Source organism: Pseudomonas syringae (assembly GCF_000737245.1).
Lineage (GTDB): Bacteria > Pseudomonadota > Gammaproteobacteria > Pseudomonadales > Pseudomonadaceae > Aquipseudomonas > Aquipseudomonas syringae_J.
The window spans coordinates 1-56,966 of record NZ_JPQU01000026.1 but is presented as its reverse complement, the minus strand read 5'-3'; the positions used below and the strand labels follow the sequence as shown (position 1 = coordinate 56,966).

The window sequence follows — 56,966 nt, the reverse complement described above, 5'->3', positions numbered from 1 at the left end:
ACTCTGCAGATAAAAATAACGCAGCATCAAGGCCGACATGATCAGCGCGATAACTCCGTAGCGTATGTAGCGCTCCACCATCCCACCCAGACTCAAACGCCCGGTGAGTTGGCAAATGTCCGTGACGGCGGTACACAACAGGGTCAGCGCGACCACCAGCAGACAGCCGATCAACCCGGCGAGCCCGGCAGGCAGGCGCGCCAGCCATGGGCGCAGACTGCATAACAGCGCCGCCGACAGCAACACGATCCATTGCACAAACAGCGACATCAGGGCCAGCCGCACCCAATCGAATGTCGGCCGCATCGGCTCCACCAATACCAGCACCAGCACCAACAATTCAGCGAGCAGTACCAATACCAGCAGCGCCTGGGGCAGGCACAGTTCGGGGAGGAAAAATTCTTTACCCGGCTCGGAGGGCGGGCGCTGGTTCGGGAGGCTCTTTCGCATGACGCCAGTCTCGACGCTGTACGTGCAGGCGGCAAGCCGCTGAAGAATAAAAAAATCGCAACCTGTTATTATCGCGGGCGCCCTGCGATTAACGCGGGCACGCCATTTTCAGCAGATCACGAGCGAATCCATGAGCACCGACAAGACCAACCAGTCCTGGGGCGGCCGCTTCAGTGAACCCGTCGACGCTTTCGTCGCGCGCTTCACGGCCTCCGTCACCTTTGACCAACGCCTCTATCGCCACGACATCATGGGTTCCATCGCCCACGCGACGATGCTGGCCCACGTTGGCGTTTTGACCGACGCCGAGCGCGACACCATCATCGATGGCCTGAATACTATCCAGGCCGAGATCGAAGCCGGCAGTTTCGACTGGCGCGTCGATCTGGAAGATGTGCACATGAACATCGAAGCGCGTCTGACTGACCGCATCGGCATCACCGGCAAAAAATTGCACACCGGTCGCAGCCGTAACGATCAGGTCGCGACCGATATCCGCCTGTGGCTGCGTGACGAGATCGATCTGATTCTGTCCGAGATCACTCGCCTGCAACAGGGCCTGCTGGGTCAGGCCGAGCGAGAAGCCGAAACCATCATGCCGGGCTTCACGCACTTGCAGACCGCACAGCCAGTGACGTTCGGTCACCACATGCTGGCGTGGTTCGAGATGCTGAGCCGCGATTACGAGCGTCTCGTGGATTGCCGCAAACGCCTTAACCGCATGCCACTGGGCAGCGCAGCACTGGCAGGCACCACTTACCCCATCGACCGTGAACTGACCTGCAAACTGCTGGGTTTCGACGTGGTTGGCGGTAACTCGCTGGACAGCGTGTCGGATCGCGACTTCGCCATTGAATTCTGCTCCGCCGCCAGCATCGCGATGATGCACTTGTCGCGCTTCTCGGAAGAGCTGGTGCTGTGGACCAGCGCCCAGTTCCAGTTCATCGATCTGCCGGATCGCTTCTGCACCGGCAGCTCGATCATGCCCCAGAAGAAAAACCCGGACGTCCCGGAGTTGGTGCGTGGCAAGAGCGGCCGCGTTTTCGGCGCCTTGATGGGCTTGCTGACCTTGATGAAGGGCCAGCCTCTGGCTTACAACAAGGACAACCAGGAAGACAAAGAGCCGTTGTTCGACGCCGCCGATACGCTGCGCGATTCGCTGCGTGCCTTTGCCGACATGATCCCGGCGATCAAGCCCAAGCACGCCATCATGCGTGAAGCCGCTCTGCGTGGTTTCTCTACTGCGACTGACCTGGCCGACTATCTGGTGCGTCGTGGCCTGCCGTTCCGTGACTGCCACGAAATCGTTGGTCATGCTGTTAAGTACGGCGTCGAAAGCGGCAAGGACCTGGCTGAAATGAGCCTGGAAGAACTGCGCAAGTTCAGTGATCAGATCGAGCAAGACGTATTTGCCGTTCTGACCCTGGAAGGCTCGGTCAACGCCCGTGACCACATCGGCGGCACCGCGCCAGCGCAGGTCAAGGCGGCGGCGGCTCGCGGCCAGGCACTGTTGGCTTCGCGCTAAACAGATTCGGTGGAGCACTCCTGTGGGAGCGGTGCTTGCCCGCGATGAACGATGACTCGGTGCAGGGCTGTAAACCGAGTTGGCCTTATCGCGGGCAAGCACCGCTCCCACAGGGAAGTGCTCGACATATATTCTTTTGAGGAACACCCCCATGACCGACAAAATCGACAACGACGAAGAAGAGTTCGCTGAATCGACCCTGATCCAGGCCATCGAAAATCAGATCGAAAGCGACAACCCGCCTGCCGCCAAAGCCACTTTCAACAAGCTGACGCTGGTGGGTTATGAGCGCGAAGAGATTCTGCAGCTGATGGCCCACGTGCTGGCTATCGAAATCGACGGACTGCTTGAAGAAGATCGCGCATTCAATACCGAATGGTACGAAGCGGCGCTGCGCGCCTTACCGGAATTGCCGCCCGAGGCATGAGCAACGCGGCTCTCACGCCAATCTGACGATTGGCCCAGCACAGTCTGCAAAAACTCCAGACCCGTACTACACTGCAAAAGCCTCGCTGCCACTATCCAAACGAGGCTGTCACGCCGAGCCGGCTTTAACGGTCATCCAGAACCGACGAGCGCAGCACCGACACGTTGATTCCCGGACACCCGCCAGTCAGTGAGGCGTATTACTAGAAAAAAGTCTGGAGCACCTATGTCGTATACCCCTGAGCTGGTTGCCGAACTGGAAATCCTCGCACTCTTCAATCTGGGCAATACCCTCGAAGGACTCAAAGTCCATCATGTTGCGGCTCCGACCGCTGTTGCTGCTGCGCAAAGACTTTTCGATAAAGGCCTGACGACTCAGGTCGATGGTGGTTATCTCACCAGTCTTGGACTGGAAGCCGCTGAACACGCGCAATCTCTGCTCACTATCCTTAACGTTGCCAAACAAGCTGCCTGAACGCTGCAAGGGTCCGTCGCCAAAATAGGTTCAGCGGACCCTTCATTTATGGAAAACTGCGCCGATAGAAAATTGGCGCCAGAACAATAAACGCGCGCAACGCGTACCTGCCCGCCGTCTAGCTCACCCCTTCAACGCTGCCCCTTTGTCTAAACCGGCAGCCGGTTTGAGTTGTAATGACGCGAAATTCCGAAATTCGTCCCGACCTGGATCAAGGCATCGACCGAGTCGTGCTTACCCAGCTTCGCACCCGCTTCATGACCCTGAGCAACGGGCGGCTTTCCCGTGCCCTCGAAGGAATGTCGACCCGCCAACAGACCGTGCTGAACCTGCTCCCGCTGTTTTTCCATGTCAACCACCCGCTGTTACCGGGCTATGTTTCCGGCAGCACGCCCGCCGGCGTATCCAATTATCAGCCCAGCACACTGGCCTTGGCCGAAGCCCAACGCCTGACCCGCTCGTTTTCCTACAAGTCGCCCCTGGGCACCGTGCGCCAGCCGATTCATGGCCTGTTTTTGATGGGCAGCCTTGGCACCCTGGCGCAAGCCGAAGAAAGCGACATGGACGTCTGGGTCTGCCACGACCCGGAGTTGACCGACAGCGAAATCGCCGAGTTGCGCAGAAAGTGCCAGGCGCTGGAAGCCTGGGCTGATAGCCAGGGTGCCGAAGCGCATTTTTTCCTGATCGACCCGCAACGTTTCGTGACTGGCGAGCGCGACGCGCAACTCAGCTCAGACGACTGCGGCACTACCCAGCATTATCTGTTGCTGGATGAGTTCTACCGCACGGCCATCTGCCTCGCTGGCCGCACGCCGATGTGGTGGCTGGTACCCACTTACGAAGAGCGGCGTTACACCGATTTCACCCACACTTTGCTCTCCAAACGCTTCATCCGCGCCGACGAGGTGCTGGACTTGGGTCATCTGGCGCAAATCCCGCCGGGGGAGTTCCTTGGCGCGGGGTTGTGGCAGCTGTTCAAAGGCATTGAGTCGCCTTACAAATCGGTGCTCAAACTGTTGCTGATTGAGGTCTATGCCAGTGAACACCCTCAGGTGCAGTGCCTGAGCCTGCGCTTCAAGGAGGCGGTGTTCGCCAACCAGCTGGATCTGGATGAGCTGGACCCGTACATGGTGGTCTATCGCCGCATAGAGGAATACCTCGTCCAGCGTGGCGAGTCTGAGCGCCTGGAGTTGGTGCGCCGCGCCCTGTATTTGAAAGTGAATAAAAAGCTCACCGGCAGCACGCGGCTGCGCAGCACGGGTTGGCAGCGACAACTGCTGGAGCGCCTGACGCAGGAATGGGGCTGGAATGAACGGCAACTGTTGTTGCTAGACAGCCGCAGTCAGTGGAAAGTCCGTCAGGTGACCCTTGAACGCCGGACACTGGTCAACGAACTCAATTACAGCTATCGCTTTCTGACGCAATTTGCCCGAACTCAAAATGTAGGCAGCTCGGCCAATACCCGGGACCTCAATGTGCTTGGCCGCAGGCTGTATGCCGCTTTCGAGCGCAAGGCCGGCAAAATCGAGTACATCAACCCCGGCATTGCTCCCGATCTGGCTGAAGACACCCTGACACTGGTGCAATCAGACAACCGCCGCGAGCCAGGAAAGACTCAGTGGGCGCTGTATAACGGCAGCCTCGGCCCTCAGGACTGGCTCAATTTTTCACCCATCAAGCGCAGCCGAGAACTTCTGGAGCTGCTGACCTGGTGTCATCGCAACAACATCATCGACACCTCCACCCGGCTCGCGCTGCATCCGGGTAGCAGCGACTTGAGCGAGATCGAGCTGTTCAACCTGCTCGGCGCGCTGCAACAACAGATTCCGATGCCGCTAGAGGTGGTGAGCGAAGAACGTTTGCTCAGTGCCAGCGTACCCAGGGAAATCCTGTTGCTGGTCAACGTGGGGGTCGACCCTCTCAGGCACCACCGCGACCTCAACATCCTGATGACCACCGAGCGCACCGACTCGCTGAGTTACGCAGGGGTTCGGGAGAACCTCGTACTGACGCTGGATCAGATCACGCTCAACAGCTGGAACGAAATTCTGGTCACCCGTCATGATGGCGAACACGCCTTGCTCGACTGCCTGAGCGACCTGTTGAGCAACCTGCCCGTAGGAGCTGCGCAGCCTGTGGTGCGCGTGCGCTGCTTCTGCCACAACCGGGCACCAGCCATTGCCCAGCGAGTGGAGGAGCTGGTCGCCACCGCGCAGCTGCTGCATGCACAACGCCTTAATCACCGCTATCTGATTCAGGTTCAGCAGCAGTATCACGTTCTGGAAATGGTCCCGGCCCAGCCAGTGACGCAGGTGGTGATCAACAGCCTTGCAGGCCTGTTTGAATACCTGGGCGAGGAGATACCTCGCTACAGCCCGCTGCATCTGGACCCACACGCATTGGCCGAGCACGATCTGGCGTTGATCCTGCCGTCCGGCCAGCCGGAGTGCATCCAGGTCTTTTATCGGATCAATCAGGCGACCGCTGAGCTTTACGTACTCGATGAGCGCAACGCTTTATGGCATCAAAGTCTGCCCTACCATGACGAAACCAGTTTGCTGATGCCCTTGCAGCGGTTCTTCCGCTCGCTGGTATATCGACGCGGGGCCATGCTGCCGCTGGACAACCCTCTTGAACCGACGCGACTGGATATTCTCTATTACCAGCTACTGCCCTCAGGGCTGGCGCGCGCACGACGTATCGAACCGCGCAATGCGCCGGTGGCGATGGATAAGCCGTTTTACGATGTGCAGGCGATTATCGAGGAAGCATCACCCGGTCAGGTGAGCGTCACTCTGTACTGCGACAACCAGGAGTTTTCCGAGCTGGAACATGGCGATCAACTCTTCAGCGTCGTAGCCCGGCAGATCCTGGAGCAGCGCATTGAACCTGAGCGCTATCGCTGTTACATCACCGACCTGGATCTTTCAGGGCTGCTGGGAGATTCACGAGGGCAGAGCATTCTCTATCTGCGCTACAAAGCACATCTGGAAAAATCCCTGAATGACGCCATGGCTCAGGCTTGAACGCACAGCCCTATTGGAGCCGGGCTTGCTCGCGAAGAACGGTGACGTGATGTGTCTGACAGACCGAGGCACCTGGTTCGCGGGCAAGCCTCGCTCCAACGGACCGCGTATCCCTGTGGGAGCCGAGCTTGCTCGCGAAGAACGATGACGCGGGGAATCTGATAAGCCGAGGTGCCTGATTCGCGGGCAAGCCTCGCTCCCACAGAGATCGTGTTCCATCCGTAGGAGCGCGCTTGCCCGCGATGAACGATGACGTGGTGTTTCTGACAGACCGAGACGCCTGGTTCGCGGGCAAGTCGGATGCCGCCCAGCCGCTCCAACGGATTAAACAAAATTCTGTAGGAGTGAGCTTGCTCGCGATGGCGTCAGGTCAGTCGAAAGTTATTTCGCTGAAAAACCATTCACGAGCAAACCCACCGCCACAGAATAGCCGAGGTTTTGAAATTAAGCCTTACTTGACTCAACCCCAGACAACGGCTCTTTACTGCGCCAATGGGGCAGGGAGTTCCAGTAGCGCTCGCCTTTGGCGTCGTCGTACATGCCTTCCCAGCGCGAAATCACCAACACCGCCAAGGCGTTGCCGATCACATTGAGTGCGGTGCGAGCCATGTCCATGATGCGGTCAACACCAGCGATGAATGCCAGGCCTTCCAGTGGAATACCAACGCTACCAAGCGTCGCCAGCAGCACTACAAAGGAAACACCCGGCACACCCGCGATCCCCTTGGACGTGACCATCAGGGTGAATACCAGCATCAGTTGCTGGCCCAGCGACAAATCAATGCCATAAAGCTGGGCAATAAACATGGCGGCAATGCTCTGGTACAAGGTCGAGCCATCAAGGTTGAACGAATAGCCTGTCGGCACCACGAAGCTGCAAATGGCTTTCGGTGCGCCATAGGCTTCCATCTTGCTGATCACCCGCGGCAGGGCGGTTTCGGAGCTGGCGGTGGAGTAGGCCAGGATCAACTCGTCCTTGAAGATGCGCATCAACTTGATCACCGAGAAGCCGAACAGGCGGGCAATCAGACCAAGCACCACGAACGCGAAGAAGGCGATGGCGAAGTAGACGAGGATCACCAGCTTGGCCAACGGCAGCAGCGACGCGAAACCAAAGTTGGCTACGGTCACGGCGATCAATGCAAATACACCGATCGGCGCGTATTTCATGATCATGTGAGTGACCTTGAACATGGTTTCCGAAACGCCCTGGAAAACCTTCAGCACCGGGTCGCGGACTTCGGCGTCGAGACTGGCCAAACCCAGACCGAACATCACCGAGAAGAAGATGATCGGCAACATATCGCCACGGGCAACGGCGGCGAAGATATTGGACGGGATCAGGTTAAGAATCGTCGCGATGAAGGCATGGTCATGCTGCACTTCGGCCGTGGTTGCCGTGTACTTGGAGATATCGACCGTGCCCAGGGTGCTCATGTCGATGCCGGCACCCGGGTGAAAAACGTTGGCCAGCACCAGCCCAACCAGAATCGCAACGGTGGTCACAACTTCGAAGTAGAGAATGGTCTTGAGGCCGATACGCCCGAGCTTTTTGGCGTCGCCGACACCTGCGATGCCCACTACCAGCGACGCAACCACAATCGGGACGACGATCATCTTGATCAGGCGAATGAAGATATCGCCGGCAGGTTGAAGGATATTACTGATCCACCACGCCTTCTCGGCACTGAAATGGTTGAGCAGCGCACCCAGCGCAATCCCGAGTACCAGACCGATGAGGATCTGCCAGGCCAGGCTCAGCTTTGCCTTCTTCATGTCGTTACCTTTTTTCAAGTGGCCGGACATCTCTGAAAACACGCCTGCACAATATTGCCAATCCACAGCAATCCGAAGCAGTGACTGTCAGAGCCGTCCAGAGTAGGTGCCGCAAGCGAGCATCCTGGCTCTGTAGCTGGCGAAAAAAGGCGCAACTATTCCCACGAGAAGAGGCAGCGTCTAATGCCGTAAATGACTACCCCATGCCGAATCGGCATAACGTTTGCGACATAAAACCTATCTGAAAACGACATCCGAGTGCCGCATTTCGGCGCACAGGTGGCTAAAACGGCGTCTGTGGAGTTTTTAGGCATTCAAAAGAGGGGGTTACAGCGGGGGGGGGGGATTCTTCGATGAAGCGCGGAAATTTCCTACAGAAAAACCCGGATGTGCGGCCATGTGCCGCTGGTAGAAATGAGTAAACGCGACGCAAGCAGAACTTGCATCGCGGTTCTTCCTGACCCGGCCCTCAACGGAGGTACTCCCTGTACCCCTAGGTCACTTCGATCCAAACGATCAAAGCATCCCGGCCCCATGGTCATGCGCCACCGTCGTGGAGCGGCGCAGCTCAAAAAGCACTCCGAACAAGAGTGCTCTCTGTTCACGAGTTCTTGGTATTACTTAATACCAGTTCGGATCCTTGCGAAGCTCTTCATCCAACAGCTTCTTCATTCCATCATCCGGATCGCCGAGGAAACGGTAGGTCGCATGGCGCGTTGGAGACTTGTCCGTAGGCAAGCCCGCAGGCACTTCGACCAACATGGCATAGGCATCATCCTTATCGAGGCTGAAAGCCACGATCAGGCGTTTGCTTTTGCAGCTTTCAGCGGTTTCACACAATGGCCCGACGATGAAGGGCTTGCCCTCTTCCGTAACAGCCTGCATCTGCTGCTCCGAAGCGCCAGAAAGATTGATTACCCAATCAGGTAGCCGTTCTTCTTTCTTAACAACGCCTTCCCAGGTCTGGCGATACTCGGGTGCAGAGCTAAGGAGCTCGTTCACTCGGGTCTGTCCATCATTGGCAGCCATCGCCATTGTGCTGCCGCCCATTAACAGGGCGGCGGCGAGTGAATGGAACGAAGTGCGCATATTCAGCCTCGGCCGCGACGGCCAAAGAAGAAGGAGACAACGAACATGACCAGGAATACGACGAACAGAATCTTCGCGATACCGGTCGCGGTGCCTGCGATACCACCGAAGCCAAGTACTGCAGCGACAATGGCGATGATCAGAAACGTGATTGCCCAACTCAACATGGTGATTCTCCTTGGTTACTACTTTTAAAGTGGTTACTGCTTTTAATGAATGCTGTTTCTACGGCAACGCGGGTTAGAAAACCCAGGATTGCTGATTTTGCTGCTGCGGCATTTCACTGACAGGCGCTGTGCCTTCCACAGGTGTAAAGCTCAGCGCAGTGTCTCTGGCCAACGGCGCACTGGCCGTGGTGTAGGACTGGCTGTAAGTGAACTGCTGTTTAATCTGTGTCGCTTCATGCATTGCCGCGCGGTTGTTATCCCAGCGCTGAAACTGTTGGATCGCAATCAGAGTGACCAGCACGGCCAATGTGGCAAACAACATCTGCTGGATATGCAGTGGCGAAATGCGCATTTGGGCGAAACGCTTGCTGTTCATCTGGTTGCTCCTGAGATCCCGCAGGGATGCTCGATCCTGATCTTGTTGCCGGTTACTTCACGGCTTGTATGAGAGGGTTATTGCAGGGTGCATGCCAGTTTTATAATCACAGTTATTTCCTTATAAATCAGCGGCTTACATTCACCTATAAAATCTTTCTGCGAGCAACCTGCACGATAAGCCTGTATTTATCGTGCAGGTTGCACGACGACCGCCGCGTAGGATTAGCCCGCAGTCTTGGCCAGGACTTTCAACGCATCTGCATTCACCCCTTTAACCCCGCGTATATTCCGGGCGATTTCCACCGCCAATTCTTTCTCGGCGTAGTTGGCGACGATCCCGTTGAGGGAAACCAGACCGCTCTTGGTCTCGACTTTGATGTTCATGCCATCGAGGTTGCGGCTATAGATGAGGCTGGATTTAACCTTGCTGGTAATCCAGACATCGCTCATCTCCTCGACAGGGGTGTTGACCTGCGGGTCGGTGCGGGAATTGATAGAGTCCGCGGCGCTGATGCTGATCAGGTTATTAACACTGACCACGCCATCGGTATTGGTCGCAAGGTTGCCAGCCACTTCTTTGGCTTCCGGGCTCTGCGCGCGACCTTTGAGCGTTACCACGCCATCCTTGGTATCGACGTCGATTTTCAGCGCCTCGGTCACGCTGCTCCACAGCAACTTGGACTTCACCGTCGCGGTCAGGGTGGCGTCTTCAAAGCGCTGCGCCATGGAGGCTTTGGCGCCGGGCTCAGCGGCGACTTCGGGATCTATTTCCAGCTGGTTGTCCACCTTGTCGATGCCTTTGACGTCCAGCGCAATTCGTTCTGCGAGCTCGCGATCGACCTCATTCTCGACCTTGCCCTTCAGGACTGCAGTGCCTTGTTCAACGCTCACGTCGATCTTGAAAGGGCTCAAATGTTTATTGAGGGCGAAAGCTGTCCAGATCGAGCCTTCCTGTCTTGCTTCGTTCAACTGGCTGGGCAGATCCCCTTGGGCCGCGCTGGCCAGTAGCGGGTTGAGACTCAGTGCCGTGACTGTGGCGGTCGCCAGGGCGAGCTTTTTCAGCGGGTGCATGGCATTTCTCCATCGATGGCTATGCATTGGATTTGAGCAAATCGCTCAATCGAAAAGCAGAAGAAACCCGCAAGTCATGTGCCAGCGGTTTTTTTGGGTAGAAAACTATATAAATCAATCGCTTAACTATATTCCTATCAGATAGCTACCATGCAGCACGCATAATCAATCAGAATCGACCATGCAACTTGCCCGATTATTCCGACACTAAGGCAAGACAATTCACTGAGGAGCGTAGGAAAAATGGAAGCAGCCACTGAGAATCAGGGCCGTATTCTGCTTGTGGATGACGAGTCCGCGATCCTTCGCACGTTCCGCTATTGCCTGGAAGATGAGGGCTATAGCGTCGCCACCGCCAACAGCGCAGCGCAAGCGGAAACGTTGCTGCAACGCCAGGTATTCGACCTGTGCTTTCTGGATTTGCGGCTGGGCGAAGACAATGGCCTTGATGTGCTGGCGCAGATGCGCGTCCAGGCCCCCTGGATGCGGGTAGTGATCGTCACGGCACATTCGGCCGTCGACACTGCCGTGGATGCTATTCAGGCAGGTGCCGCCGACTACCTGGTCAAGCCTTGCAGCCCGGACCAACTGCGTCTGGCCACCGCCAAACAACTGGAAGTGCGCCAACTCTCGGCACGCCTTGAAGCCCTCGAAGGTGAGATCCGCAAACCTAAGGACGGCCTGGATTCCCATAGCCCTTCAATGATGGCGATTCTGGAAACTGCCCGTCAGGTAGCTGTCACCGATGCCAACATCCTGATCCTCGGCGAATCCGGTACCGGTAAAGGCGAGCTGGCCCGGGCAATTCACGGCTGGAGCAAACGCGCGAAGAAATCCTGCGTCACCATCAACTGTCCGTCTCTGACGGCCGAACTGATGGAAAGCGAACTGTTCGGTCACAGCCGAGGCGCGTTTACCGGTGCCAGCGAAAGCACCTTGGGACGCGTCAACCAAGCCGACGGCGGCACGCTGTTTCTTGACGAAATCGGCGATTTTCCCCTCACGTTACAACCAAAGTTGCTGCGCTTCATTCAGGACAAGGAATACGAGCGCGTGGGTGACCCTGTTACCCGACGCGCCGATGTCCGCATCCTCGCAGCCACCAACCTCAACCTGGAAGACATGGTTCGCAACGGCCGTTTTCGCGAAGACCTACTCTATCGCCTGAATGTGATCACCCTGCATCTGCCGGCATTGCGTGAACGCACCGAAGACATCCTGACCCTGGCTGATCGCTTCCTGGCGCGTTTCGTCAAGGATTACGCGCGCCCTGCACGGGGATTCAGCGAAGAGGCGAAGTCTGCGCTGCTCAATTACCGCTGGCCGGGCAACATTCGCGAGCTGCGCAACGTGATAGAACGGGCCAGCATCATTTGTCCGCAAGAACGTGTCGAAGTCGCGCATCTGGGCATGGGTGAGCAGCCGACCAGCAACGCACCTCGCGTAGGCGCTGCCCTGAGCCTGGACCAATTGGAAAAAGCCCACATCGGCGCAGTCTTGGCCACCAGCGAAACGCTGGATCAGGCGGCGAAAACCTTAGGTATCGACGCCTCGACGTTGTACCGCAAACGCAAGCAGTACAACCTGTGAAAACTCGCGCATGAAATGGGCAATGAAGTTACGCACAAGGCTGTTCTTCAGCATCTCGGCCCTGATAACGGTAGCGTTGTTAGGGCTGGCGCTGGGGCTCGTCAGCGTAATGCAGATGGCCAAATCCCAGGAAAACCTGATCCGAGAGAACTTCGTGTCGCTGGATACGGGGCTCAAACTCCGGCAAAACCTGGGTGATCAGCTGGTCATGATGCTCAATGAGTCACCCGCACAGGAACCGCTGCAAAAGCTGCAGGAGCAGTTTCGCCAAGTGTTGGCTCAGGGCATCGCTCATGATGAACAGAGTAATGTCGACAATGGCTTTTTGGGTGTCCGCACTGACTATGAAAGATTTCTCGAGGCTTACGCGAAATCCAGAAGCACACCTCGCGCCATGCGCGACAACGCCGAGCTAAGCGAGCGCTTCAATATCTTGCGCAACAAGCTGGTTGCGGCGCATCGACAGTCCCTGAGCAATATCGGCGAGGTTGAATCCCGGGCCAGGTCACGGGCCATATGGGTGGCAGGCTTGCTGGGCCTGGTTGGGCTTGCGGTACTGTGCATCGGTTTCATCACCGCTCACGGCATTGCCCGGCGTTTTGGTGCGCCCATCGAGGCGCTGGCCAAAGCGGCCGATAATATCGGCCAAGGCAATTTCGAGGTCACATTGCCGATCTCTTCGGCTGCTGAGATGAACCTGCTGACCCGGCGTTTCGGCATCATGGCCGAAGCTTTGCGCCAACATCAGGTGACCAACGTCGACGAATTGCTTGCCGGGCAACAACGGCTTCAGGCCGTTCTCGACAGTATCGATGATGGCTTGTTGATGATCGACCGCCAGGGTCGGCTGGAACACCTCAACCCGGTTGCCCAACGCCAGTTGGGCTGGGACGAAGACCGTCTGGGCCAAGGCCTTGGCGAGGCGTTGCAGCGTCCCGAGCTCGATGAGCAACTGTATCTCACCCTGCGCGGGGGAACACTGGAACGCGCGCCGGAAGATCTGGAAATCGAGGTCGATGGCGAAACAAGGCTTCTCACCTACAGCCTTACCCCCGTCAGTCACACCAAAGGCCATATCCTCGGCGCAGTGATGGTGCTGCATGACGTAACCGAACAGCGGGCATTCGAGCGCGTGCGTAGCGAGTTTGTTCTGCGCGCTTCCCATGAACTGCGCACGCCGGTCACGGGGATGCATATGGCATTCGGCCTGTTCCGCGAGCGGGCAAAATTCCCAGCCGACTCCCGAGAAGCGGACCTGCTCGACACGGTCAATGAAGAAATGCAGCGCCTGATGCAGCTGATCAATGACTTGTTGAATTTTTCCCGCTATCAGAACGGCCTGCAAAAACTCACTCTCGCGCCTTGCTCCATCGACGAATTGCTCGAACACACTCGGCTGCGCTTTCAGGATCAAGCTCAGGAGCAGAACATCGTCCTGTCGATCGAAGCCGAAGAACCCCTGCCGCGCCTGCATGCCGACCGTGCTCAACTTGAACGGGTACTGGATAACCTGCTGGACAACGCGCTGCGCCACACCCCTGAAAATGGCCTGATCCGCTTACAGGCCAGGCGCCATGGCGAGCGGGTCATCATCAGTGTCGAGGACAACGGTGAAGGCATTGCTTATGGGCAGCAAGGGAGGATTTTCGAACCCTTTGTCCAGGTCGGCCGCAAGAAAGGCGGTGCCGGGCTGGGCTTGGCACTGTGCAAAGAAATCGTGCAACTGCACGGCGGCAGAATGGGCGTGTACTCAAGACCAGGGCAGGGCACCCAGTTTTATATGGCGTTGCCGCTTTAACCATTTTTGGACTGTAGGCGCGCGCCTGCCCTCAATCGGATAACGACGTGGGACCGGCTTTAGCCGGGAAGAGGACGGGACAGGCACTGAATCTTTCCCTACCGAACTACTGCTTTCCCGGCTAAAGCCGGTCCCACGTCATAGAATCGCCCATAAGCACCGCAATCACGCCACGTCCTCCGCCCGTCTTCCCTGGCTGCGGCGGCCGCCGGTGACCAGTTCGGTGAACTTGACCGCGCTCAATGGTCGGGCGAACAGCCAGCCTTGGCCATAAATAACCCCCTCGCTGATCAACAGCTGAGCCTGGGACTCAAACTCGATACCTTCGGCGATCACCCGCAGATTCAAGGCATGAGCCATACGAATGATGTGCGGAGCGACACCGCTGCTGGCGGCATCATGGCCGAGGGCATCAATGAATGCTTTGTCGATCTTCAGGCAATCCACGGGCAAGGTTTGCAGATAGGCCAGGCTGCAATAACCCGTGCCGAAGTCATCGATCAACACTTGATGGCCCCGGTCGCGCAGCGCCTGTAGGTGATTGCGGGCAACCACCACGTCGATCAACCCACGCTCGGTCACCTCGAAGGCGATTTGCCGTGCAGCCACTCGATGCTGTGCCAGTAATCTGGCCGTTACTCGCCCGATGCGCGGGGCCATCACATCACAGGCAGCCAGATTCACTGATATATAGAGGTGCGGATTGGCACGCAGCAACGGCCCAAGTTGCTCCAGCAGCTGCTGCAAAACGAAGTCCGTGATCTGCCGAATCTGCCCGGTGTTTTCCGCCAGCGGGATGAACAGGTCCGGACTGGTCAAGGTGCCGTCGGGCCTGCGCCAGCGCACCAGCGCCTCGGCACCCACGCAGAGTCGGGTGTTGAGGTCAAAGATCGGCTGATACAGAACTTTGAGCTCGCTGCGCCTCAATGCGCCTTGCAACTCACCCCCGAGAGAGCGCTGCTGCCGTACCAGTTGCAGCACCAATGCACCGATGCACAGGGCCACCAGAAGGCTTGCCGGAACCAGAAACCACCAGGCACCAGCGACTTTCTCCTGCAAGCCTGCCCGAGGCGCAATCATCACCAGCTGATATTCGGGACTCTGGGTCGGCATGCGATAAATCAGTCGTTTATCAGTGACCATCAAGGTCTCATCGGCTTCCGACGACCAACGCGCCGTCGGCGGCCAGGACTGCTCCGGGCCCAGAACCGTCACCGCTTTGCTGCCGTGATTGAGCACTACCAGCAAGCTGCCTCCCACCGGCAGATCAACTACATCGGTCAGATGGCCCCGGGAAGTGGACACTCTGAAACCGCCTCGGCCCAGCACCAGTGCCGCCAGGTTGTCGTCGGGCTGGGCCGAGGTATTGAGCCAGTAGTCATAAGTCGGGCCGCGAATATCGGCGGGGCGCTCCTTACCCAGATTGCTGGTGGGGATCCAGCTGGAACACAACTGGGTATCGCCAACAAACGCCGCCTCGTAGATAAAGCGGTAGCTGGCAATCACCTGGCGCAAGCGGTCAATCATCTCGGGGGTGCAACGCCTCAGAGGCTGAGCCTCCAGCTGGTCCAGCCCCACACGTAACTGCCCGAAAAGTTGCTCCAGGCGTACCAGAAAGCGCTCACCCTGGGCCTTCATTTGCTCGCTTTCGTTTTGCCGTGCCTGATGCACGGCCAAGGCGAAGCTGCCTGCCAAAAGCACAGCCGCACTCAACATGGCGGCGAGCAAAGCCATCAGCCAGGGACGATAGAAAGTCATGCGAAATGAGGTTGCAGCACCAAGCATCGGGGGATATCCGCAGGATTACCCCCTCAGGTATAGCAACAGACCTGAAAAACGCTCGTTTTATCAGCGTATTTCAGACCTTTAGCGCTGGCGATTGAGTACTTTAAGGATTGCCGCGCTTTGCACGTCAGGTTGTCCGTCGAACCGTGCCGGCCTGTAATGCATCTGAAAGGCAGCCAGAACCCCGCGTGTCGCGACATCCAGCTCCCCGGTCTGCGGTGTGCTGTAGCCAAGCCGGGCCAGTTGTTGCTGGAACCAGATCACATCCGGCAGCGCATTAGCCATCAAGGCCTGCTGCTGGGCAACCTGACGCTCGTCCGGCCACACGCCCAAGCCTTCCTGGGCCAACCGCTTCCAGGGGAACAGCGGCCCCGGGTCCAACTTGCGCGCCGGGGCAATGTCGCTATGGCCGATGATATGACGTGGATCGATGTGGTTACGCTTAACAATGTCTTTGAGCAGCACGATCAGGGCCTGTATCTGCCCTTCGGTGTAGGGATACCAGAGCCTTCCGGTCGGCGTGTCGCGATAACCGGGATTGACGATTTCAATGCCGATGGATGCCGAATTCAGCCAGGTACGCCCATCCCACTCACTTTCACCGGCATGCCAGGCACGAGCGCTCTCGTCTACCAGCTTGTAGATGATCGGGGGCGTGTCGCCGATCAGGTAATGGGCGCTCACCTCGCCGTTGGTCAGCAATGCAAGGGAATGCTCCAGCGTCGTGGAGGTGTAGTGCACGACGACAAACTGAATCCGATTGTCGTAGTTGGCCGAGGGGTGGCTGGTGTCGAGCCGCAGGCCACTGGTGCAAGCGGTCAAGGTAAGGAGCAACAGGGCAGAGCAAAGCAACTTCATGAGAATCCGGTACGCATTGGCAGTAAAAGAATTGAGCATAACGTAAAGAGCAGGGATCGATCAGGCCGAGCAAGGACCGCTCAGCCTTGCTCTACCTGATTGCGGCCGTTTTCCTTGGCGCGATACAGCGCCTGATCAGCACGCTTGAGCGCAACATCGCTGCGTTCGCCTGGGCGCAGCGCTGTTACACCGATTGAAACAGTGATGACCACCGGTTCACTCTTGAAATGGAAAGGGCAAAGCTCTACCGCTGTACGCAACTGATCCAGCAGCGCCAGCCCCGCGCCGACGGGAGTGGCCGGCATCAGGACCACGAACTCTTCACCGCCAAAACGGGCGATGAAATCGCCGCCGCGCAGGTGTTTCTTCAGTACCTTGGCAACGATCTTCAGAACCCGGTCACCGGCCAGATGCCCAAAGCCATCATTGATGCGCTTGAAGTGATCCAGATCGAGAATGCCCAGCAGCAGGCTGTTTTTATCTCGCTGCCAGAGGGCGACTTCATGCCCGAGGCGCTCTTCCCAGGCAGCACGGTTGGGCAGGCTGGTCAGCGGGTCAATCAACGCTTTTTGTCGCTGCTCTTCAATGTTGGCCCTGAAACCCAACGCCTCCTGCTCCATGGTCGCGACCCGGCTGGCAAGGCTTTGCAAGCGCGCGGCCACGTTCTGCTCGCGCTCGTCCCGGGTGACCTGGTGCTGATCCATAGTGCTCAGCAAACCTTCGAGGCGGCTTTCCAGCACTTGCTTGAGGCTGTTCAGGTCAGCCGCATCCTGCACACTGCTTTGCAGGCCATCCACCTGTTCGCGCAGCTGATTATTCAACTCTCGCGATTCGGACTGTTGGCCTACATAGTCCTCACTGGCCGCCTGCAAATTGCTTTGGAACGACTCCAGTCGCTCGTTGAGCTGCTTGAGGTAGCTTTCAAAATCTTGCTGGCCGCCATCACTGATAGCCAGCATCAAGACTGCAAGATCCTCGAGAATCGGCAGTAATTCGTACCAATTAAGTCCATGCTCCAAACGCTTGCGCATCGCCTCGGCCTGCGGGCGGTGATGTTCGGGCAAGGTCAGATCGTTGAGCAGCCCCAGCAGGGTTTCCTCAATGTGAGTGGCGACAGAGCTGTAACTAGGCTCAGGAGAGCTGGGCAGTGAAAAGGGCGCCGCTTCTTCACTTTGCTCGGATGCTTCTTCGTCCAGGCCGACGATGAAGGGTTCGGAAAATTGCTCAAACGGCACCGATGGTGTCGGGGTGAGCAGGTCCTGAGTGGCGACAGGTTCAAGCTCTGACGCGGCAACCCGCTCGGCGACCGGTTCGGGTTCAGGTAAGGGCGCTGGAAGAGGATCGACTTTAGCGACAACTTCAACGCCCGCCGCTTCGACAACCTCACGAGGTTTTGCAGCAGCCTGAACGACCTGCACGTGCTGCGACGCCACTGCTGCCGGCTCTACCGCTGCCAGCGGCTCATACCGTCCAGTCGAAGTGCCAGCCGGTTGAGTCGGCGCAGCCACAGCGGTTGGCGAGGGGTCAGGCTCTCCCCGATCGTCGGCGTAGGCATCGAAGTCCCCAGGCGCAGGCTCCGGGATGAGCGGCGTTAATTGCGCAGTGGCATCACCCGGCTCAGCGCCGGCCGGGCTCGCTTCATGCCCGCCGAACAAGCGCGCCAGCAAGCCTGGCCTCGCCTGCTCTTCAGGCTTTTCAATCTGGGTTAGCGCCCGCCCTTGCAGTCCGCTGAGTTCGCCCAGAAGCAGTGGCAGTTCTCGCGCCTGAGAGGCACGCTCCTCAAGGTCTTTAGCGAAACGCTTGAGCGGCTTGCGGACGTCTTTGGGTAGATCCAGCGACTGCAACTGCGACACCAGTGAAACCAGCGCGCTGCTGATTTGACCGGCGCGGACTTCGCGGCGCTGCTCGGAGTCCAGCACAGCCTTTTCGAGCTTGGGGATCAGCGCAGCAAGCCCCGCGTCCATGTCATCCTTGCGGACGATCTCGCGCATTTCCTTCATGCATTGATCGACCGCCCGATCCGAGCCCTCAGCCGCCAGACTGCTGCGTACCAGACCGCGGCGCAGCAAGTCGAGACGGGCATTCCAGCGCTTTTCGAGCTTGTCCTGTTGCTCGATGCCCTTGAGGTACTTTTCTCTCCAGCGTTCAGCTTCATCGCTCATGCAAGCGATCCACGATTACTGGGTACGGGCAATGAGTCCTCACATAATGAGGCCGGAAGACGGATCTCCACCGCGACGGGCAAGTGATCGGAAATAGGTTGCGCCAGCACCTGCACCCGTTCGAGCGTCAGGGTAGGGCTGAGCAAAATATGATCAAGACAGCGCTGCGGCCGCCAGCTCGGGAACGTTGCTTCGATCTGCGGCGCGAGCAAGCCCAGGTCGCGCAACGGCGAGTGTTCCAGCAGGTCCAGGGCGTGGGTGTTCATGTCGCCCATCAATACCTGATGCCGATAGCCGCCGATCAACTCTCTGATGTAAGCAAGCTGTCGTGTGCGCGCCCGAGCACCCAGCGCCAGATGCATCATGACCACTACCAGCGCGTCTTCGCCCTCGCCGAAACGCACGAGGATCGCACCGCGCCCAGCCGGGCCAGGCAATGGATGGTCTTCAATGGCAGCCGGCCGTAGACGGCTCAACACGCCGTTGCTGTGCTGACCGAAACGGCCGAGGTTGCGATTGAGTTGCTGATACCAGTAGGGAAAAGCCCCAAGCTGCGCCAGGTGCTCGACTTGATTGACGTAGCCGGAACGCAAACTGCCGCCATCGGCTTCCTGCAGGGCTACCAGATCGAAGTCGCCCAGCAGGTCACCAATCTTCTGCAGATTGCCGGCCCGACCACCGTGAGGCAGCAAATGCTGCCAGCCCCGCGTTACGTAGTGGCCGTAACGCTCGGTGCTGATGCCGACCTGAATATTGAAACTGAGCAAACGTAGCCGACCATCGGCCGGCAACCCGCTTGCTTGAACATGATGTTCGTTGACCCGCGGATCATGCAGGCCAACAACACGTGCTTCTCTCCAGCGCCGCATGGCAGGCGCCCGGTTACTTGGTAGCCGCTCGCTCTTTGGCGATCAACTGATCAGCAACCTGCAGGGTTTGCTCAGGACCACCGGAGGTGCCGAGGTCAAAGCGGTATTTGCCGTTGACGATCATGGTCGGCACGCCGGTGATTTCGTACTTCTTGGCCAATTCTTTGTACTTAGCGATCTGGCCCTTCACCGCGAACGAGTTGAAGGTTTCCAGGAACTTGGCCTTGTCGATGCCCTGAGTGGCCACGAAATCAGCCATTTCTTCCGGTGAGGTCAGACGCTTGCCGCCTTTCTGGATTGCCTCGAATACCGCCGCGTGAACCTTGTGCTCTACGCCCATGGTGTCCAGGGTAATGAACAATTGACCGTGTGCGTCCCATGGACCGCCGAACATGGCAGGAATGCGAACGAAGTGAACGTCGGCTGGCAGCTTCTCAACCCATGGGTTGATGACCGGCTCAAATGCGTAGCAATGCGGGCAGCCGTACCAGAACATTTCCACAACTTCAATTTTGCCAGGCTCGGAAACAGGGACGGCGCTGCTCAGTTCGACGTACTGTTTGCCGGCTTCGATAGGCTCGGCAGCTTGTGCCGTGATACCGAACAGACTGGCGGCAACCAGTGCGGCGCTGAGGATCAGATTACGCATGCTTTACTCCTGAGGCAGATTTGAGTCGACTTCAAACGACCGGCTTTGGACCGGTCGCCAAGGCGCGAGTTCGCTAGTGTAACGCTGGCAAGAACAAAAAAGGGTAGCCGAAGCTACCCTTTTTAAGCTGAATACGTGACCGAGTTATCCCCGTGGGAGCGAGCTTGCTCGCGAAAGGGCAGGATCGTCCGTCACTTTTCTGAGCCTGGAATACCGCCTTCGCAAGCAAGCTTGCTCCCACAGGTTCTGCGTCAGGTGCTCTTTATCAATGCAACCCTTGAATATATTGGGAGAGCGCCTCGATATCCTTGTTGCTCAGCTTGGCCGCAATGGAGCGCATGACCATAGTGTCGCCGTCATTGGTGCGCTCGCCTTCGCGGAAAGCGGTCAATTGTTTCTTAATGTAATCAGCATGCTGTCCACCCAGATGAGGGAAGCCCGCTTGTGCATTGCCTACACCATTAGGCGAGTGACAACCGGTGCACGCCGGCATGCCCTGATCCAGTTTGCCGCCACGGAACAGCGCTTCCCCGCGCGCGACCAGCTTCTCATCGGCTGCGCCCACGCTGCCTTTTTGACCGCCGTAATAGGCCGCGATGTCAGCCAGATCCTGATCGTTGAGGTTGGTCAGCAGGCCGGTCATTTCCAGCACGACGCGCTTGCCGTCCTTGATTTCATGCAATTGCTTGAGCAGATAACGCTGCCCCTGACCCGCCAGCTTGGGAAAATTCGGAGCCAAGCTGTTGCCGTCAGGACCGTGGCAGGCACCACATACAGCGGTTTTGGCCTGTCCGGCGGCGGGGTCGCCAACCACCGGTTCGGCCGCCTGGGCCGCACCGCAGATACCCAAACTCAACGGCAGGCTCAACAGCAGGCTCACGAAAATTTTTTTCATCAGGTAATCCAGATCGGCTAAATGTGAATAGTTATGTAGAAGATAATTCGCTCATCCAGACGGACGATGGTCCACGAACTCCCGCTACTGCGGTCCCTGCACAATCCACGCGACGGCATTGCTTTGAACTCCTGAACACAGGCAACTCCAAAGCCTTCATACTCAGCAACCCTTTCAGGTTAAAAGCGGACTGCGTTCTAATGCGCATATAGTTCTCGCTTGCTGATGTGGCTTTGCCGTATCGGGACAAAGCACACACAAAATCTGCGGTAATTATATACTGGCAACACTGAAACGGAAACGACACCTCTTGCCGCACCCCTTGCTGGCACCGCTCTTACCGGAAATCACATGCAACTCAAGAACCCCATCCTTGGTCTGTGCCAACAGGCTACCTTCATGCTCAGCGCTGCCAAAGTCGACCAGTGCCCGGACGACGAAGGCTTTGAAGTGGCCTTCGCAGGCCGTTCCAACGCTGGCAAGTCGAGCGCGCTCAATACCCTGACGCACGCCAGCCTGGCCCGTACCTCGAAGACGCCTGGCCGCACTCAGCTGCTGAACTTCTTCCAACTGGACGATGAGCGGCGCCTTGTCGACCTGCCGGGTTACGGCTACGCCAAGGTGCCGATACCGCTCAAATTGCACTGGCAGCGTCACCTTGAAGCGTATCTGGGCAGCCGGGAAAGCCTCAAGGGTCTGATTCTGATGATGGATATCCGTCACCCGATGACCGACTTCGACATCCTGATGCTGGACTGGTCGATCGCCAGCCACATGCCAATGCACATCTTGCTGACCAAGGCTGACAAGCTGACTTATGGCGCAGCCAAGAACACCCTGCTTAAAGTTCAGGCAGAAATCCGCAAGGGCTGGGGTGATGCAGTGAGCATCCAACTGTTCTCGGCTCCCAAGCGCATGGGCCTGGAAGATGCCTATACGGTACTGGCCGGCTGGATGGAACTGGAAGACAAGGCGCCTGCGGAGTAAATCCCAGGCAAAAAAAACCCCGGACTTCATGTGGGGAGGGGAAGTTCGGGGTTCAAGTTTCTGACTTCCTGGGAGGGGAGCCAGATATCTGCCAACACTTAACACAACTAGGAGCATGACTGGCTTCGCAGCCAATCGTGTTCTCTGACCCGGATTTCACGGGACAAGTTCCTGGGCCGGGGAAATTCTCTGGCCAAGCACGCCTTACCCCTGTGGGAAATTCTAGGTTTGCTCGCAAGCGAATGTGACGACGTGGGACCGGCTTTAGCCGGGAAGGCGGCAATTCAGACGATAGATATCGGGTGGATGTACTGGCCTCTTCCCGGCTAAAGCCGGTCCCACGTCGTAGCGCCAATATTGAGATCGCTCTTGTGTGGGGTGCTTGCCCGCTAATCAGGCACCTCGGTCTGTCAGACGTACCGCATCATCGTTTTTCGCGAGCAAGCTCGGCTCCAACGGGGGTACGCCGTCTGTTGTAGGAACGAGGCTTGCCCGCGAATCGGGCGACTCGGTCTATCAGACACACCGCGTCATCACTCTTAGCGAGCAAGCTCGGCTCCCACGGAGGTAATGGGTGTTCTGTTGGAGCGAGGCTTGCCCGCGAATTCAGGCGACTCGGTCTATCAGACACACCGCGTCATCGCTCATCGCGGGCAAGCGCACTCCTACCGAGGGTGCGGAGCCCACGGATCAGTGCGCCTCGTCCCAATTGTTGCCCACGCCCACTTCAACCAGCAGCGGAACGTCCAGCTCCGCCGCGCCGCTCATGTGCTGGCGAATCTCTGTGCTGATCTGCTCAACCAGATCTTCGCGAACCTCCAGCACCAGCTCATCGTGCACTTGCAGGATGACCCGCGCGTCCAGCCCTGAAGTCTCCAGCCAGTTATTCACTTGGATCATGGCTTTCTTGATGATATCGGCGGCGGTGCCTTGCATCGGCGCGTTGATCGCCATGCGTTCGGCGCCTTTGCGCAGGGCCTGATTCTTGGCGTTGATATCCGGCAAGTACAGACGACGACCGAAGATGGTCTCGACGAACCCCTGCTCGGCGGCCTGGGTGCGGGTACGCTCCATGTAATCGAGCACGCCCGGATACCGCGCAAAGTAGCGATCCACGTAGGCCTGGGACTCTTTGCGGTCGACACCGATTTGCTTGGCCAGGCCAAAGGCGCTCATGCCGTAGATCAGGCCGAAGTTGATCGCTTTCGCTTTGCGGCGCATGTCGGTGGTGACGTCTGCCAGCTCGACGCCGAACACTTCCGCCGCCGTCGCCCGGTGGACATCCAGATCATTGCGGAACGCATGCAGCAAGCCTTCATCCTTGGCAAGGTGGGCCATGATGCGCAGTTCGATCTGCGAGTAGTCTGCTGCCAGCAGTTTGTAGCCCTTGGGCGCAACGAACGCCTGGCGAATACGCCGACCTTCAGCGGTGCGGATCGGAATGTTCTGCAGGTTTGGATCACTGGAGGACAAGCGTCCGGTGACGGCCACCGCCTGATGGTAAGACGTATGAATCCGGCCGGTGCGCGGGTTGATCTGCTCCGGCAAGCGGTCGGTGTAAGTGCTCTTGAGTTTGCTCATGGAGCGGTATTGCATCAGGACCTTGGGCAGCGGGAAGCCTTGCTCGGCCAACTCGGCCAGCACCGCTTCGGCAGTCGACGCCTGGCCTTTGGCGGTCTTGTTAAGCACCGGCATACCGAGCTTTTCGTAAAGAATCACACCCAGCTGCTTGGGCGAGCCAAGGTTGAACTCCTCACCAGCGATTTCAAAGGCCTCGCGCTCAAGGGCAACCATCTTGTCCCCCAGCTCGACGCTCTGAATGCCCAGTAATTTAGCGTCCACCAACGCGCCTTGGCGCTCGATGCGGGCCAGCACCGGCACAAGCGGCATTTCGATGTCGTTAAGCACCGGGAGCAGACTCGGAATAGCTTCGAGTTTGGCCAGCAGCGCTTCGTGAAGGCGCAGGGTGACGTCGGCTTCTTCAGCGGCGTATTGCGCGGCCAGCTCCAGCGAGAGTTGGTCAAACGTCAGCTGCTTCACGCCCTTGCCAGCGATGTCCTGAATATTCGTGGCGGTATGCCCCAGATACTTCAACGCCAGGCTTTCACGGTCGTGACGGGTGGCAGTGGAATCCAGCACATAGGATTCAAGCATGGTGTCGTAAAGCAAGCCCTGCACGTTGATGCCCTGGGCCTGATCGCCACCAATGGCACAGTTCGCCAGAATGTTGATATCAAACTTGGCGTGCTGACCGACCTTGATTTTGGCCGGGTCTTCCAGCAGCGGCTTGAGCTGCTTGAGGACATGATCGCGGTCCAGTTGCTGCGGCACGCCCATGTACGAGTGGGTCAGGGGGATATAGGCCGCTTCGTTGGTCTGCACGGCAAATGACAAGCCCACCAGCTGCGCCTTTTGAGCATCCAGGCCGTTGCTCTGAGTGACAAAGGCTACCAGCTTGGCGTCCTTGAGTTTCTTCAGCCAGACGTCCAGCTGATCCTGCTCAAGAATGGTTTCGTAGCGGGTTTCGCTCGGAACCGGTGCTTCTTCGATCGCGATTTCCAGCCCGACGCGCTTGGCATCGCGGTGCAACTCGTCGATCCAGCTCTTGAACTCCAGCTCGGCGTACAGCTCAAGCAGCGCTTCACGGTCCGGCTCGCCGCAGTGCAGTTGGTCCAGTTCGACATCCAGCGGCACGTCGATCTTGATGGTCGCCAGCTCGTAAGACAAAAACGCCATGGCGCGGTGTTCTTCGAGCTTGGCCGCAAGAGTTTTCGCCCCGCGAATCGGCAGCGTCGCGACTATTTCGAGGTTCTCGTACAGCTCTTTCAAGCCGCCGCCCACACCGACCAGCAAGCCCACAGCGGTTTTTTCGCCAACACCCGGCACACCGGGAATGTTGTCGACCTTGTCGCCCATCAACGCCAGGTAATCGATGATGTGCTCGGGGCCGACACCAAATTTCTCTCTCACGCCAGCCACGTCCTGCACGCTACCGGTCATGGTGTTGACCAAGGTAATGTGCCCGTCGACCAGCTGCGCCATGTCCTTGTCGCCGGTGGAGATGATCACCGGACGGTCTGCCGCCGCGCTGCTTCGCGCCAGAGTGCCGATCACGTCATCGGCTTCAACGCCATCGACACACAGCAGCGGGTAGCCCAGACCCTTGACGCAAGCGTGCAGCAGATCGATCTGCACGCGCAGATCGTCCGGCATGCTTGGTCGGTTGGCTTTGTATTCAGCGTACAGATCGTCGCGAAAGGTACCGCCCTTGGCGTCGAAAACCACCGCGAACGGGCTGTCCGGGTATTGCCGACGCAGGCTTTTGAGCATGTTCAGCACGCCCTTGACCGCGCCAGTCGGCAAACCCTTGGATGTAGCGAGTGGCGGCAGCGCGTGAAAGGCGCGATACAGGTAAGAAGAACCGTCCACCAGGACGAGGGGAGCTTGGCTCATGAGCAGAATCAACCTTTTCGGCGGGGTCGGCGCTAGAATGCGAGGACCATTGACGACAAAGGGACAAGGTTATCATGCGTACGACAAATCGCCTGTTGCTGGCTGGCCTGTTTACACTCTGCCCGCTGATTGCTATTGCCGCTGATGAGCCGCCCTCGGCAGACCCGGAGGTCACGATCCGCACCGAGGGCGACAAGACCATTCAGGAGTATCGCCAGAATGGCTTTTTGTACGCGATAAAGATCACCCCCAAAGGTGGCAAGCCTTACTTCCTGGTGCGCGCTGATGGTACCGATGCCAATTTCATTCGTTCCGACCAACCGGATATGCTGATCCCGCAGTGGAAGATATTCGAGTGGTAACGTCCCACATTCACCCTTTTTGCTGGCAGTCCTGATATGTCCGTGTTTACCCCCCTGGCTCGGCCCGAGCTGGAAGTTTTTCTCGCCCCTTATGGGTTAGGCCGCCTGCGCGACTTTCAAGGCATTGCCGCTGGAAGCGAAAACACTAACTACTTCATCAGTCTGGAGCAGGGTGAATTCGTGCTGACACTGGTGGAACGCGGCCCGGTTCACGAGATGCCTTTTTTCGTCGAGCTACTGGCTGTGTTGCACGACGCCGATTTGCCCGTGCCGTACGCCTTGCCAACCACTGAAGGCATCGCCCTGCGTGAACTGGCTGGCAAACCGGCACTGCTACAGCCGCGCCTGGCTGGCAAACACATCAGCGAGCCGAACACGCAGCATTGCGCGCAGATCGGCGAGCTGCTGGGCCACTTGCATCTGGCGACTCGGGACAAGCCGCTGGAGCGCAAGACCGACCGGGGGCTGGACTGGATGCTGGCCGAAGGGGCGATTCTGATTTCTCACCTTGAGCAAGCCCCAAGCGACTTGCTCAAGACCACGCTGGAAGAGATCGAGCGGCTGAAGGGGAAGATTCTCGCCTTGCCACGGGCCAACCTGCACGGTGACCTTTTCCGCGACAACGCCTTGTTCGAAGGCACACACCTGACCGGTGTCATCGACTTTTACAACGCCTGTTCCGGGCCGATGCTCTATGACCTGGCGATTTCGCTGAATGACTGGTGCTCTGACGAAGACGGCCAGATCGACGCACCACGCGCCCGGGCCTTGCTGGGTGCTTACGCTGCCTTGCGGCCGTTCACCGCTGCCGAAGCCGAGCTGTGGCCCACGATGCTGCGTGTGGGTTGCGTGCGTTTCTGGCTGTCACGTCTGATCGCAGCAGAATCCAACGCCGGGCAAGACGTGTTGATCCACGACCCGCTGGAATTCCAGCAGCGCCTGGAACAACGCCAGAAAATCCACATACCGCTGCCGTTTGCGTTGTAACTGAAACGGCGATCTCCTGTGGGAGCGGTGCTTGCCCGCGATAGGATGGACGCGATAGACCTGATATCTGCGGCGTTCTTATCGCGGGCAAGCACCGCTCCCACGGATTTAACAGCCCAACGATCACAAACCTTCCAAACACCCCACCAGATCATCCCCAAGCTTATTCAGCAGCAGCTCGTACCCGGTCGCGTTCACTGGGGTGTTGCTGCCCAGTGCATCCAGCTCCGCAAGTTTGGCTGGCAAACCAGCGGTTAGGGTTTCGGCCAGGCGTGGGCGCAGGGGTGGCTCGCTGAAGACGCAAGTCTTGCCAACCTCAGTCAAGCGCGCGCGCATCGCCGCCACGTGCTGGGCACCCGGCTGGACTTCGGCCGCCACACTGAACACGCCCGCATGCTTGAGGCCATAAGCGTCTTCGAAATAATCAAACGCCTCATGAAAAACAAAGAACGGCTTGCCCGCGATGCCCGCCACCCGCCCCTTGATGCGTGCATCCATGACGTCCAGGCGCGCAGTGAAAGCCTTGGCGTTGCTGTTGTAGCGCGCAGCGTTAGCTGGATCTGCCGCACTCAGATCAGCCGCCATTTTTGCAGCGATCACCCTGGCATTCACGGAAGACAGCCACAAATGCGCGTCCAGACTTCCGGGGCGATGGTCGTGATCATGTTCATCGTGCTCTTCCTCATGGGAAGCACTGTCCGCAGCAAAATGGCGCAGATGCAAACCGGGCAGCGACTGAACGGCGACCACAGGCAATGTGCGATTTTTCAGCACGCGAGGCATGAAGCCTTCCATGTCAGGGCCGATCCAGTAGAGCAGATCGAAATTCTGTACACGCCGTACGTCGGATGGTCGCAGCGCATAGTGATGCGGCGACGCACCGGGTGGCAAAAGCACCTCGGGTTTACCGACGCCATCCTGTACAGCCGCCGCAATCAACTGCAATGGCTTGATGCTGGTGAGGACGCGAACTTCGGCCTGAGCTGAGGAAATTGTCAGCAGGCTGGCGGATAAAACAACGAAAAGGGCAAAAAGACGGTGCACGTAGACCACTCATTCAAGGCAGGAACGGGTAACATAATAACGTCTCCAGCAAATGTCGTCGCCGCTCATGTCTATTACACCGCTAGCCAGTCGCCCCCATGACCACTCTCACTGCGTGCATACCGCGCTGTCTGAAGCCGATGCCCTGTGCGCCGAGAAAGGCCTGCGCCTGACCGCCCTGCGTCGCCGCGTGCTGGAGCTGGTGTGGCAGAGCCACAAACCGCTGGGTGCCTACGACATCCTGGCCGTGCTCAGCGAAGAAGACGGCCGCCGCGCCGCGCCACCGACGGTCTATCGGGCGCTGGATTTCCTGCTGGATAACGGCCTGGTGCACCGCATTGCTTCGCTGAACGCCTTTACCGGCTGCAACCACCCGACCCACGCGCACCAGGGCCAGTTCCTGATTTGCCGTGAATGCCATGCTGCCATTGAGCTGCAACAGCAATCCATCAGCGATGCGGTGATCAAAGCTGCGGCTGAAGTAGGCTTTGCCGTTGAAGGCCAGACGGTGGAAATCATCGGGGTGTGTTCCGGCTGCAAGGCGGCTTGATGAGCAACGCGCTGATCAAGCTTGAGCACGTTGGCGTCGCCCTGTCCGGGCAGAACGTGCTGGAAAATATTAATTTGAGCGTCAATCCGGGTGAGATCGTCACCCTGATCGGCCCCAACGGCGCGGGCAAAACCACGCTGGTGCGGGCGGTTCTCGGGCTGCTCAAGCCTGATACCGGGAAGGTTTGGCGCAAGCAGAAGCTGCGCGTGGGCTACATGCCGCAAAAGCTGCATGTTGATCCGACCTTGCCGCTGTCCGTGCTGCGCTTCCTGCGACTGGTGCCCGGCGTGGACCGCGCAACCGCTCTCGCGGCGCTGGTTGAAGTGGGCGCAGAGAAAGTCATCGACAGCCCGCTACAAAGTGTTTCCGGTGGCGAAATGCAGCGCGTGCTGCTGGCGCGCGCCTTGTTGCGCGAGCCGCAATTGCTGGTCCTGGATGAACCGGTGCAGGGCGTCGACGTGGCAGGGCAGGCCGAGCTTTACAGCCTGATTACTCGCCTGCGCGACCGTCACGGTTGTGGCGTACTAATGGTTTCCCACGATTTGCATCTGGTCATGAGCACTACCGATCAAGTGGTCTGCCTGAACCGTCACGTCTGCTGCTCCGGCCATCCGGAACAGGTCAGTCACGACCCGGCGTTCGTTGAGCTGTTCGGCAAGAACGCGCAAAGCCTCGCTATTTATCACCACCATCACGATCACGCCCATGACCTGCATGGCGAAGTCGTTGAAGAAGCCGCCGATCCGGCAGCGCATCCTCACAAACATGTTCACGGAGACAGCTGCAAGCATGGCTGATTTTCTTCTTTACGCCTTGCTTGCCGGCTTGGCTCTGGCACTGGTTGCCGGACCGTTGGGCTCGTTCGTGGTCTGGCGGCGCATGGCTTATTTTGGCGACACGCTATCTCACGCCGCATTGTTGGGCGTGGCCATGGGCTTTTTGCTGGACGTCAGCCCGGCGATCGCGGTGACCGTCGGCTGTCTGCTGCTGGCAATCCTGCTGGTGACCCTGCAACAGCGACAACCACTGGCGTCGGACACCTTGCTGGGGATCCTCGCGCCGAGCACACTGTCCCTCGGGCTGGTGGTGCTCAGCTTCATGCATGACGTGCGCATCGACCTGATGGCCTACCTGTTCGGCGATTTGCTGGCGATAAGCCCCACCGATCTGGCCTGGATTCTCGGTGGCTCCATGGCGGTACTGGCCTTGCTGGTCGCCCTATGGCGTCCATTGCTGGCGATTACCGTGCATGAGGAGCTGGCAAAGGTCGAAGGCCTGCCGGTTGCCGGTTTGCGTATGGCGCTGATGTTGTTGATTGCAGTCGTGATTGCCGTGGCGATGAAAATTGTCGGTGTGTTACTGATTACGTCACTGCTGATCATCCCCGCTGCTGCGGCACAGCGTCACGCCCGTTCGCCGGAGCAGATGGCACTGGGCGCAAGCCTACTGGGCGTGGTTGCGGTGTGCCTCGGACTGTCGTTGTCGTGGTTCAAGGACACCCCGGCCGGCCCATCGATTGTGGTGTCGGCAGCAGCATTGTTTCTGCTGAGTTTTGTCCTACCCAAGCGAGCGGTGTAGACTTGCTCGTTTTTTGCGCAATTAGAGAATCGCAGGAATGAAGCCGTTCGCATCCCGTTATCTGCTGCTTGCCGCATTTTCCGTTCTGTTGGCCGCCTGCCAAAGCGCCCCGACAGTTGACGCGCCCGTACCTGCGACACCGCCAGATGGGTTCGCGCAGCTTGAGCAGAGCATCACCAGCAACGAGCTGGCCACCGCTGAAGATCAATTGGCAAAGTTGCAAGCCGCCGCGCCCACAGACATCCGCCTTGAACAGTTCCAGCGTCGATTGGCGGAAGCCTATTTGAGCCGCAGCCAGATCGTGCTGCAAAAAGGCGACGTCAATGCCGCAGCGGCCGCTTTGAGCCGGGCCCGCTCGCTGATGCCCAAAGCCCCCGCGCTGACCAGCGGCGTCAATGGCGCCATTGCCCACGCCCGTAAAGCCGAGCTGGATAAAGCTGAAGCGGAGTTGGCGGCTGCCGAAGCGAAACGTAGCGCCAAGCTGGTGGACCCCGGCGCGGAAAGCACCACCATCAAGTTGAAAATCGGCGATATGGTGCAATTGCGTCGTCAACTGGACGCTATCGCTTCCGACACAGTGGCCTTCAACTGCGACGTCCTGCTGATTGTGCCACGCACGGACGACTACCCATGGCTGGCCACTTTACTGACCAAACGGGTCTACAAGATCAATTCTGAGTTTGAGCTGGACCTGCAACGCAAGATTGAGCGTAACGAGTCAGCGACCGTCATTCTCAAGCCTGCGAGGCAGTAACGAGAACACCCAAACCTGTAGGAGCGCGCTTGGTCTGGGCCGCATCCGGACGATTGCGTCAGTTCAGTTGATACATATTTGACTGATACACCGCAATCGTCCGGATGCGGCCCAGACCAAGCGCGCTCCTACGGGGGTCCCAGCCGAAAGGCGTCATCCCTGACGCCGCTCGATCAGGCCGGAATCGCCTTGGCTTTCGGCTCACGATCCCAGACGCGGTGCTGGGCGATAGCGGTGAAGAAAGCCTTGGTCGACTTACCATCTGCCACTTCAAGCAAGCCCGCATCAGTGTCCAGATGCAGCAGCTCGATCAGCTTTTTCGCATCCCCGCTGAAGGCAATTGCCTTGAGGTGTTTGTAGGCCTCAAGCACGTAGTGCAGCGCCACGCCGTCGCCACTCAGGGCAGTGACTGAAGCGGCACCACCCGGAATGAACACGGCGTCGAACGCCACCGAAGGCAAGCCTTCCTGGGACGCATCCACCGGCAAGCTCTGACCACCAGCGGTTTTCACCGGTGCCGAGGTCGGACCAAGCACCTTGGCGTGAGCGCCTTCCGCTTCCAGCGCAGCTTTCATGGCCGCGACTGCTTTTTCGTCCACACCGTCGGCGACCAGAATCGCGACTTTGCGCGAAACGATGTCACCGGACAGCAGGTTCATCTGGCTCAACAATGGCGACTCTTGGAGCGATTGCTTCTTCGGCGCCACAGTTCCAGCCTTTGGCGCTGGCAGACCAAGATTTGCCGCAACACGGCTAGCCAATTCCAGATCGATATTGGCGAGAATCTCATTCACCTGACGGGCACGGATATGTTCGCGCTCAACCTTGCCCAGCTCGAAGCTATAAGCCGCAATGATGTGTTCTTTTTCAGCGTGGCTCATGCTGTTGAAGAACAACGTCGCCTGGGAGAAGTGATCCGAGAACGACTCACTGCGCTGGCGAACTTTGTGCGCCTCGATACGCTCTGGATAGCTCTCGAAACCGCCATCTACCGGGCCAGCCGGTGTTTCTTTCGGCCAGCCACCATCGATGGAATTCGGCTCGTAAGAGGCACGGCCTTTGTCGATAGTGGTGCGGTGTTGCGCGTCGCGCTGACCGCTGTGGTTTGGAGCAACCGGGCGGTTGATCGGAATTTCGTGGAAGTTCGGCCCACCCAGTCGGCTGATCTGCGTATCGGTGTAAGAGAACAACCGACCTTGCAGCAGCGGATCGTTTGAGAAGTCGATACCAGGCACCACGTGACCAGGGCAGAACGCAACCTGTTCGGTCTCGGCGAAGAAGTTGTCCGGGTTGCGGTTAAGCACCATCTTGCCCAGCGGCGTGACCGGGACCAGCTCTTCAGGGATGATTTTGGTCGGATCGAGGATATCGAAGTCGAACTTGTGCTCGTCTTCTTCCGCAACGATCTGTACGCCCAGTTCCCACTCAGGGTAGTCACCCATTTCAATGGATTCCCACAAGTCGCGGCGGTGGAAATCGGTGTCTTTACCGGCCAGCTTCTGGGCTTCGTCCCAGACCAGCGAACACACGCCGAACTTTGGCTTCCAGTGGAATTTGACGAAGGTCGATTTGCCCTCGGTGTTGATCATGCGGAAGGTGTGCACGCCGAAGCCCTGCATGGTGCGCAGGCTTTTCGGGATGGCACGGTCGGACATGGTCCACAGCACCATGTGCGCGGATTCCGGCACCAGGGAAACGAAATCCCAGAACGTATCGTGGGCCGAACCACCGGTTGGAATCTCGTTATGCGGCTCAGGCTTTACGGCATGCACGAAGTCCGGAAACTTGATGGCGTCCTGAATGAAAAACACCGGCATGTTGTTGCCGACCAGGTCGTAGTTACCTTCTTCGGTATAGAACTTGACCGAAAAGCCACGCACGTCGCGCACGGTATCACCCGAGCCACGCGGGCCTTGTACGGTGGAAAAACGCGCGAACACCGGGGTTTTGTGGCCCGGATCACGCAGGAAGCCAGCCTTGGTCAGCGCCGCGTGGTCTTCGTAAGTCTGGAAATAGCCATGGGCGGCGGTACCACGGGCGTGGACGATACGCTCCGGAATGCGCTCATGGTCAAAGTGCGTGATTTTTTCACGCATGATGAAGTCTTCGAGCAACGACGGACCACGATCACCTGCTTTCAGAGTGTTCTGGTTGTCGGAGACTTTCACACCCTGATTGGTGCGTAGCGCTTGGCCGGTCGCGTCAGAGCGGAACTGCTCAAGGCTGTCGAGTTTGCTGTTGGTGTTGCCGCGATCCAAAGTATCGGTCCCGGCCAGTTCGCTTGTATTCCCAGGTGCTATGGGTGTTTTCTTGGTAGCCATCAGGCAGAAACTCCTCGGTTATAAAGGCCCGTATGCTCGAATAGGCAGGGCTCGATAAGCTGAAAATCTCCCCTGCACGGCACATGGGGAAATAACGATGCTTATTGAATGACTGACGAGGAAATCAGCCGTTCCGTGAATTTTTCGAAGAACTGTCGGGTGGTCGCGATTATCAATTGACTGCGAAACCGTCGTGGGACCGGCTTTAGCCGGGAAGGGGCCAGTAAACCACTACATCAATGTCCTCTGTGAGGCCGCCTTCCCGGCTAAAGCCGGTCCCACGTCGTTCCGCGGCACCACCCATCGCCTTATTCCATTTCGGCAGGTCGGTTATGAAATAAATGCTAAATGCCGTGCAGCGGACAGGCTAAAATGCGCGCCCGGCTTATCCAGCCGATGCGAATCAGCCGCCGCGGGTCCTGCCGCTGCGCTGAATATTTACCGCGCCCCACAAGGTTCGCCAAGTGATCGAGTTTCATAACGTCCATAAAACCTATCGGGTGGCAGGCAAGGAAATTCCGGCCCTGCACCCCACCAGCCTGCGCGTCGAAGACGGCCAGGTGTTCGGCCTGATTGGCCATTCAGGGGCTGGCAAGAGCACGCTGCTGCGCCTGATCAACCGCCTGGAAACCCCGAGCGGCGGGCAGATCATCGTCGATGACGAAGACGTCACCGCCCTTGACGCCAACGGCTTGCGGCGCTTCCGCCAGCAAGTCGGGATGATCTTCCAGCACTTCAACCTGCTGTCATCCAAGACCGTGGCCGAAAACGTCGCCATGCCGCTGACCCTGGCCGGTGATATGTCCCGCGCCCAGATCGACCAGCGCGTGGCCGAATTGCTGGCGCGGGTTGGCTTGTCCGATCATGCCAAGAAATATCCGTCGCAGTTGTCCGGCGGGCAAAAGCAGCGCGTAGGCATCGCTCGCGCGCTGGCAACCAAGCCGAAAATCCTGCTCTGCGACGAAGCCACCAGCGCTCTCGACCCGCAAACTACAGCGTCGGTCCTGCAACTGCTCGCCGAGATCAATCGCGAGTTGAAGCTGACCATTGTGTTGATCACCCACGAGATGGACGTGATCCGCCGGGTCTGCGACCACGTGGCGGTTATGGACGCGGGCGTGATCGTCGAGCAGGGCGCGGTGGCTGATGTGTTTCTGCATCCGCAGCACCCGACCACCAAGCGCTTCGTCCAGGAACACGAGCAGATCGATGAAAACGAGCAGCGCGATGACTTTGCCCACGTTGAAGGGCGCATCGTGCGTCTGACGTTCCAGGGCCAGGCCACTTATGCGCCGCTGCTGGGCACGGTTGCCCGGGAAACCGGTGTTGATTACAGCATCCTTGCCGGGCGTATCGACCGCATCAAAGACACGCCTTACGGGCAACTGACGCTGGCCATTACCGGCGGCGACATGGACGCGGCCTTCGCTCGCTTCACCGCCGCCGATGTTCATATGGAGGTGCTGCGCTAATGGATGCTTTCCTGACGCTATTCCCCAACGTTGACTGGGTTGAAATCTGGGTCGCCACTCTCGACACGCTGAACATGCTGGTGGTGTCCCTGGGCTTCACCATCCTGCTGGGCTTGCCGCTGGGCGTGATCCTGTTCCTGACCTCTCCGCGCCAGTTGCTGGAAAACAAAGGGCTGTATTCGTCGCTGGCGATTATCGTCAACCTGCTACGTGCCTTGCCGTTCATCATCCTGCTGATCGTGATGATGCCGGTCACGGAAGTCATCACCGGCACCACCCTGGGCATCCTCGGCACCTTGCCGCCGTTGATCGCCGGTGCGACGCCATTCTTCGCCCGTCTGGTGGAAACAGCGCTGCGTGAAGTGGATCGCGGCATCATCGAAGCCACCCAGGCCATGGGCGCCACCACGCGGCAGATCATCGTCAAGGCTCTGCTGCCTGAAGCGCGCCCAGGCATTCTCGCCGCCATTACGGTCACAGCCATTGCGCTGGTGTCGTTCACCGCCATGGCGGGTGCCGTTGGCGCGGGCGGGCTGGGCGATCTGGCGATTCGCTATGGTTATCAGCGCTTCCAGAACGATGTGATGTTCGTGACGGTCATATTGCTGCTGGTGCTGGTGCAGGTTCTGCAAAGCATTGGCGACAAACTGGTCGCGCACTTTACCCACCGATAAATGTTTGACCGGGCCCACCACGCGGGTGGGCTCTCAATGGAGTTGATGAATGAAAAAGCTGTTGGCCGTATTTGCCGCCGTTGCTGCGTTGTCCGCCCACGCCGATGAAACCCTCACCGTCGCGGCCAGTGCCGTACCGCATGCGGAGATTCTCGAGTTCGTGAAGCCGACCTTGGCCAAAGAAGGCGTGGACCTGAAAATCAAAGTCTTCACTGACTATGTCCAGCCAAACGTGCAAGTTGCAGAAAAGCGCATGGACGCCAACTTCTTCCAGCACCAGCCGTATCTGGATGAGTTCAATAAGGGCAAAGGCACTGATCTGGTCAGCGTTGCCAAGGTTCACGTAGAACCGTTCGGCGCGTACTCGGACAAGATCAAAAACCTGGCCGACCTGCCGGATGGCGCCAATGTTGCGCTGCCTAATGACGCCACCAACGAAGGCCGTGCGCTGTTGCTGCTGGCCAAGGCTGGCCTGATCACCCTGAAAGATCCAACCAACATCCTCGCGACGCCGAAAGACGTGCTGCAGAACCCGAAAAACCTCAAGTTCCGCGAGCTGGAAGCTGCCACCCTGCCACGGGTCCTGACTCAAGTTGATCTGGCGCTGATCAACACCAACTATGCGCTGGGCGCCAAGCTGGACCCAACCAAGGACGCGCTGGTCATTGAAGGCGCTGAATCGCCTTACGCCAACATCCTGGTCACCACCCAGGCCAATAAGGATTCGGACGCCATCAAAAAGCTGGTCGCCGCCCTGAACAGCCCGGAAGTCAAAGCCTTCATCACCGAGAAGTACAAAGGCGCCGTGGTTCCAGCGTTTTAAATTTTTGAGATAGATGGATATCTTGTGGGAGATTGTGACGACGTGAGACCGGCTTTAGCCGGGAAAGCGGTCGTTTGGCCGGGAAAGACTCAGTGCCTGTCCCGGCCCCTTGCCGGCTAAAGCCGGTCCCACGTCGTCAGATGGTGGGCAGAGATTGGATTGCCCCCCCGCCAGACAGGCAGTGCTCACTCCCTCTCCAACAACCCCGGCAACTGCGCCAACAATTTCTGGTTGTTGAATGGCGCACGGATGAATCCGCGCTGGGTGCCGTCCGGGCCGAGTAGCGCCAGGTTGCCGCTGTGGTCCACCGTGTAGTTGGGCTTGCTGGTATCAGCAGGTATGAACGGGATGCTCACCGCGTTGGCCAGTTTCTGGATGTCCTGCACCGGGGCAGTCAGGCCCACGAACGCCTTGTCGAAGTAACCCAGGTACTGTTTCAGCTGCTGCGGCGTGTCGCGATTGGGGTCGACGCTAATCAGCACGACGCGCAATTTATCCACTGCCGCTTGAGGTAGCTCGCTCTTGATCTGACGCAGTTGGGCGAGGGTGGTCGGGCAGATGTCCGGGCAGAAGGTGTAGCCGAAAAACAGCAGTGTCCACTTGCCCTTCAATTCATTGATCACTACTGGCTGGCCGTCCTGATCAATCATCTTGAGGTCCGGCAGATTGCGGCTTTGTGGCAGGAGAATGATCCCGGCGTCGATGAGTGCCGTCTGGTTGCCCGCATTTCTGTCGGAGAGCACACGATGGACCGTCAGGCCCAGAATCAGGGCAATGATGGCGACAAGAATGAAGACGGTTTTCTGGGTTCGGGTCATAAAGCCAACAGTAGGTAGTGGTCAACGAGCAGGGCGATGAACAGCAGGAACAGATAATAAATTGAGTACTTGAAGGTGTTGATCGCCGCGTGGGGCCGCGCGTTACGGTACAGCACCACAGCCCAGAACAGGAAGCGTCCGCTCAGCGCCAGGGCGCAAAGCAAGTAAAGCAGGCCGCTCATGTGGATCACAAAGGGCAGCAGGCTGACCGCCAGCAGCACCAGCGTGTAAAGCACGATATGCACTTTGGTGTAATGCTCGCCATGGGTGACCGGCAACATGGGAATGTCGGCCTTGGCGTATTCCTCCTTGCGATGGATCGCCAAGGCCCAGAAGTGCGGCGGGGTCCAGGCGAAGATGATGAGCATCAACAGCAGCGGTTCGGCGCTGACATGTCCGGTCACCGCGACCCAGCCCAGCAACGGCGGCGCTGCGCCGGCCAAGCCGCCGATGACAATGTTCTGTGGCGTGGCACGCTTGAGGAAGCCGGTGTAGATCACTGCGTAGCCGAGCAGCGACGCCCCGGTCAGCCAGGCGGTGAGCGGGTTGGTGTAGATCAGCAACAACGCTTGCCCGGTCAAGGCCAGCGTAAGGGCAAAACCCAGCGCAGCAACCGGGGAAATCCGGCCCTCGGCCATAGGCCTTTTCTGAGTGCGCGCCATTAACGTATCGATGCGCCGATCTACCACATGATTAACCACCGCCGCTCCGCTGGCACACAGGCCGATACCCAGATTGCCGAACAGCAATACCAGCCACGGCACGCCAGCACGGGTGGCGAGAAACATCCCCACCAGCGAGGTGATCAACATCAACAGCACGACTTTGGGTTTGGTGAGTTCGAGGTAGTCGCGCCAGAGGGGGTGGACTTCACTGAGGGTGGTCATGGCGCAAGGCCTGTGGGAGCGGTGCTTGCCCGCGATAAGGTTTCGGTGATCGAACTTTGGAATCGAGGCGCCTGTATCGCGGGCAAGCACCGCTCCCACAGAAGCCTCGCTCCAACAGAACAACTGCTTTTCTCACCCGATAATTAATCATCACCACACTCAACAGCAGCGCCGCGCCGCCTAGGTTGTGCGCCAAGGCCGTAAACAGCGGCAGATGAAACACCACATTGCTGATCCCCAAACCGATCTGCACCGCCAGCGCCGTTACCAGCAACATCGCCATGCCTTTTAGCCCGACAGTTTTGAGCTGCCAGGCCAGGCTCAGCAACGACACCGTCACCAGCATCGCACCGACACGATGGGTCAGGTGAATTGCCGTGCGCGCCTCGCTGTCGAGCTTGCCCCCCAGATAATTGGGGCCGATGTGTTGGGTCAGGTGATACGCGTTGGCAAAGTCCGCATCCGGCCACCACTGGCCCTGGCATAGCGGCACGTCGGTGCAGGCCAGTGCCGCATAGTTGGCACTGACCCAGCCACCCAGCGCGATCTGCACCACCACCAGCAGCAAACCAGAAGCGGCGAGCCGCTGGAGCCGCGCAGGCAGCTGCTGTTGCACGGGAAAGGCGCCACTCAAACGCAGGGTCAGCAGCAACAGCAGGCTTAACGTCGCCATCCCCCCTAGCAAGTGCGCGGTCACGACCTGCGGCCAGAGCTTCAAGGTCACGGTCCACATGCCAAACAGTGCCTGGGCGATCACGACACCCAGCAACAATAACGGCAGTTTCACCGGCTGCCCGGGTTGCTGTCGTCGCCGCCAGGCTTGTGTCGCCAACGTCAGGATCACCAGCGCCAACCCACCCGCGAAATAGCGATGGATCATCTCGTTCCAGCCCTTTGTCGCCTGCACCGGGGTACCCGGAAAATGCAGCTCGGCATGGGCCAGTTGCACCTCGCTGGTCGGCACGCTGACAAAACCGTAACAGCCCGGCCAGTCAGGGCAACCCAGCCCGGCATGAGTAAGGCGGGTGTAGGCACCCAGTAGCACCACGAACAACGCCAGCAGCGTGGCAAGCACAGCGAGACGAAATCCGGGCTTGGTCATGATCAACCCCTATCCGATGTTGGACAGTTTCAGCAGTTGTCGCAGGTCCTTGAGCAAATCCTTGCCGTTGACTTCAGCGCCATAGCGCAACACCAGATTGCCGTGGGGGTCGACGATCCATAATTGAGGCGTTTCAATGCCGGGCGCAGTCTTCTGATAGCGCGCCAGCTCAAGTGAATAGCGCTGCAACTGCGGATATTCACGAATCAGCTTCGCATCGTAATCAGCACTCAGCGGTTGTGCGCTGGCCAACGCGTGACTGGCACGACCGGCATCGCGACCCAGGCCTATCTGAATCTGCCGAGCCAGGTACACCAGTTGCTCGCAATCTGCGTTGCAGGCTGCCGGAACACTAACCAGCAACTGCCAGCGCGACTCCTGAGTCTGTACGCCCAGATCCGCACGACTCTGCCCGTTGCCGATCAACTGGCCGTGGAAGCTGCGGCTGTCCGGCACCCAGAATTTGAACTTGTACATGCTGGTCGCCAGGATCATCGGACCGATCGCGACCAACAGCACCAGTATCAGCTGCAAGCGACCCTTGCGGCGGCTCTGCGGTGGTCGCGGTTCAGACATGCGGCTTGGGTTGATGGCCGTTCCCATGGCGTTCCTCCAGTGCTTTTTTATTGTTCTTTGCCTGATGCCAGCCCAGATACAGATAGAGCCCCAGCAGCGCTGTCGCCATGGAAAACCACTGCACGGCGTAACCCAGGTGTTTTTCCGGGCCCATGGCGACTATCGGCCAATCGATCCGGTACGCTGCCAGCCCTGACTCCATGCGCAACTCCTGAGGAAAGCCGTCGCGGCCCAGTTCAGCCCAGAGTTTGGCGGGCTCTACCGCAGTCACCAGACGCGGCCAGTGCGCATTGGCCGCATCAGCCTGTAGCTGGAAGGTACCGGGCAACACGTACACCCAGGCCTGAAGGCTCAACGCTTGTTTCGGCGTATCGAACACCGGCGGCACGCGTCGATCCGGCCAAGGCAGCCAACCGCGATTGACCCACGCCCAAACGCCGCTGGCCTGATCTTCAAATGGCTGGATCAATTCGACACCCGCCTTGCCATCGCGAGTGCTGTTGTCCAGTAGCAAGGCGTGTTCCGGGTCGAAATGGCCACGCAGTTGTACGCGGCGATAAGCCATATCGTCACCGATCACTAATTGATCAATCTGCACCGGCTGCTCGGCTCGGCGCTCGGCATAATGGGCGAGCATCACGCGCTTCTCTTCGCCGCGACCCAGCTGCCAGAAACCGAGGGAAATCAACAGCGGCAGCAGCACCAGAACCAACAGGCTCGGCAGGACGCCAGGTGCAAAACGCTTCATCGCGCGCCCCGCCTGGTTGAAGATGCCCGACCTATACTCCATTGCATCGCGTTTGCTCCTGGAGTTGTCATGCTCAAAGCAGCGATTGTGCTTATGTTCTTCGCCACTCTGGCCAGCCTGTTCAGCGGCCTGTTCTTTCTGGTCAAGGACGACAGCCACTCAACCCGGCTACTCAAAGCCCTCACCATCCGCGTCAGCCTTGCGGCCATTACCCTGGCGTTGATTACCTGGGGTTTTTACAGCGGCCGGTTGGGATACAACCTGTAGGAGCGCGCTTGCCCGCGATAAGGTCGGCACGACCTTCCAACAATAGTGGATTCAATATTTTTACGACTGCTTCGCAGCCGATCGCGGGCAAGCGCGCTCCTACAGGTGCATCCGTCAAACCACATACACGAATATGAACAACCCCACCCACACCACATCGACAAAATGCCAATACCAGCTCGCCGCTTCGAATCCGAACTGATGCTCGGCGTCGAAATGGCCACGCAAAATGCGCATCAGCATCACAAACAAGATGATTGTGCCGATGGTCACGTGGGCACCGTGAAAGCCGGTGAGCATGAAGAATGTCGAGCCATAAATCCCGGAGCCTAAGGTCAGACCCAACTCTTTATAAGCATGGACATATTCTTCGGCCTGTAGCGTCAAGAAGCTCAGGCCCAGCAGGACGGTGATCGCCAGCCACAGCTTGAGTGCGCCGCGATGGCCTCTTTTCAAGGCATGGTGCGCGATAGTGATGGTCACGCTGGAGCTGACCAGCAACACCGTGTTGATCAACGGCAGCTTCCACGGATCGATAATCCCTTGAGGCGCGGGATACAGTTTCGGGTCCGGCGTATGAAGCATCGGCCAGGTGTACTGGAAGTTTGGCCAGAGCATGTTGGCAATGCCTTTGGAGCCTTCGCCCCCCAACCACGGCCCGGACCAGTAGCGGATGTAGAACAAGGCTCCAAAGAAGGCGAGGAAGAACATCACTTCGGAAAAGATGAACCAGCTCATGCCCCAGCGAAACGAGCGGTCCATTTGCGCGCTGTACAGCCCGGCGCGGCTTTCTTTGATCACTGTGCTGAACCAGCCAAACATCATGTAGGCAATCATCAGCCCACCGACCATGAAGATCCACGGCCCGTGGGAGTCAGGCCGTGCGGCTTTCAGGTCGTTGAACCACGTACCCAGCCCGAACATCGTCACGAGCATGCCGACCGTGGCAATGATCGGCCATTTACTCTGGGCCGCAACGTAATAGTGCTCGTGAGCTGCCATGGCCTTCTCCTTTAACCACCGTTGCTGGCGACGGGCGCAGCGGGCGGTTTGCGAGCGGTGATGTTGAACAGGGTGTAACCCAGGGTCAGGTGTTTCACGTCCTTGGGCAGATCGCGGTCAACGATGAAACGTACCGGCATTTCGATCCGCTGGCCGGGTTGCAGCACTTGCTGGGTAAAGCAGAAACATTCGGTCTTGTGGAAATACACCGCTGCGGCGCCCGGCGAAATGCTCGGCACAGCCTGAGCGGTCATGGGCTGGTCAGTCGGGTTCTGCGCCACGAACAACATCTCGTTAACTGCGCCGGGATGCACGTCCAGTTGCTCAGCCTTGGGATAGAAGCCCCAGACCATATCCACCGCATTAGTCGACAGGAACTGCACCCGTACCTGACGGCTTTCATCAATCACCTGCGCCCCGGTATAAGCGCCGCCGGTCTTGCCATTAATCCCAAATGCCTTGCACATCACGTCGTACAACGGCACCAAGGCGAAACCAAAGGCGAACATCACCACGACCACCAATAACAGGCGGGTGATGAGGGGTTTAAGGGGGCGAGGATTGGTCATCACCTAAAACCTGTTGGAGCGAGGCTTGCCCGCGAATCAGGCGCCTCGGTGTAGCAGACATACCGCGTTATCGTTCTTCGCGGGCAAGCCTCGCTCCAACGGATATGCGCAGGCGTTTTCATTTCACCTCCGGCGGGGTGGTGAAGGTGTGGTACGGAGCGGGCGAGGGGATGCTCCATTCCAGGCCTTCGGCGCCGTCCCAGGGTTTGGCTGGTGCCGGAGCTCCGCCGCGAATGGTTTTGATGACGATAAACAGGAAGAAAATCTGCGTCGCACCAAAGGTAAAAGCACCAATGGACGACACCATGTTGAAGTCGGCAAATTGCAGGTTGTAGTCCGGCACCCGACGCGGCATGCCCGCCAGCCCCACGAAATGCATCGGGAAGAAGGCCATGTTCATACCCACGAATGACAGCCAGAAATGCAGCTTGCCCAGGGTTTCGTCGTACATGTGCCCGGTCCACTTGGGCAGCCAGTAATAGGCCGAAGCGAAGATGCCAAAAATCGCCCCCGGCACCAGCACGTAGTGGAAGTGAGCAACCACGAAATAGGTGTCCTGATATTGAAAGTCAGCCGGGGCGATGGCCAGCATCAACCCGGAGAACCCACCAATGCTGAACAGGATCACGAATGCCACGGCAAACAGCATCGGCGTCTCGAACGTCAGCGAGCCTTGCCACATGGTGCTGACCCAATTGAACACCTTCACCCCTGTAGGCACAGCGATGAGCATGGTGGCGTACATGAAGAACAGCTCACCTACCAGCGGAATGCCCACCACGAACATGTGGTGCGCCCATACCAGAAACGACAGGAAGGCGATGCTGGCCGTGGCGTAAACCATTGAGGTGTAGCCAAACAGCGGTTTGCGAGAAAACGCCGGGATGATCGAGCTGACTGCGCCGAAGGCCGGCAGGATCATGATGTAAACCTCCGGATGGCCGAAGAACCAGAATACGTGCTGGAACAACACTGGGTCGCCGCCGCCCGCTGCACTAAAGAAACTGGTGCCGAAGTGGATATCCATCAGCATCATGGTCACGCATCCGGCCAGCACCGGCATGACAGCAATGAGCAGAAAGGCGGTAATCAGCCAGGTCCAGACAAACAGGGGCATTTTCATCAAGGTCATGCCCGGCGCTCGCAGGTTGAGAATCGTGGCGACCACATTGATCGCCCCCATGATCGAGCTGATGCCCATCATATGAATGGCAAATATGAAGAACGTCACGCTTTCGGGTGCATAAGTCGTCGAAAGTGGAGCGTAGAACGTCCAGCCGAAATTGGGTCCGCCGCCGGGGCTGAACAGAGTCGAGACGAGCAGGGCGAAGGCCGCTGGGAGGAGCCAGAAGCTGAAGTTATTCATCCTCGGCAAGGCCATGTCCGGCGCACCGATCATCAGCGGGATCATCCAGTTCGCAAGACCCACAAAAGCGGGCATCACCGCGCCAAACACCATGATCAAGCCGTGCATGGTGGTCATCTGGTTGAAGAATGCCGGCTCGACGATTTGTAGCCCTGGCTGGAACAGCTCAGCCCGAATCACCATGGCAAAGGAGCCGCCCAGCAGGAACATGGTGAAGCTGAACCACAGGTACAGCGTGCCGATGTCCTTGTGGTTGGTGGTCAGCACCCAGCGCATCAAGCCTTTGGCCGGGCCGTGCACATGGTCATGGCCTGCGATGCCATGGTCATCAATGACAGTGCTCATGGTGTTTCTCCTGAAAATCTATGCCCCGTTGGAGCGAGGCTTGCCCGCGAATGCCACGCCACGGTTTCAAGTTGTTGTGGGAATACCGGCCTCTTCGCGGGCAAGCCTCGCTCCAACGAGTCACCACGTTCATTTCTGCGCCTCTTTAAGCGCCAGCACGTCTTTAGGGGTCACCATGTCGCCGGTGTTGTTGCCCCAGGCGTGGCGCTCGTAGGTGACCACCGCCGCAATGTCGACTTCCGACAGCTGCTTGCCGAATGCCGCCATGGCGGTGCCCGGTTTGCCGTTGAAGACGATGTTGAGATGACCCTCTTTCGGCCCCGTGGCGATCTTCGATCCCTTCAACGCAGGAAACAGCGGCGGCAGGCCCTGGCCTTCGGCCTGATGACAGGCGACGCAGGTGGTGTGATAGACCTTGTCACCGCGCGCGACCAATTCTTCGAGCGTCCATTCCTTGCTGGTCAGCTCCTTAAGCTTGGCACTCTCTTCTTTGCGGCCCGCCAGCCAGGTATCGAAATCCGCCTTGCTCTTGGCTTCCACCACAATCGGCATAAAACCATGGTCCTTGCCGCACAGCTCAGTGCATTGCCCACGGTAGAGGCCGGGTTTCTCGATACGGGTCCACGCTTCGTTCATAAAGCCGGGAATCGCGTCGCGCTTGACCGCAAAGGCCGGCACCCACCAGGAATGGATGACGTCAGCACCCGTTACCAGAAAGCGGATTTTCTCACCCACCGGCACCACCAGCGGCTGATCCACCTCCAGCAGGTAGTGTTCGCCTTTATCATCGCGGTTGTGGATTTGCTCGGCGGTAGTGGCCAGATTGCTGAAGAACTCCACATCCTGACCCAGATATTTGTAATGCCACTTCCACTGATAGCCGGTGATTTGGATATCCAGATCCGACTCGGTGTTGTCGTACATTTCGATGAGGGTTTTCGTCGCAGGGATGGCCATCGCGACCAGAATCAGCAACGGCACGAGGGTCCAGAGGATTTCCACGGTGGTGTTTTCATGGAAATGCGCAGCCGTCTGGCCGGTAGAACGCCGGTGCACAATCATTGACCAGAACATCGCGCCAAACACCACGATGCCGATCACTACACAGATCCAGAAAATGGTCATGTGCAGGTCAAAAACCGCGTTACTGACTTGTGTCGCTCCAGGCGCCATATTCGTGGTCCAGGCAGCCTGCGCCTGACCGAATACCGACCACAACAGGAGCGACATCCAGACGTGCGGACGTCGCATCATTGCGGATCCCCCTTTGTTCTTTTTATTGCGCAGGCGTGAACCTGAGCGCTAGGGAGTCGGCTGTCACTACTACAAGTCTTGCCTCAGGCCGCGCCAGACATACGTCCGTGGTTCGGCGGCCATCAGCCAACTTCCGTCAAAATCGAGTATAGACACGGACAAAAGCTGCGCAACGCGCTGGCAAAATTCTGAAATTGGTCTACACAGAAGCGCTTGCGTTGATATTTCAGCGGCAATTTTGGCTGATAAGCCGTTTTTAATAGCCAACGCACATAAACGTGAACCTGTTATGACAAATATGTCTTAGCTTTTGGCGTAAGCAGGCTAACGTATCCACTTCCCCAAACCATCCCTGGTTTTCCGCTGTCAGGAGCTTTCATGAACACCGCCGCTTTGCGCGAGCAGATTCAACGTGCCCAACAGCACGAGGCCGCTACTGGCCAATTGTTACGTCAACTTGAAACCCAGTTACCGCACCTGCATCCAGCCATCAATGTTCCGGACGTGGATGCCCGAGGTGTGTTGGCGCGATTTGTCAGCGCGTATATCGATCTGGTGCCTGATCTGCTCGACGCAGCCCATCAAGTCTCCATTGAAGCGGGGATAGAAGGGCAAATAAAGCCGGTACTGAAAATCGCCGAGCATTTCTTCACCACGCCCCCGGCGATCATGAACGGTCATGAAGGGCTGGACAGCCTGCTGGACGAAGCGTATCTGGCGCACCGCCTGGTGGAGGAAGTCAACGATCTGTACATCAAGCATTTCGGGCAGCCGCTGATCCCGTCCAATACGACAGTGGCCAGCGTCATCGCACACCAATTGATCGGCGAATCGTTCGCCAACCAGCTGGATGAAGCGGTGCATCACGCCGTGGATCAGTTGCTTGATGAAGAAAGCTTCGCGCTGGACTCAGTCGAAGCCTACCGCGACCGCCTCACCAGCCCGGACACCGAAGCCGCCTGGAAACGCTGGCCATGCCTGTCACGGCAGCTGGGATTGGGGCTGGATCTGGATCGCGGTTAGGGGCCAATCCCGTATATATGGACGGCCCCTGTGGGAGATTCTATGTTTGCTCGCAAGCGGATGTGACGACGTGGGACCGGCTTTAGCCGGGAAGGCGGCATTTCAGAGGATAAATATCGGATGGATGTACTGGCCTCTTCCCGGCTAAAGCCGGTCCCACGTCGTCGCGCCAATATTGCGATCACACCTGGGAGCGGTGCTTGCCCGCGATGCAGACACCGTGGTCCCACGACAGACCGAGTAATCGTTCATCGCGGGCAAGCACCGCTCCCACAGACAACACTCACTTCGCTGCCAACACTGCGGCCGACCCAACCCCGGTCGTGGTGGTCAACCTGCCCTCCAGTCGCCGTTTCAGCCCACGCGGTTCGATGATCAGTCGCGAACCCTGGGCGGCGTTGGCGCGGCCCCATTCTTCCAGCAGTTCCAGGCAGGAATGGTCGATGTAGCTCAGATTGCTCAACGGCACGTGCACTGTGCTGCCCGCCGGAATGGTACCCAGCACTTTGGTCAACGCCGGCACCTTGAGGAAGGTGGCCGAACCGACCATGCGCAACTCAAACTCGCCTTCGGCCTCCATCGGCACCAGGCTGATCTTCAAGCGTGCCGCTTGCAGCGCCAGCTTCACCAGCGTCATACCAAAGCCCACCAATACACCGGTCAGCAGGTCGGTAAAGATGATCGCCCCAGCAGTGGCGGCGTAAGTGAACATTGGCATGCGGCCATAGCGGCCCAAACCACGAAAGGCCTTGAGGTCCACCAGCTTGCAGCCGGTATACACCAGCACGCCTGCCAGACTCGCCACCGGAATGCTCTGCAGCACGCTGGACAGCAACAGCACAAACGCCAGCAGCCACAAACCGTGGAACATCGCCGACATCCGCGTCGTTGCCCCGGCCTGCACGTTGGCCGAGCTGCGCACGATCACGCCAGTCATAGGCAGCGCGCCAACCAGACCGCAAAGCACATTGCCGACGCCTTGAGCGCTGAGTTCCTTGTCGAAATCCGAACGCTGGCCGTCATGCATGCGGTCAACCGCGGCGGCCGAGAGCAGAGTTTCGGCACTGGCAATGAAAGCAACGGCGAAGGCGGCGATCAGAATCGCGGGATCGGCCAGGCTCATCAGGTCAGCCGGGCGCAGCCAGTCAATGGCGTCAGCCAGGTTATCCGGCACTTCCACGCGTTTGACCTGCAAGGCCAGCGCAAGGCTGGCAAAAGTTGCCAGACCCACACCCAGCAAGGCACCTGGGACAAAACGCAGGGACTGCGGCCGGAATTTATCCCACAGCCACATCACCAGGATCGTACCCAGCCCGAGGATACCGGCCTGCATGCCCGTACCCGGCCCGATAGCGCTCAGCAATGTCGAAGGGAAGCCGATCAGGTTATCCAGCCCGGAGGGTTTCGGCCCCCCATCGAACATGACGTGGGCCTGAGACAGCACGATCAGCACGCCGATACCGGCCAACATGCCGTAGACCACCGCTGGCGCCGTGACCCGAAACCAGCAGCCCAGTTTGAGCCGGCCTGCCAGAATCTGCAGCACCCCGGCCAGTAGCAGAATCGGGCCAAGCATGGCCATGCCGTGCTCACGCACCACTTCGAACACCAATACCGCCAGACCGGCAGCCGGGCCGCTGACCTGCAGCGGCGAACCGGCCAGCCAGCCCACGACCAAACCACCGATGATGCCGGTGATCAGCCCTTTGGCGGGCGGCATGCCGGATGCAATGGCAATACCCATGCACAAAGGCAGCGCCACGAGGAAAACCACTACGGAAGCGAGCAGTTCTCGTGGCAATACGGATTTCAATTGAGCGATGCCCATGAGGACTCTCCGGTTTTCTTCAGACGTGACGACGCCTCACGGCACGCCTTGAAGGCGGCCGTCAGGTGTCTGAACGAGGTTACAGTCGCGTTTCTAGCAGCGAGGCTCTAGCAGCGAGACTCCCAGTAGCGCGGCTCTCAGTAACGCGACTTAGGCGTAGCCGTCGGCGTCGGATGATCGCCATCCAGCGCCAGGAAGCGACCTTGTTCGGCGTCGTAGGCTTTGATCCCACAGGTTTCGATGTCGTACACCCAGCCATGGATGAACAACTCGCCGCTGGCCATTTTTGAAGCAACCGAAGGGTGAGTACGCAAGTGCTGCAGTTGCGCGATGACGTTCTCTTCGGTCAGAACATGCATCGTTTCTTTTTCGCCGGTGCATTGGCAGTTGTCTTCGACCACGGTGCGGGCAACTTCCGCATGGCGCAGCCAAGCCGTTACGGTCGGCATTTTTTCCAGGCTTTTCGGGTTCAGAACCGCACGCATCGCGCCGCAATCGGAGTGACCGCAAACGATGATGTGGTGAACACCCAAGGCCATGACCGCATATTCGATAGCGGTGGAGACGCCGCCATTCATGGGGCCATAAGGCGGAACGACGTTACCGACGTTACGTGTAACAAAGAGGTCGCCCGGCGAGCTGTTAGTGATCAGCTCCGGCACAATGCGCGAATCGGCGCAGGTGATGAACATGGCTCGCGGCTGCTGAGCCGTTGCCAGTTTCTTGAACAGCTCTTGCTGCTCCGGGAAGACTTCATGGCGGAAATGCTTGAAGCCTTCGACGATGTGTTGCAGTGCTACGTCGGCTGACTCAGCCTTTGGCAAAGGGTCAGCCGCTACAGGCACGTTTTGCTTATCCAGGTCGCTCATGTCTCATCCTCTTGACGGATTGATGTGGATTTTTACCGCTACCCGATGAAAATCCGTACTACAGGCATCGCACAACAAATCCATTTGTCAGCGCCCAACGGGGTCACGCAGATTTGCAGGCTAACCGTCAAAACTTAACTGAAACTGAATGTAGCCGTCTGGGACGGGCCTTCCAGCCAGACGGCGCTGGTAGCCTATAGCCAGCGCCGACTGCATTACGATGCCTCAGCCTTCGCAAACACTGGCGAAAGCATCAACAACTTTACCGAGATTCTGCTCATTCAAGCCAGCCATGCACACCCGGCCGCTGCTGATCAGATAAACGGCGTGTTCGCTCCTCAGACGGTCGACCTGAGCACTACTGAAACCGGTGTAACTGAACATTCCGCTCTGGCGCAGGATGTAACTGAAGTCGCGCTGCGGCATTTTTACCTTGAGAGCCGCGACCAACTGTTGGCGCATATCGATTATCCGCAGACGCATGGCCTCGACTTCGGCCAGCCATTGGTTGCGCAATTGCGGATCGTTGAGCACTGCTGAGACCACCAACGCGCCATGTTTCGGTGGGCTGGAGTAGTTGCGGCGAACCGTCGCTTTGAGTTGCCCCAGCACTTTGTCCGCCATGCCGGCATCCGGGCAGACAACCGACAGGCCACCTACGCGCTCGCCATACAGGGAGAAAATCTTCGAGAACGAGTTGCTGACCAGCACCGTCAAGCCAGCATCGGTCATGGCGCGGATCGCGTAGGCATCACGCTCCATGCCTTCGCCGAAACCTTGATAGGCGGTGTCCAGGAACGGGATCAACTGACGCTCGGCGATCAGCGGGATCAGCTGGTCCCACTGCGCGACGGACAAGTCCGCGCCAGTCGGGTTGTGGCAGCACGGATGCAGCAGAACGATGCTGTGCGCGGGCAGCGTTTGCAGTGCGCCAAGCATGCCTTCGAAGTTCACGCCGCCAGTGGCTGCATCAAAGTACGGGTAGGTGTTGACCTTGAAGCCCGCGCCGCCGAACAGTGCATGGTGGTTTTCCCACGTCGGATCACTGACCCAGACCTGCGAATCGGGATACGCCGACTTCAGGAAGTCCGCACCGACTTTCAAGGCACCCGAGCCGCCCACTGTCTGGATGGTGGCGATACGTCCAGCCAGCAACACAGGATGCTGTGCGCCAAAAAGCAGCTCCTGAACGCCCCGACGATAGCTGTCCAGGCCTTCCATCGGCAGATAGACACAAGGGCCCTGCGGCCCTTCGAGCAACTGACGCTGAGCTTCAACTGCCGAAGCCAGACGCGGAATTCGCCCTTGCGCGTCGTAGTACAGACCGATACTGAGGTTGACCTTGGCTGCATTCGGATCTTTGTGAAACGCATCCATCAACGACAGAATCGGATCACCACCATAAGACTCAACGTGGGCAAACATTTGGCTGACAACTCCTGAGAAAAAGAGGTGGAACATGACACCGAGGGAGTACCAGGGTCGTCAATGACTCACATAAAGAGCACGCATCCTACACAAAGCAGAATAAGTGCGCAGTCGAAGCGGACTAAATGCGCAAATCATGCATATTTTAATGATATTTCGCGCCACTCTCGCACCGCACTCACCAAAACCGGACCAATTCCGCGCAAAAGCTCATGTCGTCGCGATGCTGTTTTCTTTAAGCCGCTCTAAGACGACGGACGTCTTGAGGTACGAAACACAGTTTGTCGCAGAAATTTTTCCCATCAGCTGATTCAGGCTGGCCAGATCGGCAACGGCGGCCTTGAGGTTGTAGTCAGCGTCACCCGTGGTTTTGTAGGCATCGATGATTGCCGGTTCATTGCCGATGAACGCCTGGAAGCCTTCGGAATGCTCCGGGCGATGGCTGATCAACTTGACCTCAACCATCGCCACCACCTCAAGATTCATAGCCTGCGGCGCTAGTCGGGCGTGGTAGCCAAGGATCAATTGAGCCTGTTCAAGGCCTATGCGGCGACGTGAACATTGCGAGGCGGACAAGCCGATAAGGTCGCTGAGTTCCTGGTTGGTCAGGCGCCCGTTGGCCTGCAACAGCGTCAGGATTTTCAAATCAAAATCGTCGATCTCATTGACTTTCATGGCTGAGGGATCCGTCGGAATTCAAGGGCTTCGGGCGCAGAGCCTATCAGTTTCTGCTTGACGCTTGGCCAATGGCGGGTAGCCTGCCTGCTCTTTTTGCTGCGCATGAAAAACCAGTCGGCTGACACGTGGCATTTGATTTGCCCACTGACTTGCAAAAGCCACGTTCACGGCACGCATTGGCGGCTTACTTGTTTTCGGTATCCTCACTTGGATCAGGACCTTTCATGAACGAACAAAACTCCGCTACTCAGCTGCATCGGGGGCTCAAGAATCGGCATATCCAGCTGATCGCCCTGGGTGGCGCCATTGGTACCGGGCTTTTCCTGGGCATTGCCCACACCATCAACATGGCTGGTCCGTCAGTCATCCTGGGTTACGCCATCGCCGGAGCAATCGCTTTCTTCATCATGCGCCAGCTCGGCGAAATGGTGGTTGAAGAGCCCGTGGCCGGTACGTTCAGCCATTTCGCCAATCGCTACTGGGGCCCGTTCGCGGGCTTCATGTCTGGCTGGAATTACTGGGTGCTTTACGTGCTGGTGGGCATGGCGGAACTGACGGCTGTAGGTCAGTACGTGCAGTACTGGTGGCCGGAAACGCCGACCTGGGTATCTGCCGCGATCTTCTTTGTTGCCATCAACCTGATCAACCTGACCAGCGTGAAGATCTTCGGCGAGATGGAATTCTGGTTCTCCATGATCAAGATCGTTGCCATCGTCAGCATGATTGGCTTTGGCGGCTGGCTGCTGGCCAGCGGCACCGGCGGTCCTGACGCCAGCGTGGCCAACCTCTGGCAATACGGCGGGTTCTTCCCTAACGGCATCAGCGGGCTGGTCATGGCCATGGCCTTTATCATGTTTTCTTTCGGCGGCCTGGAGCTGGTGGGTATCACCGCCGCAGAAGCGGAAGATCCAACGCGCAGCATTCCCAAGGCAACCAATCAGGTTATCTACCGGATTCTGATTTTCTACGTCGGCGCACTCGGCATCCTGCTTTCGCTGTATCCGTGGCAGAAAGTCGTGACCGGCGGCAGCCCGTTCGTGCTGATTTTCCACGCGCTGGACAGCAACGTGGTGGCGACCATCCTCAACATCGTGGTGCTGACTGCTGCCCTGTCGGTCTATAACAGCTGCGTTTACAGCAACAGCCGCATGTTGTTCGGCCTGGCGATGCAAGGCAATGCGCCGAAAGCGCTGCTTAAGGTCAACCGCCGTGGCGTGCCGCTGCTGGCTCTTGGCGTATCGGCCACCGCGACCGGGTTGTGCGTGCTGATCAACTACGTCATGCCCGCCAAAGCGTTTGAATTGCTGATGGCGCTGGTGGTGTCGGCGCTGGTGTTGAACTGGATCATCATCAGCATCACTCACTTGAAGTTCCGCAAGGCCAAGCGCGAAGCGGGCCAGGTGACTCAGTATCAAAGCTGGGGCTATCCACTGACCAACTACGTTTGCCTGGTATTCCTGCTGGGGATTCTGGGTGTGATGTATTACACGCCAGGCATCTCCCTTTCGGTGTTCCTGATCCCGGTGTGGATGATTGCGCTGGGTGTGGCTTATTGGGTTAAGACGCGCAAGGCATAGGCGCTGTCGGCCTGGACCTGGACTGAATATTGTGGGAGCCGGATCCTGTGGGAGATTCTATGTTTACTCGCAAGCGGATGTGACGACGTGGGAGCGGCCGGGCGGCGTTCCGTTTTAGCCGGGAAGGCGGCATTTCAGGGGATAAATATCGGATGGATGTACTGGCCTCTTCCCGGCTAAAGCCGGTCCCACGTCGTCGCGCCAATATTGAGATCACTCCTGTGGGGTGCTTGCCCGCGATAAACGATGACGCGGTATATCTTCTGGCCGTGTCTCATGTATCGCGGGCAAGCACCGCTCCCACAGGGGTTCCGCGTCGCGCCTCACAACAACGACATCTGCCCACCCGGTGGGCAGAACGCTTCGCAGTCCAGGTTGAAGCTTTCCCGCTGGTTCAGCCCCAGACGCTTGATCGCCATCCCGTAGCGCTGCGCCAACAGGTCAGCAAACGGGCCTTCACCGCGCATGCGCACGCCAAAACGGCTGTCGTAGATCTCCCCGCCACGCACCTGCCTGACCAGGCTCATTACATGCTCGGCCCGTTGCGGGTAGTGCGCCTGCAACCATTCCTCAAACAGCGGCGCGACCTCCAGCGGCAGACGTAACATGACGTAGCTGGCACTCAGCGCCCCGGCCGACTTGGCCTCAGCGAGCAGCGCTTCCAGCTCCATATCGTTGATCATCGGGATCATTGGCGCACACAACACGCCCACTGGAATCCCCGCATCGCGCATCACCCGGATCGCCCGCAGCCTTGCCTTGGGCGCTGCGGCCCGTGGTTCGAGGATGCGTTTGAGTTCGTCGTCCAGCGTGGTCAAGCTGATGAACACCGAAATCAGGTTCTGTTTCGCCAGCTCGGCCAGCAGATCGAGATCGCGCAGGATCAACGACCCTTTGGTGATGATCGTCACCGGATGGCGATAACGCAGCAGGACTTCCAGTACAGCCCGGGTGATTTTGTATTCGCGCTCGATAGGCTGATACGGATCGGTGTTGGCTCCCAAAGTGATCGGCGCGCAGCGATACCCGAGTTTGGACAGCTGCTGCTCCAGCACTGCGGCGGCGTTGGTTTTGGCGATCAGTTTCGTCTCGAAATCCAGGCCCGGCGACATGTCCCAATAGGCATGGCTAGGGCGTGCATAACAGTAGATACAGCCGTGTTCGCAACCGCGATAGGGGTTGATCGATCGGTCGAAGGGGATGTCTGGAGAGCTATTGCGGGTAATGATGCTCTTGGCGGTCTCGGTGGTGACCTGCGTGCCTTGAGTCAGTGGCACTTCCTGATACCAGCCGTCGTCCTCGGCCACCGAACGGGCGGGGGCAAAACGATTATGAGGATTACTGGCCGTGCCCCGACCGCGAGGCGGGAAAATCAGGGACATGGGGTTTTCTCCTTTAGCTGTATGTGCATACAGTACAGGAGAAACCACTTACATCTCTAGCCACCCCGATGGAAGGAGTGACGCAAAACCCGTGGGAGCGAGCTTGCTCGCGAAGAGGGCGGTACATCAAACCGGTATTCGCCGCCTGACACATCGTCTTCGCGAGCAAGCTCGCTCCCACAGGGTTCATCTGTGCCCGGTCAGATCAACTCGGATCAACCGGCTTTTTGAGCTTCGGGTTCGGGAAAAACTGCACACCCTGCACCTTAGGATCGATGGCTTTGACCGCGATCTTGTTGACTCGCGTGCCCAGCTCGCTCGGCACCGAGTTGCCCTGCTCGTTGAGGGTGTCGCTATAGCCGCAACCCACGCACTCACGATGGGGAACGTCGTTTTCGCTCCACATCATGAGTTTGTCCGGCTCGCTGCACGCCGGGCAGACAGCCCCGGCGATGAAGCGCTTCTTGGTAATGACTACCGGCGTATCGGTCATGCTGCCGCTTCCTCACTCAGACCACTGTGGCGCAAGAGTGCGTCAATCGACGGCTCGCGTCCGCGGAAGTCGACGAACAGCACCATCGGTGCCTGAGAGCCGCCGCGTGCCAGGATCGCTTCGCGGAAGGCACGGCCGGTCTCGGCATTGAGCACGCCGTCTTCTTCGAACTTCGAGAACGCATCGGCCGACAGCACTTCAGCCCACTTGTAGCTGTAGTAACCCGCTGCATAACCGCCAGCGAAGATATGCGCGAAGCTGTTCGGGAAGCGGTTGTAGGCGGGCGGACGCATCACCGACACTTCGTCGCGAATGCCTTCGAGTACCTGCGCCACGCTGCGGCCATCGCCGTGAGTGGCGTGCAGTTCGAAATCGAACAGTGAGAATTCCAGCTGGCGGACCATCATCAGCCCGGACTGGAAGTTCTTCGCCGCGAGCATTTTTTCCAGCAAATCCTGAGGCAGGGCTTCGCCGGTTTGGTAATGACCGGAAATCAGCGCCAGGCCTTCCGGCTCCCAGCACCAGTTCTCCATGAACTGGCTCGGCAGCTCCACAGCATCCCAGGCCACGCCGTTGATGCCGGACACGCCAGCATGCTCGACGCGGGTCAGCAGGTGATGCAGACCATGGCCGAATTCGTGGAACAGCGTGGTCACTTCGTCGTGGGTCAGCAGTGCAGGCTGGCCAGGAGAGGCTGGGGTGAAGTTGCAGACCAGGTTCGCCACCGGGCTTTGCAACTGACCTTCGGCAGTGCGGCGACGGTCGCGGGCACCGTCCATCCAGGCACCGCCACGCTTGTTGGCGCGGGCATACAGGTCGAAGAAGAAACGTCCGACGTGTTGGCCGTTTTCCTTGATTTCGAACAGACGCACATCCGGGTGCCAGCTATCGAAGCCTTTCTGCTCGGCGATTTCGATGCCATACAGGCGTTGAACGATGGCAAACAGGCCGCCCAGCACTTTGTCGATGGGGAAGTAGGCGCGCAGAGCTTCCTGAGAAACGCTGTAGCGCTGCTCACGGAGTTTCTCGCCATAGAAGCCGCTGTCCCAGCTTTGCAGGTCCGCGCAGCCTTGTTCGGCGGCGTAGGCCTTGAGCTGTTGCAGATCCTGGGCCGCAAACGGCTTGCTGCGTTTGGCAAGATCGCGCAGGAAAGTCAGCACCTGATCGCTGGACTCAGCCATCTTGGTCGCCAGGCTCAGCTCGGAGAAGCTGGCAAAACCCAACAGTCTGGCCAGTTCCTGACGCAAATCGAGGATTTGTTCCATCACCGGACCGTTGTCGTTCTTGCCTGCGTTCGGACCTTGGTCGGACGCTCGGGTGCAGTACGCTGCGTAGACTTCTTCACGCAGGGCGCGGTCTTCGGCGTAGGTCATCACCGCGTAGTAGCTTGGGAATTCCAGAGTGATCAGGAAGCCTTCCAGATCCTTGGCCTTGGCTGCAGCTGCCATTTGCTGCTTGGCAGAATCGGTCAGACCGGCCAGGGACGCTTCGTCAGTTACCAGTTTGGTCCAGGCTTGAGTGGCATCGAGCAACTGGTTGGAAAACTGGCTACCCAGCTCCGAGAGCTTGCTTTGCACTTCAGCGTAACGCTTCTGCTGCTCGGGCGGCAGGTCGATGCCCGACAGACGGAAGTCTCGCAGTGACTGTTCAAGGATGGTTTTCTGCGCCACATCGAAACCAGCGGCTTCCGGGCTGTTGGCCAACGCTTCGAAAGCCTGGAACAGTTCGCGGTTCTGGCCCATTTCGGTGGAGTAAGCACTCAATGCCGGCAGGCACGACTCGTAGGCTTCACGCAGCTCGGCGCTGTTGCACACGGCGTTCAGGTGGCTGACCGGGCTCCAGGCTGCGCCGAGGCGGTCGTTGAGTTCGTCCATCGCCAATACAAGCCCGGCCCATGTAGGCTGCGAGCCTTGCTTGGCGAGGATCTCGGCAATCGCTGCGCGGTTGTCGGCGAGAATCTGTTCAATGGCAGGTTTGACATGTTCGGCACGAATCGCCGAAAAAGGTGGCAGGTCGTAGGATTGCAGAAGAGGGTTGTTCGCGCTCACGGTTTTGCACCTTGGCTGGAAGAAACACCCACGCATCTTAATTACAATCGGCGCGGTCCGCAGCTATCGACGCCAAAGAAGGAGCCTATCGTGGCGATTCGCACGTTCCAGAACCACACTCCAATGCTTGGCGAACGGGCCTTTGTCGATTATTCGGCGGTCGTGCTTGGCGATGTCGAAATTGGCGCCGACAGTTCGGTCTGGCCGCTGACGGTGATTCGCGGCGACATGCACCGCATCCGCATCGGCGCGCGTACCAGCGTGCAGGATGGCAGCGTGTTGCACATCACCCATGCCGGGCCGTTCAATCCTGATGGCTTCCCGTTGCTGATCGGCGACGACGTGACCATCGGCCACAAAGTCATGCTCCACGGCTGCCGCATCGGCAATCGCATCCTGATCGGCATGGGCAGCACCATCATGGACGGCGCGGTGGTTGAAGACGAAGTGATCATCGGCGCAGGCAGCCTGGTGCCGCCGGGCAAGACGCTGGAGAGCGGGTTTCTCTACGTCGGCCGCCCGGTGAAGCAGGTTCGGGCGTTGACCGAGAAAGAAATCGCCTTCTTCCCGTACAGCGCCGCCAATTATGTGAAGCTCAAGGATTTGCACCTGGCTGAGGGTTTCGATCAGCCACCGCAACCCCTGTAGGAGCGCGCTTGAACTGGCCTAATGATTCCGGACACCTCTTAAGGGCGATATGATTTCGCCCAAT

Annotated in this window: 51 protein-coding genes (1 of these 51 running past the window's edge); 20 read left to right on the top strand and 31 right to left on the bottom strand. The window is 58.5% G+C overall.

Going from position 1 to position 56,966, the window contains the following annotated elements; all coding sequences use genetic code 11:
• Positions 1 to 450 carry the beginning of a sensor histidine kinase gene (locus IV01_RS16370; RefSeq protein WP_032627627.1) on the bottom strand. 633 nt of this gene lie to the left of the window's left edge, so 450 of the gene's 1,083 nt are visible here — the first part of the coding sequence; its start codon is at positions 448 to 450; its stop codon lies beyond the left edge, outside the window.
• Positions 451 to 580: 130 nt separating this feature from the next.
• Between IV01_RS16370 and argH the strand changes: the two genes are divergently transcribed.
• From argH to IV01_RS16390, 4 genes are all read left to right on the top strand, one after another.
• On the top strand, positions 581 to 1,975 hold the full coding sequence (gene argH / locus IV01_RS16375) for an argininosuccinate lyase (protein ID WP_032627626.1): 1,395 nt from the start codon (positions 581 to 583) through the stop codon (positions 1,973 to 1,975).
• A gap of 151 nt (positions 1,976 to 2,126) precedes the next feature.
• A complete protein-coding gene (locus IV01_RS16380) occupies positions 2,127 to 2,402 on the top strand; it encodes a hypothetical protein (RefSeq protein WP_032627625.1) in 276 nt (91 codons plus the stop codon).
• 225 nt (positions 2,403 to 2,627) lie between these two features.
• The gene (locus IV01_RS16385; protein WP_032627624.1) at positions 2,628 to 2,876 is read left to right on the top strand and encodes a TIGR02647 family protein; all 249 of its coding nucleotides are present in this window, start codon (positions 2,628 to 2,630) and stop codon (positions 2,874 to 2,876) included.
• A gap of 176 nt (positions 2,877 to 3,052) precedes the next feature.
• Positions 3,053 to 5,902 (top strand): class I adenylate cyclase, encoded by a 2,850-nt coding sequence (locus tag IV01_RS16390; RefSeq protein WP_032627623.1) that lies wholly within the window; start codon positions 3,053 to 3,055, stop codon positions 5,900 to 5,902.
• A gap of 444 nt (positions 5,903 to 6,346) precedes the next feature.
• On the opposite strand, the gene gltP is transcribed toward IV01_RS16390, so the two are convergent.
• The 5 genes from gltP to IV01_RS16415 all read right to left on the bottom strand — a co-directional run bounded on the left by gltP (position 6,347) and on the right by IV01_RS16415 (position 10,383).
• Positions 6,347 to 7,678 (bottom strand): glutamate/aspartate:proton symporter GltP, encoded by a 1,332-nt coding sequence (gene gltP, locus IV01_RS16395; protein WP_032627672.1) that lies wholly within the window; start codon positions 7,676 to 7,678, stop codon positions 6,347 to 6,349.
• Positions 7,679 to 8,299: 621 nt separating this feature from the next.
• Complete coding sequence (locus tag IV01_RS16400) at positions 8,300 to 8,767, bottom strand: inhibitor of vertebrate lysozyme family protein (RefSeq protein ID WP_032627622.1); 468 nt, start codon at positions 8,765 to 8,767, stop codon at positions 8,300 to 8,302.
• Between the two features lie 2 nt (positions 8,768 to 8,769).
• Positions 8,770 to 8,934, bottom strand: a complete 165-nt coding sequence (locus tag IV01_RS16405) for a DUF1328 domain-containing protein (RefSeq protein WP_002555679.1) — start codon at positions 8,932 to 8,934, stop codon at positions 8,770 to 8,772.
• A 73-nt stretch (positions 8,935 to 9,007) separates the two neighbouring features.
• On the bottom strand, positions 9,008 to 9,310 hold the full coding sequence (locus tag IV01_RS16410; protein ID WP_032627621.1) for a hypothetical protein: 303 nt from the start codon (positions 9,308 to 9,310) through the stop codon (positions 9,008 to 9,010).
• A 224-nt stretch (positions 9,311 to 9,534) separates the two neighbouring features.
• The gene (locus tag IV01_RS16415) at positions 9,535 to 10,383 is read right to left on the bottom strand and encodes a BON domain-containing protein (protein ID WP_032627620.1); all 849 of its coding nucleotides are present in this window, start codon (positions 10,381 to 10,383) and stop codon (positions 9,535 to 9,537) included.
• Positions 10,384 to 10,626: 243 nt separating this feature from the next.
• Between IV01_RS16415 and algB the strand changes: the two genes are divergently transcribed.
• Together algB and IV01_RS16425 are read left to right on the top strand one after the other, a co-directional pair.
• The gene (algB, locus tag IV01_RS16420) at positions 10,627 to 11,973 is read left to right on the top strand and encodes a sigma-54-dependent response regulator transcription factor AlgB (protein WP_032627619.1); all 1,347 of its coding nucleotides are present in this window, start codon (positions 10,627 to 10,629) and stop codon (positions 11,971 to 11,973) included.
• A 10-nt stretch (positions 11,974 to 11,983) separates the two neighbouring features.
• Entirely contained in the window at positions 11,984 to 13,771 is a 1,788-nt protein-coding gene (locus IV01_RS16425; RefSeq protein WP_032627618.1) for a KinB sensor domain-containing domain, read from the top strand.
• Positions 13,772 to 13,936: 165 nt separating this feature from the next.
• Here the strand turns inward: IV01_RS16425 and IV01_RS16430 are convergent, their stop codons facing one another.
• The 6 genes from IV01_RS16430 to IV01_RS16455 form a co-directional block, all read right to left on the bottom strand.
• Complete coding sequence (locus tag IV01_RS16430; protein ID WP_032627617.1) at positions 13,937 to 15,556, bottom strand: EAL domain-containing protein; 1,620 nt, start codon at positions 15,554 to 15,556, stop codon at positions 13,937 to 13,939.
• An 81-nt stretch (positions 15,557 to 15,637) separates the two neighbouring features.
• Positions 15,638 to 16,414: an N-acetylmuramoyl-L-alanine amidase gene (locus IV01_RS16435; RefSeq protein ID WP_032627616.1), complete on the bottom strand. Its 777-nt coding sequence runs from the start codon at positions 16,412 to 16,414 to the stop codon at positions 15,638 to 15,640.
• 80 nt (positions 16,415 to 16,494) lie between these two features.
• Entirely contained in the window at positions 16,495 to 18,576 is a 2,082-nt protein-coding gene (locus IV01_RS16440; protein WP_032627615.1) for a GGDEF domain-containing protein, read from the bottom strand.
• Positions 18,573 to 19,445, bottom strand: a complete 873-nt coding sequence (locus tag IV01_RS16445; protein WP_032627614.1) for an endonuclease/exonuclease/phosphatase family protein — start codon at positions 19,443 to 19,445, stop codon at positions 18,573 to 18,575. Before IV01_RS16445 ends, IV01_RS16440 begins: the two co-directional genes overlap by 4 nt.
• A gap of 13 nt (positions 19,446 to 19,458) precedes the next feature.
• Positions 19,459 to 20,094, bottom strand: coding sequence for a thiol:disulfide interchange protein DsbA/DsbL (locus IV01_RS16450; protein WP_032627613.1), 636 nt, complete (start codon positions 20,092 to 20,094; stop codon positions 19,459 to 19,461).
• Between the two features lie 265 nt (positions 20,095 to 20,359).
• Entirely contained in the window at positions 20,360 to 20,989 is a 630-nt protein-coding gene (locus tag IV01_RS16455; RefSeq protein ID WP_032627612.1) for a c-type cytochrome, read from the bottom strand.
• A 351-nt stretch (positions 20,990 to 21,340) separates the two neighbouring features.
• Between IV01_RS16455 and yihA the strand changes: the two genes are divergently transcribed.
• A complete protein-coding gene (gene yihA, locus IV01_RS16460) occupies positions 21,341 to 21,976 on the top strand; it encodes a ribosome biogenesis GTP-binding protein YihA/YsxC (RefSeq protein ID WP_032627611.1) in 636 nt (211 codons plus the stop codon).
• A gap of 690 nt (positions 21,977 to 22,666) precedes the next feature.
• Here yihA and polA read toward each other — a convergent pair.
• Positions 22,667 to 25,429 (bottom strand): DNA polymerase I, encoded by a 2,763-nt coding sequence (polA, locus tag IV01_RS16465; protein WP_032627610.1) that lies wholly within the window; start codon positions 25,427 to 25,429, stop codon positions 22,667 to 22,669.
• A gap of 74 nt (positions 25,430 to 25,503) precedes the next feature.
• Between polA and IV01_RS16470 the strand changes: the two genes are divergently transcribed.
• Together IV01_RS16470 and IV01_RS16475 are read left to right on the top strand one after the other, a co-directional pair.
• Positions 25,504 to 25,791, top strand: coding sequence for a DUF2782 domain-containing protein (locus IV01_RS16470; protein ID WP_032627609.1), 288 nt, complete (start codon positions 25,504 to 25,506; stop codon positions 25,789 to 25,791).
• A 36-nt stretch (positions 25,792 to 25,827) separates the two neighbouring features.
• The gene (locus tag IV01_RS16475; RefSeq protein ID WP_032627608.1) at positions 25,828 to 26,778 is read left to right on the top strand and encodes a homoserine kinase; all 951 of its coding nucleotides are present in this window, start codon (positions 25,828 to 25,830) and stop codon (positions 26,776 to 26,778) included.
• A 123-nt stretch (positions 26,779 to 26,901) separates the two neighbouring features.
• Here the strand turns inward: IV01_RS16475 and IV01_RS16480 are convergent, their stop codons facing one another.
• Positions 26,902 to 27,822 (bottom strand): zinc ABC transporter substrate-binding protein, encoded by a 921-nt coding sequence (locus IV01_RS16480; RefSeq protein WP_032627607.1) that lies wholly within the window; start codon positions 27,820 to 27,822, stop codon positions 26,902 to 26,904.
• Between the two features lie 67 nt (positions 27,823 to 27,889).
• Here IV01_RS16480 and IV01_RS16485 point away from each other — a divergent pair, with 67 nt between their 5' ends.
• Genes IV01_RS16485 through IV01_RS16500 form a run of 4 tightly spaced genes read left to right on the top strand, consistent with a single transcriptional unit; the run spans position 27,890 to position 30,704 of the window.
• Entirely contained in the window at positions 27,890 to 28,372 is a 483-nt protein-coding gene (locus IV01_RS16485; RefSeq protein WP_032627671.1) for a Fur family transcriptional regulator, read from the top strand.
• Positions 28,372 to 29,169, top strand: a complete 798-nt coding sequence (gene znuC, locus IV01_RS16490; protein WP_032627606.1) for a zinc ABC transporter ATP-binding protein ZnuC — start codon at positions 28,372 to 28,374, stop codon at positions 29,167 to 29,169. Before IV01_RS16485 ends, znuC begins: the two co-directional genes overlap by 1 nt.
• Positions 29,162 to 29,950 (top strand): zinc ABC transporter permease subunit ZnuB, encoded by a 789-nt coding sequence (gene znuB, locus IV01_RS16495; RefSeq protein WP_032627605.1) that lies wholly within the window; start codon positions 29,162 to 29,164, stop codon positions 29,948 to 29,950. The genes znuC and znuB overlap by 8 nt, the downstream gene beginning before the upstream one ends.
• A gap of 37 nt (positions 29,951 to 29,987) precedes the next feature.
• Positions 29,988 to 30,704: a PA5502 family lipoprotein gene (locus tag IV01_RS16500; protein WP_032627604.1), complete on the top strand. Its 717-nt coding sequence runs from the start codon at positions 29,988 to 29,990 to the stop codon at positions 30,702 to 30,704.
• A gap of 173 nt (positions 30,705 to 30,877) precedes the next feature.
• On the opposite strand, the gene katE is transcribed toward IV01_RS16500, so the two are convergent.
• Positions 30,878 to 33,025 carry a catalase HPII gene (katE, locus tag IV01_RS16505; protein ID WP_032627603.1) on the bottom strand — a complete coding sequence of 716 codons (2,148 nt, stop codon included), beginning with the start codon at positions 33,023 to 33,025 and terminating at the stop codon, positions 30,878 to 30,880.
• Between the two features lie 464 nt (positions 33,026 to 33,489).
• Between katE and IV01_RS16510 the strand changes: the two genes are divergently transcribed.
• From IV01_RS16510 to IV01_RS16520, 3 genes are read left to right on the top strand one after another with little or no spacing between them, the layout of a single operon-like run.
• Positions 33,490 to 34,497, top strand: a complete 1,008-nt coding sequence (locus IV01_RS16510; RefSeq protein ID WP_032627602.1) for a methionine ABC transporter ATP-binding protein — start codon at positions 33,490 to 33,492, stop codon at positions 34,495 to 34,497.
• The gene (locus tag IV01_RS16515; RefSeq protein WP_032627601.1) at positions 34,497 to 35,171 is read left to right on the top strand and encodes a methionine ABC transporter permease; all 675 of its coding nucleotides are present in this window, start codon (positions 34,497 to 34,499) and stop codon (positions 35,169 to 35,171) included. The genes IV01_RS16510 and IV01_RS16515 overlap by 1 nt, the downstream gene beginning before the upstream one ends.
• 49 nt (positions 35,172 to 35,220) lie before the next feature.
• A complete protein-coding gene (locus IV01_RS16520) occupies positions 35,221 to 35,994 on the top strand; it encodes a MetQ/NlpA family ABC transporter substrate-binding protein (RefSeq protein WP_032627600.1) in 774 nt (257 codons plus the stop codon).
• Positions 35,995 to 36,179: 185 nt separating this feature from the next.
• On the opposite strand, the gene IV01_RS16525 is transcribed toward IV01_RS16520, so the two are convergent.
• From IV01_RS16525 to IV01_RS16540, 5 genes are read right to left on the bottom strand one after another with little or no spacing between them, the layout of a single operon-like run.
• Entirely contained in the window at positions 36,180 to 36,812 is a 633-nt protein-coding gene (locus IV01_RS16525) for an SCO family protein (RefSeq protein ID WP_032627599.1), read from the bottom strand.
• Positions 36,809 to 37,699 carry a heme o synthase gene (gene cyoE / locus IV01_RS16530; protein WP_032627597.1) on the bottom strand — a complete coding sequence of 297 codons (891 nt, stop codon included), beginning with the start codon at positions 37,697 to 37,699 and terminating at the stop codon, positions 36,809 to 36,811. The genes IV01_RS16525 and cyoE overlap by 4 nt, the downstream gene beginning before the upstream one ends.
• Complete coding sequence (locus IV01_RS0124850) at positions 37,683 to 38,801, bottom strand: COX15/CtaA family protein (RefSeq protein WP_080290259.1); 1,119 nt, start codon at positions 38,799 to 38,801, stop codon at positions 37,683 to 37,685. Before IV01_RS0124850 ends, cyoE begins: the two co-directional genes overlap by 17 nt.
• Before the next feature lie 9 nt (positions 38,802 to 38,810).
• Positions 38,811 to 39,404 carry a hypothetical protein gene (locus IV01_RS16535; RefSeq protein ID WP_032627596.1) on the bottom strand — a complete coding sequence of 198 codons (594 nt, stop codon included), beginning with the start codon at positions 39,402 to 39,404 and terminating at the stop codon, positions 38,811 to 38,813.
• Positions 39,370 to 40,125 carry an SURF1 family protein gene (locus IV01_RS16540; RefSeq protein WP_032627669.1) on the bottom strand — a complete coding sequence of 252 codons (756 nt, stop codon included), beginning with the start codon at positions 40,123 to 40,125 and terminating at the stop codon, positions 39,370 to 39,372. The genes IV01_RS16535 and IV01_RS16540 overlap by 35 nt, the downstream gene beginning before the upstream one ends.
• Positions 40,126 to 40,194: 69 nt before the next feature.
• On the opposite strand from IV01_RS16540, the gene IV01_RS16545 reads away from it, so the two are divergent.
• Complete coding sequence (locus IV01_RS16545; protein WP_032627595.1) at positions 40,195 to 40,392, top strand: twin transmembrane helix small protein; 198 nt, start codon at positions 40,195 to 40,197, stop codon at positions 40,390 to 40,392.
• Positions 40,393 to 40,506: 114 nt separating this feature from the next.
• Here the strand turns inward: IV01_RS16545 and IV01_RS16550 are convergent, their stop codons facing one another.
• The 4 genes from IV01_RS16550 to coxB form a co-directional block, all read right to left on the bottom strand.
• Positions 40,507 to 41,394: a cytochrome c oxidase subunit 3 gene (locus tag IV01_RS16550; protein WP_032627594.1), complete on the bottom strand. Its 888-nt coding sequence runs from the start codon at positions 41,392 to 41,394 to the stop codon at positions 40,507 to 40,509.
• 11 nt (positions 41,395 to 41,405) lie between these two features.
• Positions 41,406 to 41,963 carry a cytochrome c oxidase assembly protein gene (locus IV01_RS16555; protein WP_032627593.1) on the bottom strand — a complete coding sequence of 186 codons (558 nt, stop codon included), beginning with the start codon at positions 41,961 to 41,963 and terminating at the stop codon, positions 41,406 to 41,408.
• A 118-nt stretch (positions 41,964 to 42,081) separates the two neighbouring features.
• Positions 42,082 to 43,674: a cytochrome c oxidase subunit I gene (gene ctaD / locus IV01_RS16560; RefSeq protein WP_032627592.1), complete on the bottom strand. Its 1,593-nt coding sequence runs from the start codon at positions 43,672 to 43,674 to the stop codon at positions 42,082 to 42,084.
• Between the two features lie 129 nt (positions 43,675 to 43,803).
• Complete coding sequence (coxB, locus tag IV01_RS16565; protein WP_032627591.1) at positions 43,804 to 44,928, bottom strand: cytochrome c oxidase subunit II; 1,125 nt, start codon at positions 44,926 to 44,928, stop codon at positions 43,804 to 43,806.
• A gap of 378 nt (positions 44,929 to 45,306) precedes the next feature.
• On the opposite strand from coxB, the gene IV01_RS16570 reads away from it, so the two are divergent.
• Positions 45,307 to 45,951 carry a hypothetical protein gene (locus tag IV01_RS16570; RefSeq protein ID WP_032627590.1) on the top strand — a complete coding sequence of 215 codons (645 nt, stop codon included), beginning with the start codon at positions 45,307 to 45,309 and terminating at the stop codon, positions 45,949 to 45,951.
• Between the two features lie 283 nt (positions 45,952 to 46,234).
• Here the strand turns inward: IV01_RS16570 and IV01_RS16575 are convergent, their stop codons facing one another.
• The 4 genes from IV01_RS16575 to IV01_RS16590 form a co-directional block, all read right to left on the bottom strand.
• Complete coding sequence (locus tag IV01_RS16575; protein ID WP_032627588.1) at positions 46,235 to 47,779, bottom strand: SulP family inorganic anion transporter; 1,545 nt, start codon at positions 47,777 to 47,779, stop codon at positions 46,235 to 46,237.
• 137 nt (positions 47,780 to 47,916) lie between these two features.
• Positions 47,917 to 48,648, bottom strand: coding sequence for a carbonic anhydrase (locus IV01_RS16580; protein WP_032627587.1), 732 nt, complete (start codon positions 48,646 to 48,648; stop codon positions 47,917 to 47,919).
• 225 nt (positions 48,649 to 48,873) lie between these two features.
• Complete coding sequence (locus IV01_RS16585; RefSeq protein WP_032627585.1) at positions 48,874 to 50,073, bottom strand: aromatic amino acid transaminase; 1,200 nt, start codon at positions 50,071 to 50,073, stop codon at positions 48,874 to 48,876.
• A gap of 213 nt (positions 50,074 to 50,286) precedes the next feature.
• On the bottom strand, positions 50,287 to 50,751 hold the full coding sequence (locus IV01_RS16590; RefSeq protein WP_032627583.1) for an Lrp/AsnC family transcriptional regulator: 465 nt from the start codon (positions 50,749 to 50,751) through the stop codon (positions 50,287 to 50,289).
• A 227-nt stretch (positions 50,752 to 50,978) separates the two neighbouring features.
• Between IV01_RS16590 and IV01_RS16595 the strand changes: the two genes are divergently transcribed.
• Positions 50,979 to 52,331 (top strand): amino acid permease, encoded by a 1,353-nt coding sequence (locus IV01_RS16595; RefSeq protein ID WP_032627582.1) that lies wholly within the window; start codon positions 50,979 to 50,981, stop codon positions 52,329 to 52,331.
• A 323-nt stretch (positions 52,332 to 52,654) separates the two neighbouring features.
• Here the strand turns inward: IV01_RS16595 and IV01_RS16600 are convergent, their stop codons facing one another.
• From IV01_RS16600 to prlC, 3 genes are all read right to left on the bottom strand, one after another.
• Positions 52,655 to 53,713, bottom strand: coding sequence for a PA0069 family radical SAM protein (locus tag IV01_RS16600; RefSeq protein ID WP_032627581.1), 1,059 nt, complete (start codon positions 53,711 to 53,713; stop codon positions 52,655 to 52,657).
• A gap of 205 nt (positions 53,714 to 53,918) precedes the next feature.
• Positions 53,919 to 54,206, bottom strand: a complete 288-nt coding sequence (locus tag IV01_RS16605; RefSeq protein WP_032627580.1) for a YheV family putative zinc ribbon protein — start codon at positions 54,204 to 54,206, stop codon at positions 53,919 to 53,921.
• Positions 54,203 to 56,290, bottom strand: a complete 2,088-nt coding sequence (gene prlC / locus IV01_RS16610; RefSeq protein ID WP_195758770.1) for an oligopeptidase A — start codon at positions 56,288 to 56,290, stop codon at positions 54,203 to 54,205. The genes IV01_RS16605 and prlC overlap by 4 nt, the downstream gene beginning before the upstream one ends.
• Positions 56,291 to 56,344: 54 nt before the next feature.
• Here prlC and IV01_RS16615 point away from each other — a divergent pair, with 54 nt between their 5' ends.
• On the top strand, positions 56,345 to 56,902 hold the full coding sequence (locus tag IV01_RS16615; RefSeq protein ID WP_032627578.1) for a gamma carbonic anhydrase family protein: 558 nt from the start codon (positions 56,345 to 56,347) through the stop codon (positions 56,900 to 56,902).
• The last annotated feature ends 64 nt before the right edge of the window (positions 56,903 to 56,966 follow it).

What these genes read in the sequence shown, in the direction of transcription:
- IV01_RS16595 (WP_032627582.1), top strand. Translation starts at nt 50,979, where the DNA reads ATGAACGAACAAAACTCCGCTACTCAGCTGCATCGGGGGCTCAAGAAT.
- IV01_RS16475 (WP_032627608.1), top strand. Translation starts at nt 25,828, where the DNA reads ATGTCCGTGTTTACCCCCCTGGCTCGGCCCGAGCTGGAAGTTTTTCTC.
- IV01_RS16525 (WP_032627599.1), bottom strand. Translation starts at nt 36,812, where the DNA reads ATGACCCGAACCCAGAAAACCGTCTTCATTCTTGTCGCCATCATTGCC.
- IV01_RS16555 (WP_032627593.1), bottom strand. Translation starts at nt 41,963, where the DNA reads ATGACCAATCCTCGCCCCCTTAAACCCCTCATCACCCGCCTGTTATTG.
- IV01_RS16605 (WP_032627580.1), bottom strand. Translation starts at nt 54,206, where the DNA reads ATGACCGATACGCCGGTAGTCATTACCAAGAAGCGCTTCATCGCCGGG.
- IV01_RS16540 (WP_032627669.1), bottom strand. Translation starts at nt 40,125, where the DNA reads ATGAAGCGTTTTGCACCTGGCGTCCTGCCGAGCCTGTTGGTTCTGGTG.
- IV01_RS16405 (WP_002555679.1), bottom strand. Translation starts at nt 8,934, where the DNA reads ATGTTGAGTTGGGCAATCACGTTTCTGATCATCGCCATTGTCGCTGCA.
- IV01_RS16410 (WP_032627621.1), bottom strand. Translation starts at nt 9,310, where the DNA reads ATGAACAGCAAGCGTTTCGCCCAAATGCGCATTTCGCCACTGCATATC.
- IV01_RS16485 (WP_032627671.1), top strand. Translation starts at nt 27,890, where the DNA reads ATGTCTATTACACCGCTAGCCAGTCGCCCCCATGACCACTCTCACTGC.
- IV01_RS16415 (WP_032627620.1), bottom strand. Translation starts at nt 10,383, where the DNA reads ATGCACCCGCTGAAAAAGCTCGCCCTGGCGACCGCCACAGTCACGGCA.
- IV01_RS16440 (WP_032627615.1), bottom strand. Translation starts at nt 18,576, where the DNA reads ATGAGCGATGAAGCTGAACGCTGGAGAGAAAAGTACCTCAAGGGCATC.
- IV01_RS16500 (WP_032627604.1), top strand. Translation starts at nt 29,988, where the DNA reads ATGAAGCCGTTCGCATCCCGTTATCTGCTGCTTGCCGCATTTTCCGTT.
- IV01_RS16575 (WP_032627588.1), bottom strand. Translation starts at nt 47,779, where the DNA reads ATGGGCATCGCTCAATTGAAATCCGTATTGCCACGAGAACTGCTCGCT.
- IV01_RS16390 (WP_032627623.1), top strand. Translation starts at nt 3,053, where the DNA reads ATGACGCGAAATTCCGAAATTCGTCCCGACCTGGATCAAGGCATCGAC.
- IV01_RS16450 (WP_032627613.1), bottom strand. Translation starts at nt 20,094, where the DNA reads ATGCGTAATCTGATCCTCAGCGCCGCACTGGTTGCCGCCAGTCTGTTC.
- IV01_RS0124850 (WP_080290259.1), bottom strand. Translation starts at nt 38,801, where the DNA reads ATGACCAAGCCCGGATTTCGTCTCGCTGTGCTTGCCACGCTGCTGGCG.
- polA (WP_032627610.1), bottom strand. Translation starts at nt 25,429, where the DNA reads ATGAGCCAAGCTCCCCTCGTCCTGGTGGACGGTTCTTCTTACCTGTAT.
- gltP (WP_032627672.1), bottom strand. Translation starts at nt 7,678, where the DNA reads ATGAAGAAGGCAAAGCTGAGCCTGGCCTGGCAGATCCTCATCGGTCTG.
- IV01_RS16550 (WP_032627594.1), bottom strand. Translation starts at nt 41,394, where the DNA reads ATGGCAGCTCACGAGCACTATTACGTTGCGGCCCAGAGTAAATGGCCG.
- IV01_RS16425 (WP_032627618.1), top strand. Translation starts at nt 11,984, where the DNA reads ATGAAATGGGCAATGAAGTTACGCACAAGGCTGTTCTTCAGCATCTCG.
- algB (WP_032627619.1), top strand. Translation starts at nt 10,627, where the DNA reads ATGGAAGCAGCCACTGAGAATCAGGGCCGTATTCTGCTTGTGGATGAC.
- IV01_RS16470 (WP_032627609.1), top strand. Translation starts at nt 25,504, where the DNA reads ATGCGTACGACAAATCGCCTGTTGCTGGCTGGCCTGTTTACACTCTGC.
- IV01_RS16590 (WP_032627583.1), bottom strand. Translation starts at nt 50,751, where the DNA reads ATGAAAGTCAATGAGATCGACGATTTTGATTTGAAAATCCTGACGCTG.
- IV01_RS16570 (WP_032627590.1), top strand. Translation starts at nt 45,307, where the DNA reads ATGAACACCGCCGCTTTGCGCGAGCAGATTCAACGTGCCCAACAGCAC.
- ctaD (WP_032627592.1), bottom strand. Translation starts at nt 43,674, where the DNA reads ATGAGCACTGTCATTGATGACCATGGCATCGCAGGCCATGACCATGTG.
- IV01_RS16385 (WP_032627624.1), top strand. Translation starts at nt 2,628, where the DNA reads ATGTCGTATACCCCTGAGCTGGTTGCCGAACTGGAAATCCTCGCACTC.
- IV01_RS16580 (WP_032627587.1), bottom strand. Translation starts at nt 48,648, where the DNA reads ATGAGCGACCTGGATAAGCAAAACGTGCCTGTAGCGGCTGACCCTTTG.
- IV01_RS16400 (WP_032627622.1), bottom strand. Translation starts at nt 8,767, where the DNA reads ATGCGCACTTCGTTCCATTCACTCGCCGCCGCCCTGTTAATGGGCGGC.
- IV01_RS16585 (WP_032627585.1), bottom strand. Translation starts at nt 50,073, where the DNA reads ATGTTTGCCCACGTTGAGTCTTATGGTGGTGATCCGATTCTGTCGTTG.
- IV01_RS16435 (WP_032627616.1), bottom strand. Translation starts at nt 16,414, where the DNA reads ATGAAGTTGCTTTGCTCTGCCCTGTTGCTCCTTACCTTGACCGCTTGC.
- IV01_RS16535 (WP_032627596.1), bottom strand. Translation starts at nt 39,404, where the DNA reads ATGGGAACGGCCATCAACCCAAGCCGCATGTCTGAACCGCGACCACCG.
- IV01_RS16445 (WP_032627614.1), bottom strand. Translation starts at nt 19,445, where the DNA reads ATGCGGCGCTGGAGAGAAGCACGTGTTGTTGGCCTGCATGATCCGCGG.
- IV01_RS16545 (WP_032627595.1), top strand. Translation starts at nt 40,195, where the DNA reads ATGCTCAAAGCAGCGATTGTGCTTATGTTCTTCGCCACTCTGGCCAGC.
- znuC (WP_032627606.1), top strand. Translation starts at nt 28,372, where the DNA reads ATGAGCAACGCGCTGATCAAGCTTGAGCACGTTGGCGTCGCCCTGTCC.
- IV01_RS16515 (WP_032627601.1), top strand. Translation starts at nt 34,497, where the DNA reads ATGGATGCTTTCCTGACGCTATTCCCCAACGTTGACTGGGTTGAAATC.
- cyoE (WP_032627597.1), bottom strand. Translation starts at nt 37,699, where the DNA reads ATGACCACCCTCAGTGAAGTCCACCCCCTCTGGCGCGACTACCTCGAA.
- IV01_RS16520 (WP_032627600.1), top strand. Translation starts at nt 35,221, where the DNA reads ATGAAAAAGCTGTTGGCCGTATTTGCCGCCGTTGCTGCGTTGTCCGCC.
- yihA (WP_032627611.1), top strand. Translation starts at nt 21,341, where the DNA reads ATGCAACTCAAGAACCCCATCCTTGGTCTGTGCCAACAGGCTACCTTC.
- katE (WP_032627603.1), bottom strand. Translation starts at nt 33,025, where the DNA reads ATGGCTACCAAGAAAACACCCATAGCACCTGGGAATACAAGCGAACTG.
- IV01_RS16430 (WP_032627617.1), bottom strand. Translation starts at nt 15,556, where the DNA reads ATGCTTGGTGCTGCAACCTCATTTCGCATGACTTTCTATCGTCCCTGG.
- IV01_RS16380 (WP_032627625.1), top strand. Translation starts at nt 2,127, where the DNA reads ATGACCGACAAAATCGACAACGACGAAGAAGAGTTCGCTGAATCGACC.
- prlC (WP_195758770.1), bottom strand. Translation starts at nt 56,290, where the DNA reads ATGCGTGGGTGTTTCTTCCAGCCAAGGTGCAAAACCGTGAGCGCGAAC.
- coxB (WP_032627591.1), bottom strand. Translation starts at nt 44,928, where the DNA reads ATGATGCGACGTCCGCACGTCTGGATGTCGCTCCTGTTGTGGTCGGTA.
- IV01_RS16600 (WP_032627581.1), bottom strand. Translation starts at nt 53,713, where the DNA reads ATGTCCCTGATTTTCCCGCCTCGCGGTCGGGGCACGGCCAGTAATCCT.
- IV01_RS16455 (WP_032627612.1), bottom strand. Translation starts at nt 20,989, where the DNA reads ATGAAAAAAATTTTCGTGAGCCTGCTGTTGAGCCTGCCGTTGAGTTTG.
- znuB (WP_032627605.1), top strand. Translation starts at nt 29,162, where the DNA reads ATGGCTGATTTTCTTCTTTACGCCTTGCTTGCCGGCTTGGCTCTGGCA.
- argH (WP_032627626.1), top strand. Translation starts at nt 581, where the DNA reads ATGAGCACCGACAAGACCAACCAGTCCTGGGGCGGCCGCTTCAGTGAA.